This is a genomic window from Hungatella sp. SB206, assembly GCF_051132295.1.
Taxonomy (GTDB): Bacteria; Bacillota; Clostridia; order Lachnospirales; family Lachnospiraceae; genus Hungatella; species Hungatella effluvii.
The window spans coordinates 1,581,200-1,638,870 of the sequence record NZ_CP096603.1 but is presented as its reverse complement, the minus strand read 5'-3'; the positions used below and the strand labels follow the sequence as shown (position 1 = coordinate 1,638,870).

Annotated in this window: 54 protein-coding genes (1 of these 54 cut by a window edge); 9 read left to right on the top strand and 45 right to left on the bottom strand. The window is 49.4% G+C overall.

Annotated elements, in window-relative coordinates; genetic code table 11:
- A protein-coding gene (locus M1L66_RS07120; protein WP_002601170.1) for an ABC transporter permease crosses the window boundary here: on the bottom strand, positions 1-168 show its 5' end (the start). It extends 768 nt beyond the left edge of the window; 168 of the gene's 936 nt are visible here — the first part of the coding sequence; the start codon lies at positions 166-168; its stop codon lies off the left edge, out of view.
- Positions 169-421: 253 nt separating this feature from the next.
- Here M1L66_RS07120 and M1L66_RS07115 point away from each other — a divergent pair, with 253 nt between their 5' ends.
- From M1L66_RS07115 to M1L66_RS07105, 3 genes are all read left to right on the top strand, one after another.
- Positions 422-1,840, top strand: a complete 1,419-nt coding sequence (locus tag M1L66_RS07115; RefSeq protein ID WP_434691787.1) for a sulfatase family protein — start codon at positions 422-424, stop codon at positions 1,838-1,840.
- Between the two features lie 13 nt (positions 1,841-1,853).
- Entirely contained in the window at positions 1,854-4,100 is a 2,247-nt protein-coding gene (locus M1L66_RS07110) for a helix-turn-helix transcriptional regulator (protein WP_187022398.1), read from the top strand.
- A gap of 127 nt (positions 4,101-4,227) precedes the next feature.
- Positions 4,228-4,284, top strand: coding sequence for a hypothetical protein (locus M1L66_RS07105; protein ID WP_434694214.1), 57 nt, complete (start codon positions 4,228-4,230; stop codon positions 4,282-4,284).
- An 87-nt stretch (positions 4,285-4,371) separates the two neighbouring features.
- Here the strand turns inward: M1L66_RS07105 and M1L66_RS07100 are convergent, their stop codons facing one another.
- From M1L66_RS07100 to nifS, 4 genes are read right to left on the bottom strand one after another with little or no spacing between them, the layout of a single operon-like run.
- A complete protein-coding gene (locus tag M1L66_RS07100; RefSeq protein WP_434691784.1) occupies positions 4,372-5,526 on the bottom strand; it encodes an N-acetylmuramoyl-L-alanine amidase in 1,155 nt (384 codons plus the stop codon).
- Complete coding sequence (gene mnmA, locus M1L66_RS07095; RefSeq protein ID WP_187022507.1) at positions 5,523-6,602, bottom strand: tRNA 2-thiouridine(34) synthase MnmA; 1,080 nt, start codon at positions 6,600-6,602, stop codon at positions 5,523-5,525. Before mnmA ends, M1L66_RS07100 begins: the two co-directional genes overlap by 4 nt.
- Before the next feature lie 47 nt (positions 6,603-6,649).
- Entirely contained in the window at positions 6,650-7,087 is a 438-nt protein-coding gene (gene nifU, locus M1L66_RS07090) for a Fe-S cluster assembly scaffold protein NifU (protein ID WP_002601175.1), read from the bottom strand.
- A gap of 51 nt (positions 7,088-7,138) precedes the next feature.
- Complete coding sequence (nifS, locus tag M1L66_RS07085; RefSeq protein ID WP_002601176.1) at positions 7,139-8,323, bottom strand: cysteine desulfurase NifS; 1,185 nt, start codon at positions 8,321-8,323, stop codon at positions 7,139-7,141.
- 501 nt (positions 8,324-8,824) lie between these two features.
- Between nifS and M1L66_RS07080 the strand changes: the two genes are divergently transcribed.
- Positions 8,825-10,408: a putative polysaccharide biosynthesis protein gene (locus M1L66_RS07080; RefSeq protein ID WP_117634606.1), complete on the top strand. Its 1,584-nt coding sequence runs from the start codon at positions 8,825-8,827 to the stop codon at positions 10,406-10,408.
- A gap of 231 nt (positions 10,409-10,639) precedes the next feature.
- Here the strand turns inward: M1L66_RS07080 and M1L66_RS07075 are convergent, their stop codons facing one another.
- The 8 genes from M1L66_RS07075 to M1L66_RS07040 form a co-directional block, all read right to left on the bottom strand.
- Positions 10,640-11,398 (bottom strand): SH3 domain-containing protein, encoded by a 759-nt coding sequence (locus tag M1L66_RS07075; RefSeq protein WP_434691781.1) that lies wholly within the window; start codon positions 11,396-11,398, stop codon positions 10,640-10,642.
- A gap of 167 nt (positions 11,399-11,565) precedes the next feature.
- Positions 11,566-12,711: an MFS transporter gene (locus M1L66_RS07070; RefSeq protein WP_434691778.1), complete on the bottom strand. Its 1,146-nt coding sequence runs from the start codon at positions 12,709-12,711 to the stop codon at positions 11,566-11,568.
- 369 nt (positions 12,712-13,080) lie between these two features.
- Positions 13,081-14,184 (bottom strand): ROK family transcriptional regulator, encoded by a 1,104-nt coding sequence (locus M1L66_RS07065; protein ID WP_434691775.1) that lies wholly within the window; start codon positions 14,182-14,184, stop codon positions 13,081-13,083.
- Positions 14,185-14,333: 149 nt separating this feature from the next.
- Positions 14,334-15,164 carry a class II fructose-bisphosphate aldolase gene (locus tag M1L66_RS07060; RefSeq protein WP_187022405.1) on the bottom strand — a complete coding sequence of 277 codons (831 nt, stop codon included), beginning with the start codon at positions 15,162-15,164 and terminating at the stop codon, positions 14,334-14,336.
- Between the two features lie 12 nt (positions 15,165-15,176).
- The gene (locus M1L66_RS07055; RefSeq protein WP_187022406.1) at positions 15,177-15,497 is read right to left on the bottom strand and encodes a VOC family protein; all 321 of its coding nucleotides are present in this window, start codon (positions 15,495-15,497) and stop codon (positions 15,177-15,179) included.
- 12 nt (positions 15,498-15,509) lie between these two features.
- The gene (locus M1L66_RS07050; protein ID WP_187022508.1) at positions 15,510-16,508 is read right to left on the bottom strand and encodes a dihydroxyacetone kinase subunit DhaK; all 999 of its coding nucleotides are present in this window, start codon (positions 16,506-16,508) and stop codon (positions 15,510-15,512) included.
- 24 nt (positions 16,509-16,532) lie between these two features.
- Positions 16,533-17,165 (bottom strand): dihydroxyacetone kinase subunit L, encoded by a 633-nt coding sequence (locus M1L66_RS07045; protein ID WP_187022407.1) that lies wholly within the window; start codon positions 17,163-17,165, stop codon positions 16,533-16,535.
- Between the two features lie 163 nt (positions 17,166-17,328).
- Entirely contained in the window at positions 17,329-18,294 is a 966-nt protein-coding gene (locus M1L66_RS07040; protein WP_187022408.1) for a sugar-binding domain-containing protein, read from the bottom strand.
- A gap of 274 nt (positions 18,295-18,568) precedes the next feature.
- Here M1L66_RS07040 and M1L66_RS07035 point away from each other — a divergent pair, with 274 nt between their 5' ends.
- Positions 18,569-19,084, top strand: a complete 516-nt coding sequence (locus tag M1L66_RS07035; RefSeq protein WP_187022409.1) for a GNAT family N-acetyltransferase — start codon at positions 18,569-18,571, stop codon at positions 19,082-19,084.
- Between the two features lie 12 nt (positions 19,085-19,096).
- Here the strand turns inward: M1L66_RS07035 and M1L66_RS07030 are convergent, their stop codons facing one another.
- Entirely contained in the window at positions 19,097-20,380 is a 1,284-nt protein-coding gene (locus M1L66_RS07030) for a dicarboxylate/amino acid:cation symporter (protein WP_002601188.1), read from the bottom strand.
- Positions 20,377-21,234 (bottom strand): dTDP-4-dehydrorhamnose reductase, encoded by an 858-nt coding sequence (rfbD, locus tag M1L66_RS07025; RefSeq protein ID WP_187022509.1) that lies wholly within the window; start codon positions 21,232-21,234, stop codon positions 20,377-20,379. Before rfbD ends, M1L66_RS07030 begins: the two co-directional genes overlap by 4 nt.
- 571 nt (positions 21,235-21,805) lie before the next feature.
- Between rfbD and M1L66_RS07020 the strand changes: the two genes are divergently transcribed.
- Complete coding sequence (locus M1L66_RS07020; RefSeq protein WP_187022411.1) at positions 21,806-22,375, top strand: nitroreductase family protein; 570 nt, start codon at positions 21,806-21,808, stop codon at positions 22,373-22,375.
- Positions 22,376-22,397: 22 nt separating this feature from the next.
- Here the strand turns inward: M1L66_RS07020 and M1L66_RS07015 are convergent, their stop codons facing one another.
- The 9 genes from M1L66_RS07015 to M1L66_RS06975 form a co-directional block, all read right to left on the bottom strand.
- Positions 22,398-23,747: an amidohydrolase family protein gene (locus tag M1L66_RS07015; protein ID WP_187022412.1), complete on the bottom strand. Its 1,350-nt coding sequence runs from the start codon at positions 23,745-23,747 to the stop codon at positions 22,398-22,400.
- Between the two features lie 214 nt (positions 23,748-23,961).
- Entirely contained in the window at positions 23,962-24,921 is a 960-nt protein-coding gene (locus M1L66_RS07010) for a glycyl-radical enzyme activating protein (protein WP_243270284.1), read from the bottom strand.
- 18 nt (positions 24,922-24,939) lie between these two features.
- Positions 24,940-27,234 (bottom strand): pyruvate formate lyase family protein, encoded by a 2,295-nt coding sequence (locus M1L66_RS07005; protein ID WP_434691766.1) that lies wholly within the window; start codon positions 27,232-27,234, stop codon positions 24,940-24,942.
- A 10-nt stretch (positions 27,235-27,244) separates the two neighbouring features.
- A complete protein-coding gene (locus M1L66_RS07000; RefSeq protein WP_434691763.1) occupies positions 27,245-28,627 on the bottom strand; it encodes a glycoside hydrolase family 1 protein in 1,383 nt (460 codons plus the stop codon).
- 56 nt (positions 28,628-28,683) lie between these two features.
- Positions 28,684-29,568, bottom strand: a complete 885-nt coding sequence (locus M1L66_RS06995; protein WP_187022415.1) for an ROK family protein — start codon at positions 29,566-29,568, stop codon at positions 28,684-28,686.
- 15 nt (positions 29,569-29,583) lie between these two features.
- The gene (locus M1L66_RS06990; RefSeq protein WP_002601197.1) at positions 29,584-30,423 is read right to left on the bottom strand and encodes a carbohydrate ABC transporter permease; all 840 of its coding nucleotides are present in this window, start codon (positions 30,421-30,423) and stop codon (positions 29,584-29,586) included.
- Complete coding sequence (locus tag M1L66_RS06985) at positions 30,423-31,298, bottom strand: carbohydrate ABC transporter permease (protein WP_002601198.1); 876 nt, start codon at positions 31,296-31,298, stop codon at positions 30,423-30,425. Before M1L66_RS06985 ends, M1L66_RS06990 begins: the two co-directional genes overlap by 1 nt.
- Before the next feature lie 59 nt (positions 31,299-31,357).
- Positions 31,358-32,680 carry an ABC transporter substrate-binding protein gene (locus tag M1L66_RS06980; RefSeq protein ID WP_187022417.1) on the bottom strand — a complete coding sequence of 441 codons (1,323 nt, stop codon included), beginning with the start codon at positions 32,678-32,680 and terminating at the stop codon, positions 31,358-31,360.
- Between the two features lie 199 nt (positions 32,681-32,879).
- On the bottom strand, positions 32,880-34,181 hold the full coding sequence (locus tag M1L66_RS06975) for a glycoside hydrolase family 28 protein (RefSeq protein WP_434691759.1): 1,302 nt from the start codon (positions 34,179-34,181) through the stop codon (positions 32,880-32,882).
- Positions 34,182-34,417: 236 nt separating this feature from the next.
- Between M1L66_RS06975 and M1L66_RS06970 the strand changes: the two genes are divergently transcribed.
- The 3 genes from M1L66_RS06970 (at position 34,418) to M1L66_RS06960 (ending at position 36,379) form a co-directional block, all read left to right on the top strand.
- Positions 34,418-35,155, top strand: a complete 738-nt coding sequence (locus M1L66_RS06970; RefSeq protein ID WP_434691756.1) for a GntR family transcriptional regulator — start codon at positions 34,418-34,420, stop codon at positions 35,153-35,155.
- Positions 35,156-35,338: 183 nt separating this feature from the next.
- Positions 35,339-35,719: a hypothetical protein gene (locus M1L66_RS06965; protein ID WP_243270286.1), complete on the top strand. Its 381-nt coding sequence runs from the start codon at positions 35,339-35,341 to the stop codon at positions 35,717-35,719.
- A gap of 12 nt (positions 35,720-35,731) precedes the next feature.
- Positions 35,732-36,379 carry a phosphocarrier, HPr family protein gene (locus M1L66_RS06960; RefSeq protein WP_187022420.1) on the top strand — a complete coding sequence of 216 codons (648 nt, stop codon included), beginning with the start codon at positions 35,732-35,734 and terminating at the stop codon, positions 36,377-36,379.
- 138 nt (positions 36,380-36,517) lie between these two features.
- Here M1L66_RS06960 and M1L66_RS06955 read toward each other — a convergent pair whose 3' ends face one another.
- From M1L66_RS06955 to M1L66_RS06855, 21 genes are all read right to left on the bottom strand, one after another.
- A complete protein-coding gene (locus M1L66_RS06955; RefSeq protein WP_434691751.1) occupies positions 36,518-37,531 on the bottom strand; it encodes a LacI family DNA-binding transcriptional regulator in 1,014 nt (337 codons plus the stop codon).
- A 95-nt stretch (positions 37,532-37,626) separates the two neighbouring features.
- Positions 37,627-38,397, bottom strand: a complete 771-nt coding sequence (locus tag M1L66_RS06950; protein ID WP_434691748.1) for a radical SAM protein — start codon at positions 38,395-38,397, stop codon at positions 37,627-37,629.
- A 7-nt stretch (positions 38,398-38,404) separates the two neighbouring features.
- A complete protein-coding gene (locus M1L66_RS06945) occupies positions 38,405-39,232 on the bottom strand; it encodes a carbohydrate ABC transporter permease (protein ID WP_187022423.1) in 828 nt (275 codons plus the stop codon).
- Entirely contained in the window at positions 39,232-40,089 is an 858-nt protein-coding gene (locus tag M1L66_RS06940; protein ID WP_110325168.1) for a carbohydrate ABC transporter permease, read from the bottom strand. Before M1L66_RS06940 ends, M1L66_RS06945 begins: the two co-directional genes overlap by 1 nt.
- Positions 40,090-40,130: 41 nt before the next feature.
- On the bottom strand, positions 40,131-41,576 hold the full coding sequence (locus M1L66_RS06935) for an ABC transporter substrate-binding protein (protein ID WP_434691744.1): 1,446 nt from the start codon (positions 41,574-41,576) through the stop codon (positions 40,131-40,133).
- 226 nt (positions 41,577-41,802) lie between these two features.
- Positions 41,803-42,537, bottom strand: a complete 735-nt coding sequence (deoD, locus tag M1L66_RS06930; RefSeq protein ID WP_187022425.1) for a purine-nucleoside phosphorylase — start codon at positions 42,535-42,537, stop codon at positions 41,803-41,805.
- Positions 42,538-42,655: 118 nt separating this feature from the next.
- A complete protein-coding gene (locus M1L66_RS06925) occupies positions 42,656-43,510 on the bottom strand; it encodes an HAD family hydrolase (protein ID WP_434691741.1) in 855 nt (284 codons plus the stop codon).
- Between the two features lie 111 nt (positions 43,511-43,621).
- Positions 43,622-44,386 carry a GntR family transcriptional regulator gene (locus M1L66_RS06920; protein ID WP_187022427.1) on the bottom strand — a complete coding sequence of 255 codons (765 nt, stop codon included), beginning with the start codon at positions 44,384-44,386 and terminating at the stop codon, positions 43,622-43,624.
- A 106-nt stretch (positions 44,387-44,492) separates the two neighbouring features.
- Positions 44,493-45,305 carry an HAD family hydrolase gene (locus M1L66_RS06915; RefSeq protein ID WP_434691738.1) on the bottom strand — a complete coding sequence of 271 codons (813 nt, stop codon included), beginning with the start codon at positions 45,303-45,305 and terminating at the stop codon, positions 44,493-44,495.
- A 54-nt stretch (positions 45,306-45,359) separates the two neighbouring features.
- Positions 45,360-46,715, bottom strand: coding sequence for an ABC transporter substrate-binding protein (locus tag M1L66_RS06910; protein WP_434691735.1), 1,356 nt, complete (start codon positions 46,713-46,715; stop codon positions 45,360-45,362).
- Between the two features lie 26 nt (positions 46,716-46,741).
- Positions 46,742-47,590: a carbohydrate ABC transporter permease gene (locus tag M1L66_RS06905; RefSeq protein ID WP_434691732.1), complete on the bottom strand. Its 849-nt coding sequence runs from the start codon at positions 47,588-47,590 to the stop codon at positions 46,742-46,744.
- A gap of 4 nt (positions 47,591-47,594) precedes the next feature.
- A complete protein-coding gene (locus M1L66_RS06900; RefSeq protein ID WP_434691729.1) occupies positions 47,595-48,485 on the bottom strand; it encodes a carbohydrate ABC transporter permease in 891 nt (296 codons plus the stop codon).
- A gap of 5 nt (positions 48,486-48,490) precedes the next feature.
- Positions 48,491-49,537: an ABC transporter ATP-binding protein gene (locus tag M1L66_RS06895; RefSeq protein ID WP_434691726.1), complete on the bottom strand. Its 1,047-nt coding sequence runs from the start codon at positions 49,535-49,537 to the stop codon at positions 48,491-48,493.
- A 39-nt stretch (positions 49,538-49,576) separates the two neighbouring features.
- The gene (locus M1L66_RS06890) at positions 49,577-50,869 is read right to left on the bottom strand and encodes an ectonucleotide pyrophosphatase/phosphodiesterase (RefSeq protein ID WP_434691723.1); all 1,293 of its coding nucleotides are present in this window, start codon (positions 50,867-50,869) and stop codon (positions 49,577-49,579) included.
- Positions 50,870-51,157: 288 nt separating this feature from the next.
- Positions 51,158-52,033 (bottom strand): ribokinase, encoded by an 876-nt coding sequence (locus M1L66_RS06885; RefSeq protein ID WP_434691720.1) that lies wholly within the window; start codon positions 52,031-52,033, stop codon positions 51,158-51,160.
- 35 nt (positions 52,034-52,068) lie between these two features.
- A complete protein-coding gene (locus M1L66_RS06880; RefSeq protein WP_434691717.1) occupies positions 52,069-53,211 on the bottom strand; it encodes a nucleoside 2-deoxyribosyltransferase in 1,143 nt (380 codons plus the stop codon).
- A gap of 15 nt (positions 53,212-53,226) precedes the next feature.
- Positions 53,227-54,180, bottom strand: coding sequence for a nucleoside hydrolase (locus M1L66_RS06875; protein ID WP_187022436.1), 954 nt, complete (start codon positions 54,178-54,180; stop codon positions 53,227-53,229).
- Positions 54,181-54,243: 63 nt separating this feature from the next.
- Positions 54,244-54,651 (bottom strand): secondary thiamine-phosphate synthase enzyme YjbQ, encoded by a 408-nt coding sequence (locus M1L66_RS06870; protein ID WP_434691714.1) that lies wholly within the window; start codon positions 54,649-54,651, stop codon positions 54,244-54,246.
- 14 nt (positions 54,652-54,665) lie between these two features.
- Positions 54,666-55,808 (bottom strand): SIS domain-containing protein, encoded by a 1,143-nt coding sequence (locus M1L66_RS06865; RefSeq protein ID WP_434691711.1) that lies wholly within the window; start codon positions 55,806-55,808, stop codon positions 54,666-54,668.
- A gap of 1 nt (position 55,809) precedes the next feature.
- Positions 55,810-56,712 (bottom strand): nucleoside phosphorylase, encoded by a 903-nt coding sequence (locus M1L66_RS06860; RefSeq protein WP_117634378.1) that lies wholly within the window; start codon positions 56,710-56,712, stop codon positions 55,810-55,812.
- Positions 56,702-57,670, bottom strand: a complete 969-nt coding sequence (locus M1L66_RS06855) for a carbohydrate kinase family protein (protein WP_434691708.1) — start codon at positions 57,668-57,670, stop codon at positions 56,702-56,704. The genes M1L66_RS06860 and M1L66_RS06855 overlap by 11 nt, the downstream gene beginning before the upstream one ends.
- Between the last annotated feature and the right edge of the window lies 1 nt (position 57,671).

Below are 57,671 nucleotides of genomic sequence, written 5' to 3'. Positions count from 1 at the left end.
AAATATGTTGTAATCGTAAAAGGCAATCGCCAGACCGGCCATAGGCTTGTAGGCAAACGCCAGGAACCACAGCACCCCCGGAAGCAGAAGAAGATATAAATCCCAGTTCTTTCTGACTGAGTGCAGGCAGGATTCTTTATTTTTGTTGCCGCCCTGTTGCTTAAACATTTGTAACTCCCCTCTCATATTCAATTAATTTTACAAAGCTCATTCCCGCTTCTGATATCCACTTTAAACCCGTTCATCCGGAAAAGTAAATCACTGTTTTTCAGGTCATCTGCAATAGGATTGCTTTTTTATATTCATTTTTCAACTCATCACCAATTCACCCGATTCGCGCCATATGATTGATTTTTACAGCTCATTCCCTTATACTCGGATTACATGTTTTTAAATAAGTAAACAAATGGGGGTATACACAATGCAGCAAAAAAATATTTTAATCATCATCTGCGATCAACTTTCCGCCACGGCATTAAGTGCCTACGGCAATACATATTCTTCCACGCCGAATCTCGATGGTCTGGCGGCCCGGAGCGCCGTCATGGAGTATGCCTATACTTCCTGTCCGCTCTGTCAGCCGGCCCGGGCCTCATTCTGGACCTCGCGCTATCCGCACCAGACCGGCGTACTCTCCAACCTGCCCGATCAAGGCTTTCCAGCGGTCTCCAACGATATTCCGACGCTGGGAGAACTGTTTTCCCATGCCGGTTATGATTGTGTGCATTTTGGCAAGACTCATGATTATGGGGCACTTAGAGGCTTTAAGGTCATCGAATCCGAGGAAATCCATATCCCGCGGACGAATCCGGCCATCAAATTCGATTATGAGACGTATCTTGATATTGACACAACGGAAAAGTCCGTCCAGTACCTGTCTTCCCGGCCGGAAGGGCCGTTTCTCATGGTCTCTGACCTGCAGAATCCGCACAACATCTGCGCCTACATTGGCGAACACAGCGAAGGATACGGCGATTTCCCGCTGGAGCGGGAGCTTCCTCCTCTGCCGGAAAACTTTGATTTCGACGATATTGCCAACCGGCCGGAATTCATCCAGTATCTCTGCTGCGCACACAGAAGGCAGCGCCAGGCCAGCGGCTGGAAGGAAGATGATTTCCGCCACTACCTTTACGCCTATTATTACTACCTGTCCATGGTGGACAAACAGATTGGCCAGATTCTCGAAGCGCTTTTAAAAAGCGGTGCCGCGGATCAGACTATGGTCGTTTTTCTGGCCGATCACGGTGAAGGGATGGCGTCTCATCACCTTGTGACAAAGTACGGCGCTTTTTACGAGGAGACGAACCGGGTACCTCTCTTTTTCGCGCTTCCGGGTGGGAATCAAGCGTCCCGCATCGGCGGCGTAACCTCTCTTCTGGATCTGGTTCCCACGCTTTTGGATTATGCAGAACTCCCCTGTCCTGACGGACTGGAGGGGATATCCCTTATGCCTCAGATCACGGGAGTAAAAACGCATTCCGACCGGACCGCCGCAGTGGCGGAATGGTACGATGAATTCCGCGATTATACCGTTCCCGGGCGCATGATCTGCGACGAGGATTATAAGTATATCTGTTATCTGGAGCCGGACAGCGAGGAGCTTTATGACATGAGAAATGACAGATATGAAAAAACCAACCTGGCAGGTAAACCGGAGTACTCCCCGATTCTGGAAAAGTACCGTTCCCTGCTTAAACATCATCTGGAAAAGAGCGATGATCCTTTCTTCACCCTAAAGACGGCAGGCACCGGGAGCTACCGCCGCCATCCGCTGGGATTTGAGCATCATCAGGGTCTCAGCGCCGTGGAGAAATACGCCCTGGAGATTAAACGAAAGTAGATGGTCTGACGTTATGTTTTCATCTGGTATCTATAAAAACCGTTTGTATAAAATCCTGATTTCTACCGGTACCATAGTGATAGTCCTGCTTGCAGTGCTGTCAGGCAGCTACCTTCACCTGCAGCAGAAAAGCAGCTATATCCACAACTTATCAAATTCCACGGCCGCGCTGGAGGCCAATTCCAACATCGCCATGAATCTGATCTCGCGGGCAGTCAATGACGTCAGCCGTGATAAGAGCATTACGAAATGGGTAAATTCATCCTCCGCCAACGATTTCTATTTCAATTCCATAACCGCCTTAAAGCAGCTGCGAATCATCACCACGGACTCTTCCATGCTCAATTATGAGCTGGCTGTGACGACGGTAGGTCCGCTGGAATTTGACGGAGAATCGTACGGTATGGTCCTGGACCAGTCGGGGACCGTGGACAGGGATAAATTTTTAAGACACGTAAAGGGGCTGTCAAAAGAAGAAATGGAGTCCATGGATCAGCATTTTTCCGCTTCTAACCGACCCTTTTGCCTGCCTCATTATGAGAATGACCGCCTAAAATCCGTTTACTATATCGTAAAGGATTACCGGCATTCTTCCAGCCTTCTGTGTTTTGTCACGATTCCGATCGAGACGCTTACAGGCTCTGCCAGGCCAGGCCAGTTTCTGCTTTACAGTGACGACCGGCTGCTGGCGGTCAGCCATCGGGAAGCCGATATGGATGAAGTTTTTTCAAATATGATGAGTATGGGTATGGAGGCAGCCGATTCCGGAATCGGACAGCAGGAATTCTTCAAGCTTGGAAAGGAGTACGTATTTCCTACAAGCCTGCCTGCCATTGGATGGGAAATTGCCTATGTCTATGACAGCTACATGCTGGGTTCCGGCCAGATTGTATTCTTTCTTTTGATTCTGGTCACGGCAGCCTGCATTTTCACCTTTTTAATCGCGCTGCTGGTGGAGGCGCTCTATAAGCCAATCCGGGAAGTCGTGGAAGATTCCATGGATTCCCCTGAGGCTGGTAAACCCATCGATGAATTTAAGATTTTACGGCAGAATTCGGAAAAAATAAAATCCTTAAGCAAGACACTGATGGAGGCCATGGACGAAAATGAACGCCTCGCCTCCCAGCAGCAATACCGCCGTCTGCTCTTCGCACCCCAGCCGGGAGGCCTGGCAGAATGCGGAGAAGAGCCGGAAGAGGATTACAGCGTGGTAGTAGTGGAGTTCCAGCCTGTAAATGAGGGTTCCTCCCCCAGCTGTATCGTTATTTTAAAGCAGTATGTCCATGAGTTTACCATGAACGTACCTGACATGATATTCGTGGACCTGGATTCCACACGGTGCGCCATGATCGTGAAAAGCGGTAACACAGACGAGATTCTCCTGCAGCTCTACGAGCTCCTCCGCTATCTGACACAGAAGCCCGAGGATGAGACGATCAACCAGTGGATTGCTTTAAGCAATCCCAGAAACGGCTTAAACCGGATCTGGCTGGCCTATCAGGAGACGCTGCGCATCCTGGAATACAAGCACGTATACGGCCATACCAATATCCTGACCTTCGAACAGATCCGTTCCGTGGACGCGGTCACGTATTCCTACCCGCTCTCCATGGAGAACCGGATGGTCCACTGTATCGTGGAAGGCAAAGAGGAGGCGCTCCAAATCTTCGATCAGCTGATCCGCACGAACCTGGTAGAGAAAACGCTGTCGATCGAGTCGATTCAGAGCTTCGTCTATGTCCTGATCGGTACACTGGGCCGTGTCTTCCAGGAACTGAAGACATCGCCGGAAGCACTTTTAAAAGAAGATATTAATTTTATGTATCTGTATGAACACTGGAGTGATTCAGTCACCATTACCACCTTAAGACACGCAATTCAGGACATTCTGACCGCGGTGAGCTGCCGGGGCGAAAACAACGATGAGAAGCTTCTGAATGAGATGATCCGTTATATCCACACGAATTACACCGACGATATCATGTTAAACGACATGGCGGACCAGTTCAACATCTCCCCCAAGTACTGCGGAATCCTGTTCAAACAGCTGAGCGGCCAAAACTTCAAAGACTACTTAAACCGCTATCGAATCGAAAAAGCCAAAGAACTCCTCCAGAAGGAACATGGTATTAAAATCGCAGAATTAAGCCTGATGGTCGGTTTCAACAGCGCAAACAGTTTCATCCGCGTATTTGGAAAATACACCGGAGTTACCCCTAAGGCCTACATGGAATCCTTAAAAAGTTCCAGTATTAGCTGATAAAACATGCAAAATCCATTACCTGAAAGCGAAGGCGGCTATGGAAATGGCGCCGGTCTGCGTATCGTATACCAACTTATCCGTTGCAGCGATCATATGCTGGTTGCTGTAATCGGTGTCCGTGCAGATGGCGGGAATGAATTTTCAGACACGCTCTGGCACAAAAGCGTATACTAAAACATGATTTATAAACAAAAAGAAACGACAGGCACCTGCCGTTTCTTTTTGTTTGTATAACTGTCTGCATCTTATAGAAAATTTCCCAAAATCTTTAATTTCCAGCCGCATAATAAGCATCAATCCCATCCGCGATTCCCTTTGCGATCTTCGCTCGATACTCATCGGTGGCCATCTTTTTATCTTCCTCTGCATTGCTCATAAATCCCATCTCCACAATGGTAACCGGGATTTTGCACCAGTTGATTCCGCTCATGGTATCGGTCTCCTGGACTCCGCGGTTTTTAAAGCCTGTGGTGTCACAGATGCCCTTTACCACTGCCTTGGACAGTGCAGAGCTCTTGCTGTATAAGCTTCCATTATAAGGGTTCTTCGATGTCTGGCACATGGTCAGGGCGCCATGAACACTGGTATCGTTTAAAGAGTTGGCATGAACGCGCACGAAAATATCCGCACCGCTCTTGTTGGCCATCTCGGCCCGCTCTGCGTTGCTGATATTCACGTCATCCGTTTCCCGGATCATATAAACCTGATAGCCCCGGCTAAGCAGTTCTTCCTTAAGCTTCAAGGAGACCGCAAGCGTCAGCTTGTATTCGGGTATCCCCGTCGCATTTCCCTGCGTTCCGGAGGCAACCTTGGCCTTCTTCTCCGATGCCCCCGGCCCTATCGGTTCTTTTTCTGAATTGCCCTTCGCCTGGTGTCCCGGATCGATGGCAATGATCTTGCCGGAACCGGAGCCTGTGACTGCAGGAGCCGTTGTCTCCGGTTCCGGAGCCGGCTGTTCCTTTGACACAAAGCTGGAGGATATGTAACACTCCTGATCCTGATAGATGACACGGCTCCAGCTGTCGCTGTATCCGGTCCGTTTCAAAGCAGTTCCCCTGGAAACCGTAGTGATCACCGCACCGCCCGTTCCCGCGCTCTTTCTGATATTAACCTGACTGCCGGTTACGTATACGGTTTCATCCACCACCGTAAAGGCGGGAGCCGTCTCCGTAGTCACAGCGGCCTCGTGGGCGCTTGTCCCCGCCTGGCCCCCCGGCTTCTCTGTCCCGTTTTTTCCATTCCCGGTCTCATTCTCAATAGAAACCGCTGCCGTCTCTTCTCCATTTTCCAGTGTGATATCACCGGAAGCCTCTTCCAGCGTCGGCACCTCGACCGGTTCATACTTCCTGCCGCATCCGGCCAGTGTCAGGAGGCACACAAGCGCGGTTACGATATAAATTCCGGTTCTTCTCTTCTTATTCACAGTATCGTACCTCCTCCGGCAACGTAAGTATCTGTATAAAACACGACGGCCTGCCCCGGTGTAATCGCCCTCTGAGGCTCATCAAACCGGCATTCTACCAGATCCTCGCCCACTTCCCGGATGGTGCAGGGGGCGCCTTTGTGGCTGTAGCGGATCTTTGCGTTTACGCGCATCTCACCGCCGTGAAGTCCGTCGACCGCCATCCAGTTCAGGCGGTTACAGCGGAGCGTATCGGAAAAGACATCATTCGAATTTCCAATGACGACTTCGTTCGTCTCCGGCCTTATTTCCGTGACAAAGACGGGATGGCCCATGGACAGGTTTAATCCCTTCCGCTGGCCAACCGTGTAGTGGGTGATTCCTTCATGCTGTCCCAGAACATTGCCATCCAGGTCCACAAAGTTGCCTCTCGGCAGCTCTTTTCCCGTGTTTTCTTCAATAAATTTGGCATAATCGTGATCGGGGATAAAACAGATTTCCTGGCTGTCCGGCTTATGGGCGACCTTTAAATTGATCCGGTCCGCGATTTCACGAATCTGATCCTTAGAATAGGCGCCAACCGGCATCAGCGTATGAGCCAGCTGGTACTGCGTCAGATTATAGAGTGCGTACGTCTGGTCTTTCGCCGCCGTAACGGACATTCTCAGTGCGTACCGCCCGTTTTCCAGCTGCTCAATTCTGGCATAGTGACCTGTGGCGATATAGTCCGCTCCGATATCCAGGCTCCGTTTTAACAGCGATTCCCATTTGACATACCGGTTGCAGGCGATACATGGATTCGGGGTGCGGCCGTTCCTGTATTCATCCACAAAATAGTCTATTACATTTTCTCTGAATTCCTCTTTGAAATTCATCACATAATATGGAATCCCCAAATCCCAGGCCACGCGGCGGGCGTCGTCCACCGCGCTTAAGCCGCAGCAGCCTCCGCTCTCCTCCACGGCCTCTTTCTCTTCGTCCTGCCAGATCTGCATCGTGACGCCGATGACATCATAGCCCTGCTCCTTCAGCAGCCATGCTGCCACGGAGGAATCCACGCCGCCTGACATTCCTACTACTACTTTTGGTTTATTCATCGCTTCACATTCCGTTTCTTCTGCCGGCATCCGGTTCACCGCCGGCTTTAATATTCTTCTTCCACTTCTTCCTCACCGATATCTGACTTCGGTTTTTTCAGGCCCTGAATCTCGATTCCGTTCTTCTGGGCGTAATCCCATAAGGCAGCGTGAATGGCTTCTTCTGCCAGTAAGGAACAGTGTACCTTAACTGGCGGCAGTCCGTCAAGCGCCTCACACACCGCCTTGTTAGTTACTTCCATCGCTTCCTGGATCGATTTGCCTTTCACCATCTCGGTTGCCATGCTGCTGGTAGCCACCGCTGCGCCGCAGCCAAATGTCTTAAACTTTACATCGTTGATGATTCCGTTTTCATCAATATCGAGATAAATTCTCATGATATCGCCGCATTTCGCATTTCCTACCGTACCCATGCCGCTGGCATTCTCTATTTCTCCTACATTTCTTGGATGCTCGAAATGATCCATAACTTTTTCTGTATACATTTTTATTTTTCTCCTATATTTAGTAATATATCGACAATTTACGTAAGCCTATTACCGATTCTGACGCTTTACGAAGTCCTCATATAAAGGTGACATGCTGCGCAGCTTCTCTACGATCTTTTTGATGGATTCTACCACATAATCCATCTCTTCCATGGTATTATCGGAATTCAGCGTCAGTCTTAAGGATCCGTGAGCAATCTCATGAGGCAGGCCGATGGCCAGCAGCACATGGGATGGGTCCAAAGATCCCGACGTACAGGCAGAACCGCTGGAACCGCAGATTCCATCCATATCCAGCATGATGAGTAAGGATTCTCCCTCGATAAACTGGAAGGCAAAGTTCACATTGTTGGACAGCCGGCTGGTTCTGTGACCGTTGATTCTCACATAGGGAACCTCCGCCATCACGCGTTTCATCAAATAATCGCGCAGCTCAGACTCTTTCTTCGTGCGCTCTTCCAATGTGTTCATGGCGATCTCTACGGCCTTTCCAAAGCCAACGATCCCCGGAACGTTCTCGGTGCCGCCGCGGCGCTTCCGCTCCTGGGCGCCTCCATGCATAAAGGAACGCGTCTTGATTCCGGTACGGATATATAAAAATCCGATTCCCTTGGGGCCGTTTAACTTGTGGCCGCTGGCGCTCATCATATCAATATGATACTCATCTACATTGATCGGAACGTGGCCGAAGGCCTGAACCGCGTCTGTGTGGAAGATAATTCCGTGCTCTTTCGCGATCTCACCGATCTCCTTCACCGGTTCGATCGTTCCGATTTCGTTGTTGGCAAACATAATGGAAATCAGGATGGTGGTGGGGCGGATTGCCTTCTTCAGTTCATCGATTTTGATGACACCATTCTCATCTACGTCTAAATATGTCACCTCAAAACCGCGCTTCTCCAGATATTCGCATGTGTGAAGAACCGCATGGTGTTCAATTTTACTGGTAATAATGTGATTTCCCTTCGCCTGGTAAGCCTCAGCCGTCGCGGCCAGTGCCCAGTTATCGGACTCAGTGCCTCCCGCTGTAAAGTAAATCTCATTGGTTTTTGCTCCAATGGCATCTGCAATCGTCTCTCTGGAACGGTTGATCGCCTTCTTGGATTCGTTGGAAAACTCGTACACGGAAGATGGATTGCCATAAAATTCCGTAAAATACGGCAGCATCGCATCCACAACCTCCGGCCGTGTCTTTGTCGTCGCTGCATTGTCAAGATAAATAAATCGTTTCATAATTGTTAGTTCCGCCTTTCTGTAGTCCTAAAGTTAAAAGCTTCATCTACATTTTCTATTATACACAGATTTCCTATAATTTCAATAGGAATAGTTATCGTTTTTGTTACAGTTGGGTCTTCCTTCGTTACCATTCATGGCCCGGTCTGGCCTGCGCTGTCCGGTCTGGTCCTGCCGGTTGACGCGGCCTTTCCGGTGACTTTGCAGGGTATTAGCAATTCTTAACGTGCAGAGTTTTTCGTTCAGGGGAAATCCCCACCTGTTTGAGCGCCAGCGAGTTTGGGGATTTCCCCTGGTTTTTAGAAAAATTCTGCACGTTTAGAAGTGCTTATCCCCGAAACCGGAACCGGAAAGGCCGCGTCAACCGGCAGGGCCAGACCGGACAGCGCAGGCCAGACCGGGCCGTGAATGGTAACCTTCTTTCTGAAAGCTAAGTGAAAAATGTCATGAAGGGGGCTCATTAGAAATATATTATAATAATTCCCATATCATGGAGTTTTCATGAAGGATTCTTTAAAGATTTCCCAAAAACTTTCGCCAAGAAAATATGCCCTGTTTACGGGCACTCTCCTCCTTACTTCTACAGGGCTCATTACCCGCGTGCTGGGGTTCTTTTACCGAATCTTTCTTTCCAGAACCATCGGTGCGGAGGGACTGGGGCTCTACAACATGGTCCATCCGGTATTCGGCATCTGCTTTGCCCTGTGCGCAGGGTCCATCCAGACGGCCATCTCCCAGTCCGTTGCCGCCAATGTAAGGAAAGGCCGTTCCATCTTCCGGACCGGCCTCGTCATTTCCATGTCAACCTCTTTTGTCCTGGCCTGGCTCATCATCCGGTTCCAGGATTTTCTGGCCGGCAGCATCCTGATGGAACCGCGCTGTGCACCGCTTCTCACCTACATAGCCGTCTCCGTACCCTGCGCCGCCATCCATGCCTGCATCAACGGTTACTATTATGGTATGCAGCGTACCCGGGTTCCGGCATTCGCTCAGGTAATTGAACAGTCTGTCCGCATCGGCGCCGTGTTTCTGATTGCGGATATTATGCTGGAAGCCGGGATCGAGATCACCGTCCAGCTGGCTGTGGCCGGCCATCTGATCGGGGAGATCGCCTCCACCCTCTATACCGTCGCGGCCTGTCAGTTTTTCCCGCCGAAACTGCCGGATGGCACCTACGCGAAAGATACGGATTCCGACGGCCGTCGTTTTTCGGCCGCGGCCGATTCCTTCCGCCGAACCGCACCCGCACTCATGACCCTGGCGCTGCCGCTTATGGGCAACCGCCTCATCCTGAATATTCTTTCAAGTGCGGAGGCGATCTGGATTCCCGGTTCCTTAAACCGGTTCGGCTTATCAAGCTCCGAGGCCTTCAGTATTTACGGCGTCCTTACGGGAATGGCGCTGCCATTTATCCTGTTCCCCTCCACGATCTTCAATTCGCTGGCCGTCCTGCTGCTTCCCACGGTAGCCGAGGCCCAGTCGGAAGGAAACGAACGGCGGATCGCAGGTACTATCTCCATGTCCCTGCGCTACTGCCTGTACGTGGGAATCCTGTGCATCGGAATCTTCACCCTGTTTGGCAACGATCTGGGCGTCAGTGTCTTTAAGGATGAAAATGCCGGATCCTTCATCATGACCCTGGCATGGCTCTGTCCCTTCCTTTATCTGGTCACCACCATGGGAAGTATCTTAAACGGCCTTGGAAAAACCTCCACCACGTTTATTCAGAACGTGACGGCTCTTTTCGTCCGTCTGGCCTTCGTGCTGTTTGGCATCCCGAAATTCGGAATCATGGCGTACCTGATCGGTATGCTGGCCAGCGAGCTGCTTCTGGCCCTGATGCACATCTTCTCCCTGAAAAAGCAGGTCTCCTTCTCCTGGAATGCATGGGATATGATTGTGAAACCAGCCCTTCTCATGGTGATGGCGATCGGAATCTACTATGCGGCAAGCTCCGTCTGCGATCCGTTCGCGGCGCTTCCGCTGTTTATCAAAACCGGCTTCCACATCCTGATTTTGTCCCTCTGCTATCTTCTGCTTCTGGCCGGAGCCCATTTCTTTAAGAGGGAAATTCAGGCGGAGTAAACAGAGTATAACTAAAGAGTCCGGCCCGCCGGACTCTCGCGCCGGAGCGAGGTCGCTTCAGCGGCCATATTTCCTAAGCGCGGAGTGCGCATCCCTCGGAGGTTTTTTGTTTCATAGGATGAACTTTCCTGTGAAACAAAAAAGGCGGTTACTTCCACGAGCATTCCATCTCCTGGAGTAACCGCCTCTTTTCATCTATTCATCTACTCATCTTTTAACCTTCCCACGCTCTCACATTCCCGGGCCAATCGACGTAATCATCCCGGTTCCGGCGCCACTGCTGCTTCCCGGTGCAGTCGAAGAGCCAGGCCCTGCCGTGGAATTCGTGTTCTGCGTTCCCGCGGAGGGCGTCAGCGGCGACGGCTCCACGATCGGAATATTATCATTTCCGCCTGGCACCGAAGGGCCGGAGGGCGCTGAGGTGTTCTGAGTATTCGAGGAATTCGAGCCGTTCTGTCCCGTGGGCGTGTTTTCAGGTGACGGCACCGATGCCGCTGCCTTAGTCTCGCTCTCCGTCTTTGAGCTGCTTAAATACTTCTTATATATATAAGCGTCCCCGCCCTTATAGGAGATCCGCATCCAGCCGTTGGCCGACTGGCCCGTAACACTGACCTTCTGGCCGGTCCCAAAGCTGGTAAGAACGTCGGACTTCGTCGTATAGCTGGCCCGCACATGGACAGGCTGAGTCACATACATGGTCTTCTGAACCGCGGTTACGGTGTAGACCGGCATAGCCTCTGTCTCTCCGGGCTTCGACTCCTGAGACGGAGCAGATGTTTCCGCCTCGGACAATGTCTCCGTTTCGGAGGACGGTTCGGGATCCGTCTCATTCTCTATCTTTATCGCATCGGTCTGCGCTTCCGTCGTCACACTCTCACTGGCCGCGCCTTCCTGTGTACTCTTTGTGTCTCCTCCGTTCAAGACAGACGAGCAGGATGTGATCATCACAGCCGTTGTCATTGCCAGGATAATTCCCGGATACTTTTTCATGTCGGTCACCTCCGCCTGATTTTCATCCTGGTTCAATACCAGATGCTCTCAGTATATCATCCCGGCCGACGGTGTGCAACATCCGGCGGGCCATCTTATTCTGCATCTTGTTCTGCATCTTGTTCTGCATCTTATTCTGCATATTATCTTACATCTTGTTTTTCACCTTATTTTGCAGTACGGTGCCAAATTATGAAAAATACAGCGCCAAGCGCGCACATTCCTGCCCCGCAGAACATAGCGGCCGGAAGGGCGGCCTGGGCCGCCGCGCCGAACAGCAGATTGGTGGCGATTCCCGTTCCCTCCGCCAAGACTGCGTAGATACTTAAAACGGTGGCACGGTCTGCCGCCTTAATATGACGGTTCTGTATCTCCGTCTGAAGCGGCACGAAAAGGCTGGCCGACAGGCGAAGCAGCATGACGCCTCCCACCGCAAGCACACCGCTTCCGGTCAGGGCCAGTATCACACAGGCGACGGAGGCTGCACAAAATAAAAGAAGGGCAAACCGTTTCATACCGATTTTCCCCGTAAATCCGGCCGAGCAGACTCCGGCCATTCCGCTTACGGTTACAAGGATATAGATATATCCCATATTAGCCGGTGCTATCCCGCACGCCTCGTATTTCAGCTGGTTTAAAAACACCGTGATGGTCTGGTTCGTCTCCGCCAGAAATGCCATGCCCACCAGAAGGAGCAGGAAGCGTTTATCACTCACCACTTCCTTCAAACACGTCAGGAACCGGCCTTTCACCGGCTTTCTGTCCTCTTTTTCCTTTACTTCCTTTAGCCCGAAGGCCAGCGCCGCCGCAGCTGCATACGTCAGTACGGTCAAAAATCCGGCCAGCCGGTAATCATCGCCGATAGCGACAGAAAAGATCAGAGCCGCAGCCAGCAGGCCTGCGGTATTTAAAAGGTTATACACGCCGAACACCTGGTGGCTCTCCCCCTCGCGGCATGACAGGTACAGCAGGCTCACGTCACAGCCCGACATTCCCGCCATCACAACGCTCAGCATCACCCGTTCCAGAAGAAATCCGCCGAAACCGTCAGCCTTCCAGAACACCACCTTAGATACCACATAGATCAGGGAACTGATCACCAGAGTGTTCTTATATCCGATCCTGTCGGCCACTACGCCCCACGGCATCTCCAGGGCGATGCACAGGGCAAGCGATATGCTCTCAATTAAAGTTATTTCAAACACGGTAACTCCCGCCGCCTGCCGATAGAGCGTGGCGATCGGTCCGTAAAATACCATTCCCTGCAGGAGGGAAATCCCATACATCAGATAGATATTTCTTTTTATCTTCATACTTTCTGCTCCATTTTCATCGATTTCACAAATTTCATAACCCGGCGCCCGTTTTACGATACGCAAAATAAGCCCTGTGATCTACAGTGCCAAAACGCATGGTAATTCTGAAATTGTTGTTTTCTACGTGGGATTGTATGGATTAAAAAAAGAATGGGTTTTCATAAAGGACCTCCGTGGCAGGCCGTTCCTTCTGAATGATGATAAAACGGCTGCTGCAGGATAATTATTATCAGCCTGCGCTTTTTTAGTATACCATATTTTTTAGATGCTGTAAAGGAACAGACCTCAGACAAAAAAGAGGATACGGAAAACCATAACGCTTTCCATACTATCTCTTTTGTCTGATCCGTTTCGAGTAACAGCTCCTCACGACAGCTCTTCAAAATATGCTTCAATATATTTCATGGCTCCGCCCACTGCCGCGGCTTCCATGCCGTAGCGGCTGTTCTTTAAATAAACCGTGTCCTGCTCGAACATATTATAGCCGGCCATTTTCTGGCTTAAGTCAATCATATACGGTTTTAAATACTGGCCGATATATCCTCCCAGTATGATGTCGCAGTCAAAGGCCATCCGTAGATTCGTCACCGATATTGCCAGATAGCTTAAATAGGAATCCCATATATCCCGTATGGCATCGTCGCCGTCTTCCAGCTTCTGGAAAAACAGCTCCAGGCTGTCATCCGTGTGATCCGACAGCACTCTGGCCGAGCAGTACGCATCCATACAGCCCTTTTTTCCGCAGTAACACGTTTTTCCTTCCGGTGCTATGACCATATGGCCGAATTCCGCACTCTTAAAATTGTCCCCCGCATAGATTTCCCTGTTCACGTAAATTGCACCGCCTACGGAGTTGCTCAAGGACAGATAAACCGCGTCACGGTCCCGGTGGACAAATTCCGCCAGCGCCGCGCTGTTGGCGTCATTTTCAAAGGATACCGGATACCGGATAAACTGGCTGACCACCTGAAATTTCACGTTGTCCAGGTGCAGTACGTGGGATCGGACAATCAGTTCCCGGCTCTGGTCGATTACTCCCGGTATGGAGATGCCGACTCCCAGGATCTTATCCGGCGCGGCGCCCATGTCTTCCAGGAAACAATCCAGCTCCTCCGCCAATGCCTTATAGTAATCGAACGAATTTTCAAAATTCTTCTTGATGCGTCTCTTCCCCGTTATGGCTCCCTTTAAATCCAGCGCGACCATGCTGATGTGGTTTAACGTAATATCCAGCCCCACAGCCATTTTCCATGTGGCTGTGATAGAAAGGGTCTTTGCCTTTCGGCCTCCAGTAGACTCATACTCTCCGATCTCCCCGACAATTCCGGCTTCCGTCAGTTCTTTCACATTCTGTAAGACCGTAGGCATACTGATCCCCAGCTCCGCAGCGATCTCCGGTTTGGACGTGCTGCCTTTATAACGAATAAATTTTGCAATCTTGATTTTATTCAGTTTCTTCTTTTCTATCATGGAATCGTCTCCGATAATCTTCTTTTATGAATCGTTTTATATAAGTATTATACAAGAGGGGGCAGGGAAAGGCAAGGCAAAATACCGCGGCCGGACTTTCCGCAAAAAGTCCGGCCGCGGTATTACATACATACTTTTTTTGATCTGTCTTACTCTAATGCAAACATCGCCATTGCATTCAAAACATCTACTTCCATCGCATCGATCGCCGCATTGGCTAACTCATGGAAATACTTCACGTTTTTCTCCTCCAGAAGCTTCTGCACGCCTTTTACGCCGGCGTTGGACATGTAGGAGAAGTAGTTGATTTTCCGGATTCCGCAGCGGATGGCTTTCTGGGTATCTTCCACGCTGATTCCGGAACCGCCGTGCATGACGAGCGGAACACCGGTCAGCTCTCTGATTTTCACAATGCGGTCAAAATCCAGTTTTGGCTGGGCGGCATAGAAGCCGTGTACAGTTCCCACTGATGCGGCCAGCGCATCAATGCCCGTTTCTTTCACATATTTTGCGGCCAGTTCCGGATCCGTATAGGCGCCGCCCACGAATTCCTTTCCCTCATGGCCGGTCACGATCCCGATCTCCGCTTCCACGTTGGCGCCGTATTCCTGAGCCATGGCAACGGTCTCTCTTGTCATGCGGACATTTTCCTCGTATGGCCTGGAGGAGCCGTCATACATGACCGCTGAGAAGCCCAGATCCAGGGCTTTTTTTACATAGTCCAGGTCCTCGCCGTGATCCAGCATCACACAGACCGGCACGGTCGATTCCTTCGCCATGCGGATCATGATCGGCCCGATCACGCGAAGCGCCATCTCCGGCTCATGAAGCTGGGCGTGCTGGATGATGACCGGCTCCTTCCGTTTTTCCGCGGCCCGGATAACGGCCATTAAAATCTCCAGATTGGGCGTATCGAACGCGCCCACACAGCAGCCTCGCGTCTGGACAGCTGCAAGTACCTCATTCATATTTACTAACATTCAGCCAGCTCCTTACTTTTCTTCATACAGTTCAATGATCGCGTCATCCCAGATGACAAAGGCCAGCCGTACTCCCGGACCCGCGTCGACCGGTCCGAAGATGACCCGGTCCGCCTGCTTCGCATAGCCGTCCAAATCATCTACCCGGTAAGCCACATGCGGCTGCTTGGAAAGGATCTCCGGAAACGGCGTCCCCTCCTCAAACTTTAAGTATTCGATCTTAAAATCATAGTCGTCCACATTGCTTACCCAGAACTTCATGGCCTCATTGTAAACCATTCCCTCTTTCCTGTTCAGCACAGGGATTCCAATATGCATATATTCTGCCGCCATAGGGACCTCCTCCTATTTTTTCAGGTATGGGGTATTGCACGGTGCGTTCCAGTAGCGAAGCAGCTCGTCATCCATTCTTGCCATAAACATCTGGAATCCGCCCTGCTCCTGCACGGTCAGCAGCTCGCCTACGTAGTTTGCCACGATCTCGATGTTCTTCTCTTTTAAATAGGAAACACATTTCCGGTAAATGATAAACAGCTCCATCAGCGTGGTGGCGCCAGTGCCATTTAAAATCAGCATGATTTTCTCGCCCGACTTGATATCCAGATCGGAAATCAGGCCATCCAGCATAATTTTAGCCGTCTCATCGGCACATTTTAAAGGCTGGCGTCCACCGCCTCCCTCTCCGTGCTGTCCCATGCCGATCTCCATCTCATCCTCTCCTAAATCGGCCAGAAGACTTCCCGTTGCCGGGTGAGTCGCTCCTGTCACGGCCACAGCGAGAGTCGCCATATTATCTGCAAAACGCTGTGCGATCTTTGCAACCTCTTCCAGGCTCTTTCCTTCCGCGGCCGCGGCGCCTGCTATCTTATAGGTAGGAATACATCCCACCAGGCCCCGTCTGTCGTCTGCGTTGGATCTCGGTGCGTTGGCAATATCCTCCTGAGTCACCACCTTAACCACATGCAGGCCTTCCTTAGCGCACCGCTTCATGGTCAGGTTGCCGGTCAGCATGTCGCCGGCGTGGTTGAGAACGATATAGAGAACGCCCTTTCCCTTATCCGCCATCCGGATCGCATCCACACATGCCTGCGGTCCCGGTGCAGCGAAGACATCTCCCACCACAGAGATATCCACCATTCCTTCTCCGACAAATCCGCTGATCGCCGGCTCATGTCCCGATCCGCCCTGTGTCACGATCGTTACACGGTCCGCATCCGGAAGCTTCCTGTTTATGACCATGCGCTGGTCTCCCAGCTCCACCAGCTCCTTATGGGCTTCTGCAAATCCTTCCAGCAATTCAGGTGTCAAATTTTCCGGATCATTGATAAATTTTTTCATTCTCATCATTCATTTCTCCTGTTCTAAGAATTATCGTTCCGCTTCCATCAGACCGTCATACAATCCCCTGAAAAACAGCGACGTGCTGACTGCCCCCGCATCCGGAGTTCCTATGGTCTGCTCCTTGTAGCTCCTGGCCCTTCCATACTTTGATAAGTACTGCTCGCTGTCTTTGGCGCCCTGCTCCGCCGCATCTGCCGCCGCTTTTAAGATATCCGGGATTCCTCCCTCCACGTCTCTAGCCGCCAAAACCGCCGGAATCAGGGCATCCATCATCGTCTTGTCCCCGGTCCGTGCCGTCGTAATGTCCTCCATAGCGGCCAGGCATCCTTCCAGCATGGCCTTCAGCCCCTCGCTGTCGATGGCGTCGCTGCCTGACAGCGGATCTGACAGCCCTCCGATCATCGTTCCGTAGAGGGGTCCGGCGCTTCCGCCCCCAATCTCCATCGTATCGTCTCCCAGGGACTGGAGAAATTCCTCAATATCGTCGTCCTCCCATGTGTCCAGGTTTTTGGTGATGAGTCCGGCGATCTTGCCGATGGTGACTCCGTGATCCCCATCTCCGAAGCGTGAATCAATCTCGCTTAAGCGGTCCTTATTCGCGCACCAGAGCCGGGCTACACCACGAAGCATGCTGGTTATCTCAGGCTTCGAAAGTAACATATGTAACCTCCTTTCTCTTGTTTTTATCGTTTGTCATAAATAAAGACTATCATTTTCACATATTATTGTCAATAAACGGATTTTATTTTGTTATTTTTTAACAGTTTTGCACAAAAATATGGTGCGTAAATGGCTTTAAAGGCCTTAACACACCATATCTCAGTTACATATGTAACTCATTATTCAGTTCTGCCGCCGCACTCACCACATTTTTCGGTGCGACTACATTGTTGACATATCCGGTCCTTAAGACACCCGCTAAGGCTTTCGGCTTCGTATTGGCCGAACAGATTCCCACCACATAGCGGACCCGGCGCAGAAGTTCCAGGGGAATCTGGATAGCATAGTCCGTGTCCGAGCGGATCACCCGCCCTTCCTCCGTCACAAAATAATTCAGTATCCGCCCCACCGCCTTCTGCTTCACCAGCAGGCTGCCATACCTCGCTTCCGACGCGAAGTCGGGCACCGATGGAAAATTCCCGATATTGACCAGGGCTACGTCAAGGCGCTCCCATGCCTGATAGATTTTATGATAATTCTCCAGGGCCATGGTCAGCTTCAGTTCCTGTTCGGAAAGCGCACAGGCCGGCGTATAGATAAATTCCGGCTCGGCTTCGCTGTGCTCGGCAATCACCCGCACCAGCTCGTTGGAATGGTAGTTTTTCAGCCCTACGCCGCCGTTTCCGATCAACGGGCAGATGTGGCCTCCAATTCTGACCGGTCCCTGATTCCGCTCAATCCTGGCCGTCAGATCGCCGATGATATGGCCCCAGCCGATTCCCAGCCTGTCCTGTTTCAGCCCGGCAAGCAGCTTTAAAGCCGCGTTCGCCACCGCGTTGTTGGTCGCTAAATCATTGGGACCGTTTTCCACCACGGCCCCGCCCTGGATTCCAAAGCAATCCTGGAGACGGTCCAGCCACGGATCTCCCTGCCCCGGCCCTTCCGCCTCCCCCGGCGCTGCAATTGTGATTTTTACAATCCCCTCCTCCTTCGCCTCCTTTAAAAGCTTGCTGACCATGGGACGGGAAATTCCGTAAATCCCCGCGATCTCATTCTGAGTCCGGTCCTTCTCATAATACAGCCTGGCCACATCCACCAGGCGCTCTGTCCTGCTGTCTCGATCCCTCATATCCGTGCTTCTTAAGAACGCCTGCCGTCAGGCCGACCGCAGACCGCTCTTCGCGCTCCTTCCATATCATTTCGGCCGCAGGCAGGCGGCCTTTACTCTGCTTCTATTATAACCGTCCGTGGAGTATCTGTCCATGAAGAGTCGGGAAGGTTTTATTCCTGCTGCATGTTCCGGTTACGGTTCCGCTATCCATCGGCACGGATCTGTGCTAAAATGTACGGATAATAAAAAACAGGCGTGAATCGGCGCAATCATTTTACAGGAGGGAATCACTATGATAAGACTGGTATTACCAACGGAAGACTACGAGGAACAGGTTCTGGATTACAAAGCATCATTTGAAAGAGACGGTGACAGCCTGGATGGAACCGCAGGATTACTGAATTTCCGCACCTTTAAAGAGTGGTACGAGGCACTCCTGGACAATTCCTGTGAGGCAACGGTGAGAGAAGGCCTTGTTCCCGCCACGACATTTCTGGCTGTCGATGAAAACGACAGGCTGGTCGGAATGTTGGACCTCCGCCACCGCCTGAATGACGCCCTGGAAAAATGCGGCGGCCATATCGGGTACAGCGTAAGGAAAGACGAGCGGAGAAAGGGGTATGCCACCCAGATGCTGTCCCTGGCCTTAGAGGAATGCAGGAAAATGCATATCATGCGTGTTTTAATCACCTGTAATAAGCTAAACTTCGCCTCGGCCAGAACGATAATGAACAACGGCGGGGTTCTGGAAGATGAGATCAGGACGGCTGAAAGGATTACACAGAGGTACTGGATTACCCTTTCTTAAAGGAAAATACCGTTAATTCGCCAGCTTACCGGCTTCCGGATTTAAGAATACTTCCTTTTTCACTGCTTTTTCCTGACAGGCCACGATCGTCGTGCACACGGCATCACCAGTGACGTTGACGGCGGTCCGGCACATGTCCAGGATACGGTCAATTCCCATGATGAGCGCGATGGCTTCCACCGGAAGTCCCACAGATGTGAACACCATGGAAAGAGTGATCAGCCCTACGCCCGGCACGCCCGCCGTTCCGATGGAGGCCAGGGTAGCCGTCAGAATGACCGTCATATAATCGGCGGCAGACAGGCTGATCCCAAACGCCTGCGCGGCAAATACCACGGCAACACCCTGCATGATGGCCGTTCCATCCATATTAATGGTGGCTCCAAGAGGAATGGTAAAAGAAGAAATCCTCTTGGAGACCCCCATCTTTTGATGGAGCGTGTCGATGGACAGCGGGATTGTGGCATTGGAGGTCGCCGTGGAAAAGGCGAAGCCCATAACCGGCAGAAACTTCCTGATAAACAGAAACGGACTCAGTCCCGTAAAGCCTTTCAGCATCACCATGTAGACCACCAGGCATTGAACCGCCAGAGCCAGCAGCACGCCTGCCATATACTTGAGAAGAGGCAGAAATGCATCGAATCCAATTCCCGAAAATGTCTTCGCGATCAGGCAGAACACGCCGTAAGGCGCTAATTTCATGACCATGGTCGTCATTTCCATCATCACATCGTTAAACTGGCTGAAGAAATTGCCGACAGTTTCCACACTCTCGCCCAATTTTGCAAGAATTATCCCCACAATCAGCGCAAATAAGATGATTGGCAGCATATCTCCGCTTGCCAGCGCCCCCAGCGGGTTGGTCGGTATGATATTCAGCAGCGTATCCGGCAGACTCACCTTGCCTGCGATGGCTACCTCGCTTCGCTCGATGGAGGACATATCCAGCCCCACGCCCGGATTTATCACATTGGCCACCAGTATGGCGGCCGTAATGGCGAGAGCCGTCGTAAAAAGATAGAAGAACAGCGTCTTGACGCCGATGGTTCCCAGCTTCTTCGTATCTCCCATGGCCATGCTTCCGCAGACCAGCGAGCAGAACACCAGCGGAACCACAAGCATCTGCATCAGCCGCAAAAATCCGTTTCCGATGACATAGAATATGCCTCCGATCAGGAACTCATCCCGTATCACGCTCTCCGGTACGGCGTAATGAAGCAGGATTCCTGTCGCGGCGCCTGCCAGCAGCCCAATAAATATCTTTGTTGTCAATCCTGTCTTTTTTCTGTTTTTCATATACTGGTATAATCCTTCCTGTCTGCTATAAAACGTTCCAGCATGATTTTCCATTCCGGAAGCAGGGAGATTCCGGACATGCGCAGCATCATGTTGTCCAAAACGGAGTACGACGGGCGCATGGCGGTAAGCCTGTCATCCACAGCCGCTACCGGCACTACCTCCGTCTGTGATCCGGAGAGGCGCACGATCTCCTGCGCAAATTCATACCGGCTGCAGCTTCCCTGGCCAGTCACATGGTATAACCCATCCGGCGCAGACTCCATCAGTTCGATGATCTTTTCCGCCAGCTCCGAGGCTCCGGTCGGCACAGCGGTCTGATCGGCTGCCGCATAAATCGTCTTCCCCTCTCCCGCCAGCTTCATAATTTTCGAAAAATAACTGCTGCCCTCTCCAAATATCCAGGAACTCCTGACGATAATGTGGCGGTTGCAGAATTCCTTCACGAAATTCTCCCCGGCAAGCTTCGATTTTCCGTAGATAGTCTGTGGATTCGGCGTATCAAACTCCGTATACGGCGTCTGTCCGCTTCCGTCAAACACGTCATCCGTAGAGAGCTGTATCATCCTGGCTTTTCCCATCCGGGCCGCCACACTTAAATTTCTGGCTCCCAGGGCGTTGACCTTAAACGCTTCCTCTTTATTCTCCTCGCACGCGGCCACATCCGTAAGCCCCGCGCAGTTTACAATGAAATGCGGCCGGTTCATGCCTGCATAATCCCTGACTGCTTTCGAATCGGTGATATCGACAGCGTCGATGTCCGTAAGCAGCAGCTCCACCGGCGTATTTTCCAAAAGTTCCGTCATTTTGCGGCCGACTCTGCCGTTTGCTCCGCAAATCCAAACCTTTTGCATATGATTCATTTGGTATCCTCCATTCTGAAATCGTGACAAAGTATTGTACCATAGATCGCAGGGGCTGCCAAGGTGGGAAAGGGAAATTCAGTATAAACTTACAGAATTATAACCCCAATGTTGGAGATATTTTTTATAAATTTCTGCTTGGAATTCCTCTGCTTTCTCCCTTTTATTCTTTTTATATCTGATATAAATATTGCCGCTGCCCCTTGTAACTGTATCGAAAATAAACCCCTGCCTATTGCACGGGTACAGTCATATTCATTCTTTATTTCACTGTTTTTTGCTTCTATTCGATATCGTTCTTTATTATAGATGAAAAGGACTGGAAGAGCTGCCGGCGCCCTGCAAAAATCGCCGAAACTGGGGGGAAGCGCTCTGGCCCCGGCTGCCTGGCGGAACAAAAACCACGAAATCTAGCTAAAGTTATTGTCGAAAGCAGCTTTTCATAATTCTGTAAATTTATAAGTTTATTCTGGAGAAATTCTTGAAATTGTTGGATTCACAGAAGAAGAATAAGAAGGTATAATAAGGAAAGATCTTGATTCTATAGGAAGGAGTCTTTTGTATGTTAAAGGATTTAGTAGCCCGGTGCAGATCTTACCGGCGTTTTTATGAGGATGAGAAAATCCCGGCAGAAGCGCTTCGGGAATTGGTGGATTTGGCCAGGATGACCGCTTCCACCGCAAATTCCCAGGCGCTCAAGTTCCGGATCTGCAGAACGGACGAAGAAAATGAGCGGGTGTTTGGAACACTGAAATGGGCGGGCGCGCTGCCGGATTGGGACGGGCCCGTAAAGGGAGAACGGCCATCGGCCTATCTTATCATCCTCTGTGACCTTGCCCTTGGGAAGAATAAGCTTCAGGACGACGGGATCACCGCCCAGACCATCATGCTGGGGGCGGTGGAAATGGGGTACGGCGGCTGTATGCTCGGCAATGTGGAGAGGAAACGGCTGGCGGAGCTTCTGGATATCGATACCGCAAAGTACTCTATTGATCTCGTGCTGGCGCTTGGAAAGCCAAAGGAAAAGGTCGTGGTGGTGCCGGTTGGGGCGGACGGAGACGTGCGCTATTACCGTGACGCGGAGCAGGTCCATTATGTGCCGAAAAGAAGTCTTGATGAGATTATACTATGAGACGTTTCAGCTTTCCCACTGCTTAACCCGCATAAGCCCCCGCTTTTGTAAACAGCTTATGATGTTTCATTGCCTCATTGGCCTCCGACAAAACCTTTTCCTCATCAATAGTCAGAAGCTTCCGGTCTTTCATGACCAGTTTCCCGTTGATGATGGAATGCTTTACGTCGGCTCCCGAGGCGCTCTCGATCACGGTATTGACGAGACTTCCGGTCGGCGTCAGATGGGGTTGGTCTAAGTTGACAGCGATCATATCGGCGAAGTTTCCGTGGCGGATGGCTCCCAGACTGCTGTTCATCAGGGCCTGTGCTCCACCCTCCATGGCCATGGAAAGAAGGGTTCCAGCCGGCATAATCTCAGGATTTCCGGTGGTGATTCCGTAGGCCACGTTCATGATGCACCGGAATGCCCGCATCTCACGGAATAAATCCAGTCCGCCGTGGCCCGCGCCGTCGGAACCGAAGGCCACGGGAATCCCGGCCGCAAGGAGGCGCGGCGTCTGGGGAATGCCCTTGCCGCAGTTGCTGAACGGACAGTGCACCACCTTAATCCCCCGTTCCTGCACCGTCTGAATCTCGGATTCAGACAGCATGATGCAGTGGGCTGCTACAAAACGGTCCGACAACGCGCCGATCCGGTCTAAGTAGCTGAAAGGCCGTTCTCCGTAACGTTCGATGAAATCAAGTACTTCGCTGGCGTATTCGTTCATATGGCATTCTGCCGTCACCTTCTGCTCTTTGGCCGCGAGAAATATGGTGCGGAACAGGTCTTCCGTGCAGGCCATCAAAGAGGTTACGGAATAGTACACCTGGAGCAGGCCACCTTTCCCGTGGTATTCCCTGTGAAATTTCTCCAAGCGCGGCAGCGCCTCCCTGGTGCCGATGCGCAGACCGTCCGGCACCTTCGCGCCGTCGGTTGTCTGCCAGGTCAGAGCTCCCCGCATCCCCATTTTTAAATACTCTTCGGCCGCGGCTTCGATATGAGGCCCGCCGGCATCCACAAAGGATGTGGTACCGCTCTTTATCATCTCCGCGCCGGCAAGCCTGGCGGACAGCGCCATGGTTTCCTCCGTCAGAGAGGCCTCAAACGGCACGTTGATCCGTTTCCAGATCACCGGCTTCTCATCCAGCAGACTTCCCCTTAAGAACTGCTGGCTGGTGTGAAGATGGCCGTCTGTGAGGCCCGGCATCCACAACAGATGCGGATCATCGATCACCGTATCGGCCTGGAAGCCACTGGTCTGATCGGTAAGTTTTGTGTCTGCGATCTCCAGTATCCGGTTTTCGGAAATGGCGATGGTCTGATTTTTGGCAATGCTCTTATCGGGCATCAGAACTGCCGCATTTTTAATTAAAATATCACATGGTAACATAAAATAACGCCCCCTTCTCTTCTCCTGTAATGAATTCATATGCCGCCGCTGCCGGCGCATATCATCTGTATTCATTATAGAAAAAAAGAAGGGGGCGAAAAAGGACAGATGGGATAAACCAGGGAATTATTCTGGCCATGTGGGTTCGAAAAGCATCTTTTCGCAGTTCTCCAGACACGGTTCTATAATAAGGCTTTCCTGGGTTATCTCGTTTTCAATCGAATAATCCTGCACCATTTTTTCCATCTTTCCCGGCAGGAAATCCATCTTGCCCCCGAAGAACTTCCGGTTTGGCGTATCCATGATCCCGCAGCATTTCTTCCCACCGCTTTTTCTGCTCCGGCGCGGCCGAATCTAACTGTTCCAGCCGATATGGAATTCCCAGCGTCTCCCATTTCTTTCTCCCTGTGGAGTGATACGCCATGATTTCCACCTGCCTGATGTTGGTATACGTATCTCTGATCCGTCTGATCTCTGCAAAATGGTTTTCGCTGTCATTCACGCCCTGAATCATGGGACATCTCAGAATCACAGGCCTTTCCATTTTCTCCAGGTATGCAAGCGTTTTTAAGACTTCTTCCGTTCCCATGCCAGTCAGCTCTTTGTGGAGAGCCGAGGGAGTGGCCTTATAGTCAATCAGGAACAAATCCACCGTCTCTGCAAGCCGCCGTCTCTTCTCATCATTTAAAATGCCGTTGGTTTCCACACAGACGTGAAGCCCTTCCCCCCGGCACGCCCCGATCAGTTCCATGAGAAAATCAAACTGTATCGTCGGCTCTCCGCCGGTAAATGTCACACCGCCTCCCGACCGCTCGTAATAGATCCGGTCGCTTACGATTTCGACCATTACCTGGGTAACTGACATTTCTTTCCCATAGATTTTCAAAGCTTCCGCCAGACAGCCATTTACACAGTTTCCGCACGCGGCACAGCGGGTAAAATCGATCCTGTGGGCGCCATCCGTGAAATCATGGGCCTGGTTTTCACACCGCGCTTCACATTCCCGGCATCCGATGCACAGGCTGCTCTCAAAGGCCAGCTGCGGCTTACTCTTTATGGATTCCGGATTGTGGCACCAGATACAGGACAGATTGCAGCCTTTCAAAAAGACAGATGTCCTGATCCCCGGCCCGTCATGTACGCTGAACTTCTGTATATCAAATACAATTCCCATCGTTCTTTTCCCCATCCGTCAGTTTTCAAACGTAGTTCTCTTGATGATCTCGTTCTGTATCACCGGATTCAGCGTCACAAACCGGGCCGAAAAGCCGCCGATTCTGACGATCAGATTCTGATATTCTTCCGGATGTTTAACGGCATTTTCCAGGTCATCTCTGCCGATCACCATCAGATTCAGCTGCGTTCCGTTATTTTCCAGAAAGGTACAGACAAGAGCCTTCACCTTTTCATAGGAATTCTGAAACAGCTCTTTGCTGATTCTTACATTGTTGATCACGCCGGAATGGAGGCTGTGATCATACTTGCTCATGGAGTGGAGAAGCGCTGTAATTCCGGACTTATCGGCTCCGATTGAGGCTCCGTTGGCGTTAGCCAGGGGATCTCCGTCTTTCCTGCCGCAGGCGGAGGCCATCGTATACTCTCCCCAGTCCGCACTGGCGCTGTTGTTCACGCTCACAATTGTGTAGTGGTCAAGTCCTACCGTCTCCGTACATTCGATAGCCGCCCTCGCCACATGTTCATACACCTTTAACACCATGGCATCGGCTTCCGGATCATTGTTGCCGTATTTGGGGGCGTTTAAGAACAGCCTGCGTTCCTTTTCAAAGCCCTCAAAGTTGCAGTCCAGCATATCTTTCACCTGCCGGAGTGTAAAGCGTTTCTCATCGTACACATACTTTTTGATCGCCGTCATGCTGTCCGCCGCAGTCACCATTCCCACAATCTCGGGAGCGCCGTTCATATAGCAGACTCCACCTGAAAGCATCGCCCTGCCGCGTTCCAGGCAGTCGTTCATCAGAAGGCTGAGCTGTAAATAACCAGCGTTTTCTGCCGCTGTATAATAGCACTCCGCCTCTCCCCAGGCTTCCCGGAGCATCTCCGGTTCCACCTGTTTCCGGTATGCCTCCCAGAATTGATCAAAGGTACCCAGTTCTTCCGGTTCCCCGGTCCTCGGCCCCGCCTGACACTTCATATAGGCGTCGTCTCCGTTGTGAAGGACCAGTTCCACAGCCTTCTGAAGGTTGAAACCACAGTTTGGCGTCCCGGTGCTGGTTGCTTCGATGACATACTCCCCGCACCCGGCCGGAATATACTGTTCGGCCTCCTCCTCGGAAATACCGTACAGCTTCATGACAGCCGGAATGTTGGTGTCATCCCCATAAAGCAGCGGGAAGGAACAGCCTTCTCCCACCACCAGAAGCGCCTTGTTTAAGACTTCCTCATTCATCCCCCTGTAATATCGGAGAGTGAGCTGGGGAACCACATCCTTCACACGTCTGGAGGTCTCCAGGACTGCAAGCGCCAGGCGGTCGGCATTCGCCTCGTTTCTTCTGCCTTTTCCGCCGATAATGACTCTCGTATCGTGCACCTTATTAATGAACAGATACTGCTGATAGAGACTGGTCAGCAGGGCGATGGCTCCCTCTTCATCGAGAATGCCTGTCTCCAGATCGTTCACGTATAAATCGCCCAGAAATACATCCATGCGCCCGGTATTCATCTGATCCGAAATAACCGAGTAAAGCCAGTACAGCTGAAGGCCTTCCTGAAAGTTCTCCGGTGCCTGGATCTGAATATGTTTCAGCGTATGAGCCGTCTTTAAAAGCGCTTCCCTGTATTCCGGTTCTGCATCTGCCAGCCGTTCTGCCTGCTGCCTGTAGGTGTCTGCGGCAAGGCAGACAGTATCCAGCATCATAAGCAGCGCCGTGTAGAAACTGCTCTCGCCGTTCTCCTTTTGTTTACGCTTCACCTCGTCCCGCAGTCCGGGAATCCCCATGCGCACCAGCTTATCATCATCCGGAATCGTCAGTGCGATTCTGGCTGTCGGATAAGAGCCGACGCCCAGGCTTTTTATGACCTCCGTCTTTTCCCCCGGCAGGGCGCGCACATCATCCATACCGATATTGGGGCCATACGGCTTATAATCAACTTCCAGTTCCCCGTGTTTTTCGGTAAAACGCCGCTGCAACTTCTGAACCGTCTTTTCCTCCTGCCAGAAGCGGTAACACTCCCATACCGCTTCCCGCTCCTCTCCGGTTAAGCAGCTCCCCGCCTTCTCCATCATTTTTTCCACCTGGACGTTGTGAAAGAAGTATGTATAAAGACCGCCGTACTGGGGGCTGAAGCCCACTACCGTATGCCTCACCCGTCCGACGATTTTCTCCTCTTTTGTCATCGGGACGAGTATTTTCCGGATCTGGCAGTCGAGACACTTCGCCTCCCTGATATATTTATCCGTTTCCGAACGGTATATTTTCGTAAACTCAATCAGATACTTCAATTCCTCTCTCATCTGTCTCTTTTCCATAAGATTCACCTCAAAATCCATAATTTTCCGTAACCTGTTTAAACCACCGGCCTGATTTTTTGATTGAAAGAGCGCCGCCATTTTTAATATCCACCCGGATCATGCCATACCTGTTTTTATACGCGTTTCTCCAGGACCAGCAGTCAAATGGCGCCCACAGATGGTATCCAAAACAGTTGCAGCCCTCTCCGATTGCCTTGTTCAGCCAGATTAAATGGTCACGGATAAACTCGATTCTGTAATCGTCTTCCACGATACCGTCCTGATCCAGAAATTGTTCCTCGTCCTGCACACCCATCCCGTTTTCCGAGATATACCAGGGTATATTTCCATAATGATCGCGGAGATTGACGGCGATCTCATAGATGGCAGGCTCATAGATCTCCCAGCCGCGGGAAAAGTTCATTTTCTGCCCCTCAAAGGTATACTCTTCAAAGTATTTTTCCGGCATCAGCGGTCCTTCGTATGGTGTGCTTCTTCTGGTGACCCGCCTCGGATGGTAGTAGTTTACCCCCAGGAAATCAACCGTATTGCTGCCAATGATCTCTAAGTCTTCTTCTGCTGCCTCCGGGCAGATTCCCTCTTCCTTTAAGAGTTCCACAAGCTTTTCCGGATACTCGCCCCTGATCGATGGATCCAGAAACGATTTATTAAAGAGCAAATCTGCGATTTCTGCGCTCCTCCTGTCTTCTTCGTTGTCCGGCTCTTTGCAGTAGGTTGGCGTCAGATTCAGTACGATCCCAATGCTGCCTTCTCTGCCGCTCTTTCGAAATTCTCTTACCGCCATGCTGCTGGCAAGCTGAATATGGTAGCCGACCAGCGCCGCCTTCTTTGCGTCGCAGACAGCGGGATAATGGCGTTTATAGATGTATCCGCCCTCAGCAATCACGATAGGTTCATTAAAGGTAATCCAGCGTTTTACCTTTCCGCCAAACAATTCAAAACATTTAGCCGCAAAGGCCGCAAAGCCTTCGGCTGTCTCCCGGTTTTCAAATCCGCCCTTCTCCATCCAGTACATCGGCATATCGAAATGATGAAGGCAGAGAACAGGTTCAATTCCCTGACTTAAAAGCTCATCGATAACCGCCTGGTAGAACGTTACGCCTTCTTCATTGACCGTTCCCTCACGATCTTTAAAAATGCGGCTCCACTGAATTGATGTGCGGTAGGAATTCATTCCGATTTCCTTCATCAGCTTTACGTATTCCTTATATTTGTGGTAAAAATCCGAGGTCACGGAAGGTCCTACTCCATCGAAAAACTGCTCCGGCACCTGCTTAAACCAGTAATCCCATTCCGTCTCCGCCTTTCCGTCTCCCGGAAACGTCCCCTCTGACTGCGGCCCGGAGCTGGCGGCCCCCCATAAAAAATTGTCGTTGAATTGATATTTCATGATATCCTCCATTCATTTTCCAAATTTGATTGATAAATATAATAACCTCACTTCTTTTATTGCTTCATTTCCTGTAAATGGTGAAACAGCGCCCCATATAAGTTTGCTTTATTGCCAAAGCGGCAGGGAACGATCTTCGGTGTCAGAAAGCCAAACCGGTCCTCTTTTGCCATTTTCTCCATTCTCTTATAGATTTCCGGTATAACAAAAGGCGCTTCGCTGATCCCGCCCCCCAGCACGATCAATTCCGTGTCCAGGGTAAACTGAATGGAAAACAGTCCAACCGCCATGGCCTCATAAAACTCCTCCGTAAGCTGTAAAGCCAGCGGATCTCCGCCCTCTGCCAGTACAAACAGACCTTTTCCATCCGTTCTTTTTCCTGTCGCCGCAGTATATTTTGCCGCCTGTTTTACCATGGTATAGGAACTCCACGTCTTATAGTGACCATCCGCACGGTTCACCAGACAGTTTCCGAATTCTCCGCAGTTATTGGTCCGCCCTCTGCAGACAGTGCCATTTATGACGATCGAACCGCCAATTCCGGAGCCACACACCACGGACACGATGTTGCGTTTTCCGGCCGCGGCTCCCTTCCACAATTCGCCCAGAGCCGAGCAGTTACCATCGTTCTCAATGGTGACGGGAAGTCCGTCTAACCGCCGGCTAATCCGCTCAGCAAGGGGAATCTCATGGATATACGGAATTGCGCTGATTCCACCGACAATCCCTTTCACAGGATCGACGGCCCCCGGAGAGCTTAAGGCAATACCGGCAATTTTCTCTTTAGCCGTCTTAAAGACCCGCCTCATCTCATCAAGCATCGCCTCCAGCCCTTCCGACGGCGTAGGAAATGCCCCGGTGTCTTTTAAACAGCCCTCCTCATCTCCGCAGGCATACTTCACGGAAGTTCCGCCCATATCAAAAATCAGATAAAAGTTCATACAGCTTCCTCTCTCCTATGCTTTAACCGCCCCATCCACAAAGCCTTTGTAAATATGCTTCTGAGCAATCAGGAATATGATAAAAATCGGCAGGATAACCACCAGAATTCCAGCGGCAATCACGTTCCACTGGGAAGAATACGGTCCCATAAACCGGTACAGCATCGTACTCATAACCGCCTTCTTTTCTCCCGGCAGGTATAAAAACGCAATGTAAAAATCATTGTAAATGGATGTAATCTTTAAGATCGCTACCGTCATCATCGCAGGTTTTAAAAGAGGCAGAATGATTCTCTTGTAGATGCCAAAATACGAACTGCCCTCCAAAAGCGCCGCCTCATCGAGATCATACGGAATCTGGCTGATAAACTGCATAAACAAATAGAGACTCACCACGTCCACACCGGCATAGATGATTATGGGGGCTGCCAGCGTATCTACCAGCCCGATCTTCGAAAAAACGGTAAACACAATAAGATGAACGATTACAGACGGTATAAAAGATGCGATCAAATAAGCCGCCTCGATGATTTTCCGTCCAGGAAACTGGAACCGTCTTAAGACGTAAGCCGTCATGGTTCCGAACAACAATCCCAAAACCAGCGATCCTAAAATAATGATAACGGTGTTGACCATTCCCAGAAGAATCTTGCCGTCTGTAAAGACTCTTATGTAGTTATCGAAGTTTAAGAAGCTTTCCGGAGGTGTAAACCTCGGCGTTTTCAAATACTCCAGTTTTGTTTTAAAGGAGGAAAATACGACACTGATGATCGGCACAAACACCACAAGCGCCATGAGAATCAGAGAAATATATTTGCCTGCCTGTATGAGATTCTTTTTTACTTTTGCACTCATCACTCATCCTCCTTGAATACAATATTTTTCACTGCCATGACGATTGCCACGAAAATCATCAGGAGTACCGCCATCGCGCACGCCACGCCATATAAGTTGTACTGGAAAGCCGTCTCAATTAACGTGGTCGTAAATGTATTCGTTCCGTTGGTTCCCCTTGTCAGAATATACGGTATATCGAAAACCGCCACAGATCCTACAATGGCAAAAGTCGTCAAAAGGCCGATAATGGATTTCATGCCAGGAAAGGTGATCGCCCAGAAGGACTGCCAGGAATTGGCCCCGTCGATGGAAGCCGCCTCGTAGTAATCGCTGGGAATCGACTGCATGGAACCTAAATAGATTACGAAGCTGTAACCAATGTTCTTCCAGAGATAGATAAACGCCAGTGTGAACTTGACAAGCTTCGGATCCGCAATCCATTTAAGCCCTGTCTCCGCCATACCGATGGAAGCCAGAATCGAGTCGAAACCGCCGTTGATTTCAAAAAACATCTGAAAAATAAAGGTAACCGCTACTGTATTCATGATAAACGGGAAGAAGATAACCCCTTTAAAGAATCCGCCTCCCCGCAGTTGTCTGCTTAATAGTGTGGCAAAATAGAGTGCCAGGACCTGCTGAATCATGCCAGCAGCCAGATAGTAGATCACATTGTTAAATACCATACGGTATTTTTCTGTCGTAAAGATTCTCAAATAGTTGTCGAAGCCCACGAACTGCTCAGGCGACGAAAGCCCGTTCCATTCCGTAAAGCTGTTAATCAGCATCACCGCGATTGGATAAAAGGTAAACAACAGAAGCAAAAACAGCGGTATCGCAAGAAAGCTGACAATCAATATTGTCTTTTCCCTCTTATAACGTTTTATCGATTTCATCAGAGCCCCTCTTTCCTTTATCAGACCGCCGGGAAGACACCGGCGGCCCTGTCTCTCAACTAATTAAAGTTCTTAGCCCACTCCCCATTTAATCCGTCAAAATTCGGTTCCCCACCGGCAAGACACGGTTCAAGGACATACTTTGTTATGTAGGAGCCCTGTGAAAACACGTCGATCTGAGCGTTGGAAGCCATCTCTGATATTCGGACATCCTTTGTGGGGACGCTGTATAAGTTGATATAATCCATGGTTTCAAAGTTCTTTAAATCGTCTACCACCTTTCCGCCGTCTCTCATGATTTCATTCATACCGCGGTTTAAAGAAATTCTCTCACAGAAAAACTTTGCAAATTCAGTTGCCAGTTCCACATTAGGGCTGTTTTTATTCACGACCACGAAGATGTCCTCAGAGACTCTTACATTCAGCTTATTATCCGGACCTACGTCATTCTTATATGGAAATGGCGCAAATCCAATGTCATCCCGGCTTCCGCCAAGTTCCTCCGCCGCATCCTTCATCTGAGGGATGGCCCAGGAGCCGGTAAGCATAAAGCACGCTTCCTCGGAGGCGATGGCAACCTTGGACTTATCCCACTGCTCCGTAACCGTATCCGGTTCGATCTCCCCGTTTTTCGCCAGTTCTCCGACAAAGGAGAGGACTTCGTTAAGCGGTGTTCCGTCTGCCCACGGCGCTTTTGTCTCTACAATGCTGTTGGCATAATTGATATCCTCTGACCAGGTAACCGCCAGATTATCCCAGAAACGCATCGTCCACTTTGCACCCGCGTTGGTATAGAATGGGATCACACCGTTATCTCTTAAAATTCCGCAGCACTCTTTTAATTCGTCCAGAGTCTTCGGAACCTTTCCGCCGTAATACTTGTCCAGAACCTTCTGATTATATAAGATCCCTTCATAGACAACACCGATTGGCATTGCATACGTCTGACCTTCATAGGACATGTAGTCTCCGTAAAAATACTTCTCATTCAGTTCTTCCGCATTTCCCAGGGAGGCAAAGTAATTCGGATACTCCTTGATGGAAACAGCCATTGGTGCGGTCATAACATCCTCAAACTTACCGCTTTTCATCATCGTAACTACCTGTTCTTCCGTTCTCTTGGAACAGTTGACATACTCAAAGCCCTTCACTTCCGGATGCAGCGCTTTAAATTCTTCCAGAATTGGTTCCACCATTACACCGTATTTATCCGGCGTGTCTTCCACATTAAATGCAAATGAAAGGGTAACTCCGTCCTTATTTGCTTCTGCCTTTTCCGTTCCGCTTCCTTCTCCGCTGCTCTTTCCCCCGCAGCCAGTCAAAGCTGCCATCAATGCCGAAACAAGCATCACCGCTACTAAACGTTTTCCTGTTTTTTTCATTTTACTTTTCCTTCTCCTTTTGTTTTTTTAATAATGTGATTCATCATGTGACTATCATATACTTTTATATTACATATATCAAGTACTTTAAGCATAAAAGTATATACTTATATCGCTTTCAGCACTCTCGCCAAATTAAGTATATACTTTTTGTTAATTATGACAATACTTTTAAATTTCCGATTATGAATCTATGTATCTAACTAATGCCTGAAAATGGACTCTGATCCGTTATCACAGACCATTCATGCGTGTTAATCTGTTTAAGCTCTGCTTCGGCATCTCTGCTGACGTAAATTCCACAGGATCTTGGAATGTCCACGTCCACACGGCCAGGTGAAAAATCAAACGTTTCACCCTTAAGGGACAGATTTTTTGACGGCTTGCGCACATAATTTATATTTTTTAATTCCACTTCCCTGATATTACCGTTCTGACCAATAATGCCAATGGCATTTTCCCCCGTACAGCTCACTCCATCTATGCACACATTACGAATTGCACAATCCGTTTTGTATTCCGGATGCTGATTGGCTGCAATATGATAATCATGCTTAACTGCCATCATAAATATTGGCTCCCCATTGCCCCACCAGTTTCCTGCGCGAATTACGGTGTCAATAATCATATTGGTTACACGGACATTTTCAACCAGCGAGCTCTCATCATTGCACATAATACACAAGCCACGGTTGCTTTCCTTAATAATGCAGTTTGATATAGCTACATTACGGACACAGCTGTATATATAACCAATCACAATTGCTTTCGAGCAGGAACGCAGTATGCAGTTGGTAATGACAATATTCTCACACGGCTTTTCCCAATTTGTTATACCAGATATTGCAATGCAGTCATCTCCGCTTGAGATGTTGCAGTCAGAAACAATAACCCCTTTGCAGCTGCAAAAGTGCATGCCGTCATTATTCGGCATATTCAAATCCGTATCAATTGTAAGGCCAATAACCTTTATATTCTCGCATTCATGAAAGCTTATGGTCCAGCATGGTGCATCAATAATTTTAATGCCGCGCACCACAATATTTTGGGAATTGTGAAAAAACAAACATTCATTGGGACGCTGTCCAATCGGATAGGTACACTCAGAAATCTGTTCGTCGTTAAACGGAACGCGGCTGTCAGGTACATTTCTGGCTGAAGTATCATAAAAAGCCCTTCCGCTGAAATCAATAGTACCGCTTCCTTCTATCGTAACATGATCACAGTCACGGATAATCAGCATTGCCCGAAGCGCACCTAACTCATTGTGTATATAGTCCTGTTCGGGATAGTCGTCCAAATTCTCTGAACCTTTTAGTACCGCTCCGCTTTCCAGATATAATGACGTTCCTTTCAGATTAACTGTTCCTGTAATAAAAACTCCGCAGGGAATCATTACAGCTTCCCTGGTTTCAGAAGCCCGATCAACAGCGGCCTGTATGCTTTCCGTATTTAACGTGACGCCATCGCCGACAGCTCCAAATTCCATAATATTAATCATTTTTCTGCTCCTTTTATTTTGATATGATAGGAATCTTTATGTACCTATCGTATACTTTTTCAAGCTATATATCAAGTACTTTAAGTTCAAAAGTATATACTTATATGATTTTCGTCATTGTTCCCTAAATTAATATATACTTTTTGTTTATTATAACAATACTTTCATTTATATAAGTAATTGCTTTTTACTTACGTCCGTGTTAGAATAAAGCTATTATAAAAGGGGATTTTTCTATGAATAAATACATTGAAATATCGAATGAATTAAGGAACCACATATTAAAAGATAATCTTTACCATCCAAACGACCAGCTTCCATGCGAGAAGGATCTCTGTATCCAGTATGGAGCCAGCAAGATGACCATTAAAAAGGCGCTTGACATCCTGGTCGACGAGGGGCTGATTTATAAAAAAAGAGGGCATGGAACCTTTGTAAAGGGGTTATCGCAGCAGCAGCTGGATATTATGGAAGAGAACTTATGCAATACCCAGCAGGCCCTGACCGGTTTCAGCCGGCAGTATGCCAAGGAAGCTGTGACCTCCACCGTCCTGGAGTTTTCCGTCATACCGCCGACACCGAAGATCGCATCCAATCTGCATATCACAGAAGAAGACTTCGTATACAAGATTATCCGTGTCAGGAACCGGAACGGGGTTCCCTGTGTAATAGAAGAAACCTATATGCCCATTGATCTGATTCCAGGTCTCAAGATGGCGCATTTGGAATCGTCCATCTATGCCTATATCCGTCAGACGCTTCATTATGAGATTCAGAGTTCCCACGTCCGCATCCGCGCCAGGGGAGCGTCCGAGTTCATCGCCAGGAATCTCCAGCTGGAACCAGGCAGCCCGGTAGCCGTCGTGGAGCAGATCGCCTTCCTGGACAACGGCATGCCGTTCGAGTATTCCTTTTCGACTCATAAGGCGGATTTATTTGATTTTTCGGCCGTTATTGTAAAAAAGATACCTTAGGTACAACTCTGGAAAATGATTCTAATCTATTTCCAGAGTATTTTTTTATTTTTATTTGATTTTATTCGTACATACGTTCGTTTTATCGGATTAATAGTGTAGCGCTACTGATTCAGACACCAATTACACATCACTCTTGAAAGGAGGAAGAAAGCCTGTTCACGATAGGCTTTCGAAAAGAATATGAGCAGTACAGAATGGACCTACCACATGACAATCAGCAATCAGACAGGGGAAACTCTTGTTGCACAGAACGATGAAAGGAACTGGGGAATCTGGTACCTTGGAGGAAAGGATAAAAGCGCCCCTGTCTCCATCGGTGCTGGAGAAACCAAAGAAGTATTTGGAATCCGGGCATCTAAGGGTACCGCCACCGGCTATCAGGGCCAGTGTACCTGGATTGGGGCGAGCGGTTCCCTGACTCTGTCAATCGAAGTACCTTACTCAAAAGATAATAAGTCCTCATTAAAAGTATCCGGCATGTATAGCGTAGACGGCTGGAAAGAGCTGCCGCCAAGGGGCCACCACTTCAATCATCTGCTGACCATTACAAAAGTGGATTAAGGAGGAAACACCATGGATATTTCCAATTGGGAAGCATTAAAAAATGATATGGGGGAGAATACAGGCAAACCGCTGAACCAGCTTTTGAATATTCCCTACAGCTATCCCCCGAAACCGGTTTTCCTGAGCCTGTCCGATCCCTATGATATCCCCCAGAAATACTGGCCGGTTATCAATGATCCGAAGTACGACAATATGATGAAGAAACAACAGCTCGTTGACAGCTACTTCGGGGCCGTCCTGTATGTGGCCTATACTGCGCCTTCCAATATTCAGACCTTTCCGGCGGGCCAGTCACAGACGACTACCATAAAAATCTCTCAGGTATCCGTCTTAAAACAGACAAATGTATGCTCCGTCGACGTCCGTTCCCTGATCAAGGGGGAGGCCTCCGGATTGCTGAAGGGCGTAAAACTGGGGCTCGCCACAGAGTTAGAGACAAAATTTGGCTATAGTTACAGTACGGAGACCACAGACACGAAAGAAAAGACGATAACGAAAACGGTAACCATCCCCGCATCCGACAAGGACCGCATCCTGGTTCCCTGGAATCTCTCCAAAATCCTTGTCGTCTACCGGAAACATAAAACGAAAGGCATCTCGCTGATCTGCGCGGATGAAACCATCGAACAGTCTGTCGAAAAATTTTATACCCTGTAGCCTGGGGCAGATTATATTACTGTTTTACGGAAGAAAAACCAAAAGAGGAGTCTGAACATCATGAGTATTCACGTACTCACTCCTGTTCAGACTCCCCTTTCTGTAATCCCTACAGCTCCGTGCAGTTTTCATGACGGCTCAACGGGCCGCCGCGCTGCTTCTCTCAATCAGCTGCGGTGGAAAGTAGTACTGCTGATATGTGCCCCGCTCTGCCTCTATCTTCTGCACCAGCATTTCACTGGCGGCCTTTCCAAGTGTGGTTCCAGGCTGACGGACCGTGGTCAGAGGGACATCCATCACCACCGCCACCGGGTCGTCATCGAAACCAACCAGAGACACGTCCTCCGGGATGCGCAAGCCCAGCTCTCTGGCCGCCCGCCAGACGCCGAGCGCCATATAGTCATTCCCTGCGAAGACAGCGGTCACTCCCTGCTGCAGAAGGTGTTTTCCACATTCATATCCGGATTCAATCGAGAAATCCCCCTGCATCACCAGGCTGCGGTCAATCGGTATGCCATAATCCTTCAATGCTTTCAAATAGCCGCAGGTACGCTGTCTGGTAAACTGTTCTCCAGCAATATGGCCGATCCTGGTATGCCCCTTTTTCAAAAGATACTCGGCTGCCAGATAGCCGCCCTGAACGTTGTCAACAGCTATGAAATCACAGGGTGCTTTCTGTAAGTAATGCTCGATGAGAATTACCGGTACCCGGCATTTTCGCAGTGCCGCCTCTACCAGCTTCTGATTGGCATTCACTTCTTTCTCCCTTGGCAGCACAAGCAGAATCCCGTCCGCATACCTCTTCTGAAGAATATCCAGATACTTCACACACTGCTGTACATTTTCCTCGCAGTTGCACAACAGAAGGGCGTACTCATTTTCCTGAGCGCATTTCTCAATACCCGTGGATATATTGGCCAGAAAAGGGTTCACAAGGTTTGGCAGAATAAGGCCAATCGTATGCGTTTTCCGTGTTGCAAGGGATACCGCAATCGGATTGCAGGTAAATTCATAACGCTCTGCAATCCCCAGTACTTTCTGCCGCGTCTTTTCAGAAATCCGGTAGTGCCCGGCCTTGTTATTCAAAATAATGGAAACCGTGGCCTCCGAGACCCCAGCTTCCCTGGCAATATCTTTTGCGGTGATTTTCATATAACGTCTCCAGTCTTACAGTACTTCCATATTTTAACAAAAATGTATCTATCATTGTATATGAAAATCCCTTAAAATGCAATGGTTCCAGTCAATCAGAACGGCAGCTGTCTCACCCGGCCGCCGCCCTGACAACGGCGTATCACAGCCTCATATTCTGCGTCACTCCCCTCCCGGATCAGACGTCTGTATTCCTCCATTAATTCCGGGCGTTTTTCCCTTAAATATTCCATCAGCCTGATCTCCTGTATGGAATCCGGTTTCATGTAGAAACGGTCAATATAGAGCGGTATGTCCGGTCTTAAGGCTTCCAACACCAGGTCCACATCCGTGATCCCCGGCATGATGGGTGCAAACGTCGCAATCACTGGCAGTCCCGCTTCTCTCAGTCGGTTTCCCGTCTCAATCCCGGCATGTCCTTCTCCAGACTTAAGCTTTTCAATTTCATCCAGACGGCACAGTTCTGTCACGATACACAGCTCTTCCATCCCCCTCAGTAAATCCAGATCCCGCTCAATCAGAAGAGACTTCGCACTGGTACAGATGGTAAGAGGAATACCATGTTTTTTAATTACCTCCACGCACTGTCTCGTCAGCCCGTACGTCTCCTCCACCGGCATGTACGGATCGCAGTAGTCTCCGATATAAAGCCGGACTCCTTCCGGCCATCTCTCACACTCCTGATCCAGGATCTCTGCGATATTGCTTCTGATGGCGATATTGCCTTCCCAGCCCTCCCGTTCCAGCCAGTAGCAGAACGGACAGCCAGACACACAGCCATCGTAAGGATTGATGTAAGGCTGGCCGTTCTCCGTCATTTCTATTGCTTTTTCCACCCTGGTCTCGTAGATCATCATTTTCTCCAATCTTTCTTTATCCTTTTACTGAACCGGTTACCATTCCATTGATAATCTGCTTCTGAAAGATGATAAATACCAGAAGCGACGGAATGAGGACGATTACGGCCCCCGCCATAATAACACCATAGGCGGATCCCTCCGAACTGTTCAGCTGCGCGATTCCTACCTGGACTGTCCGCATCTCATTGCGGTTCGTAATCAGCATAGGCCATAAGTATACATTCCATATTTCAACAAACGCCGTGATAAATACGGTAACCAGAATCGGTTTTGAAATCGGAATCAGAATTCTGGTAAAGAAGCGGATATCTCCGCACCCGTCCATTAGAGACGCTTCCTTTATAGAGGCCGAGACTCCCAGAAAATACTGTCTTATAATAAAAACACTGGTCGCTGAGCCAATAAACATAACTATAATTCCCTGGTAAGTATTGATCATATGAAGCTTCGATATGGTCTCATAATTGGTGAGAAGTGTCGCCTCACCGGGAATAAGCATGGTCCCCACAGTCAAATAAAAAAACAGATTCTTCCCCTTAAAATCGAAGCAGGCATATCCATAAGCGGCCAGGGCCGCCGTCACCACGCGCAGACAACACGTGATTGTGGTCACAAAGACCGAGTTCCAGATAAACCGCAGCATCATCGTATTTTCCCAGACCGCGTGGTAATTGGAAAAATCAATCCTCCTTGGGAGCATTCTGGGATTCAGGCTCAAAATCTCCGTACTCTTCATAAAGGATGTACCAAGTGCGTACAACACAGGAAATATGACCAGAAGTCCAATTCCTGTCGACGCCGCCTGATACAGCACACTCTTCCATATCCTGCGTTTCCCCATCAGTAATGAACACCTCTCTTCTCCCAGATAAACGATATGAGAATAACCGTAAATCCAATGATAAAACCTACTACAGCCGCCGAATACGAAAGGCCGTAATTATATACGTAAAATCCTTTCTGGTACATATAGTACATAATGGTAGATGTGGAACTGTCCGGTCCTCCCTGGGTCAGGATAATCACAGGCCCGGACATCATCAGCGCGCTTCCCACGTTGACACAAAACAGGTAAAACAGGGTTGGGCTTATCATAGGGGTATAAATATAGCGCACCTTCTGCCAGATCCCGGCTCCTTCTGCAGTGGCCGCTTCCAACAATTCTTCCGATACCGACCGGACCGCAGACAGCAGGAATATATAAGTCATCCCAAGTCCCATCCAGATGCCAATGATAATGATCGCCCACAGCGCATACTTCTTATCTGTAAACCACATGATGTTTAAGTGAAACACATGATTGATAAATCCCAGATTCCCATTTAAAAGAAGTTTAAAAATAACAGAAGCCACAGACATGGACACTGCCATGGGCATCGCATACATCAATTCATAAACGGGTGAGAGGCGTCTCCCGGACGCGGAGATCAGCGCCAGGAGATACCCCATCAGAATCGTCACCGGTATGACAACCAGTGCGTACTCGAATGTTACGACAATGGATTTTAAAAATGTTTCATCACTGAACAGTTTCCGATAATTTCCCATCCCCACAAATTTAACAGGTATATTGCTGGAATTAATCAGAAACAGACTCTTAAACAGCGTCTTAACTGCCGGATAATAGATAAAGAGCACCAGAAAAAACATGGATGGCAGTATCAGCAGATATGGAGTTATTTTCTTTTTTCTTTTCAACGTTTCCGCCCCTCTCCCCGTATATACTCTTGCGAAGTATCTTACTCTTCGACCGGATTCGCCTCATTATATTCATCCAGCGCTCTGTTGCACTGCTCCGCCATGCTGTCCACACATTCCTGGGCCGTGATCTCTCCCTTGGCCCATCTCAAAGAAGTATCTCTGAAAATCAGCTGGAACTCCTGCTGAGTCGGTGCCAGATGCTCCTGAACTTTCGGGTTGGACTTCATCAGGGAATCAAATGCCACACGGTAGCTGGGATTGTCTTTCAAAAATGCTTTCATCTCTTCTGTTTCCATGGTCTTTCCATTGGTCGGTATATAGCCGGTTGCGATACACAGCTTTGTCTGCGTCTCCGCCGAGGACCAGTACTTCATAAATTCCCATCCGGTACTCACTACATCTGAATCACCTCTGTTCAGAATATAGAGGGATGTACCACCCGGACATACTCCGCCTTTATCCGTATCCAGAACCCTGGGAAGCTCCGAAATGCCCAGCTCGAATCCATTTTCTTTGGCCGCTTCAATGATTGAGGTCATAGCCCAGTTTCCACCGCAGAACATGGCGCTTAAGCCTGAACAAAACTCATCCTTTGGCTGATCGTCCACATCAACACTCTGTACAGCCCCCGTATCGAGAACCTTCTGCCACTCATTCAGGAGAGTCAGCATGGTTCCATCCTCATCAAAGGTCACCTTCGTCATGCGCCCTGTCCTGCCGCCTTCGTTGTTGCCGATGAAATGGTAATCACCCTGGCCGCCGATCCAGTTGTTTAGGTATACATTCTGAAGGCCAAGGGTGATTCCGTACTGCTTCACCGTATCACCATCTTTAATCAGCAGTTTTTCTGCGCAGTCCGCGATCTCTGCAATGGTCTTCGGCGGATTTTCCGGATCGAGTCCCGCCTTCTCAAATGCCGTCTTATTATAATAGAAGATCATAGCATCACCTGTAAATGGGATACTGTACTGTTTTCCCCTGAAATTATATGTATCCCACAGAGACTGTACCATGTCCTCCTTCTTAAAATCCGCGTCCGCCTCAAGGAACGAATCCAGAGGGACGACATTCTTTACCGTGCTCATGTACTCCACATCGCCGGCATAAATAGTGACAAGATCAGGCATATTCGCCACATCGTTTGCCAGGATCAGCGCTTTTAGCTTACTCACAATGTCTTCATCCTGATAGACCGGCACCACCTTCACCCCAGCCGATTTACCGATGGTGTCGTTAAACTCCGGAATCAGCTGCTCTTCAATAAACTTTCCATTAGAGCCGCCCCTGTTGTGCCACATAATCAATTCTTTCTCCTGTGCCGGAGCGGCCTCCTTCTGCTCCCCCGCAGTCTCTGTCTGTGTCCGTGCCCCTGCTGGTGCCTGAGTCTCTGCAGCTCCCTTCCCCGTTCCGGAAGAACAGCCCGCTATCATCACTACAGCCATGACAGCAGCAAGCACTGCTGAATAAAACCCGTTCCTCTTCATAAAAATACCTCCTTTTTTATTTTGCTAAAGCGCTTTAGCAATTTTCCTTATTATACACCTTTCCACCTTTTGTTGTCCAGTATTTTCTTGATTTTCTTTAACTATTTATCTCATATTTATCTATATTTAAAGCTCCGCTTACGGAGAGGTGAAATGCAATAAAAATGCCTCCCTTTCGGCAAGAACCTTTGATTACTGGTTTTGTCGGAAGGGAGGCATTTCTATTCTATTTTGTATGTATCTTTATGATGGTTGTACAGGCTTCCAGCGCAATTTTCATCATTGTGGTAAATGACTCCTGGCGCTCCTTTGCGGAGGCCTTTTCCCCTGTAGGGAAGGAATCGGAAATTGTCAGAAGGCAGGCTGCATTTTTATTCAGTACCTTAGCGTTATGGAAGAGTGCAAAGCTTTCCATATCGACACAGGTGCACTGGTGTTTTCTGTTAATTTCTCTGTAATCGTCCATGTTCGCTTCACAGTAAAAGACATCACTGGAGTGAACGCGTGTGGGAGTAAGCAGATAACCCAATTTCTCAGCCGTCTCCAGAATCCGGTCATTTAATTCTCTGCTTGGATATAAAATGTCATCAGAAGAGCCATTCTGTGTTCTGGCAAAGCTTGATTCGCTCCAAGCACTCTCAGCCAACACTACATCATAGAGATTTAAGTCTGTTACATAGGCGCCGGAAGAACCGATCCTTATAATATTATCCACGTCATAAATACTGAACAGCTCGTATGAGTAAATTCCCATGGAGGGCATCCCCATACCGCTCGCCATCACGCTCACTTCTTTTCCCCTGTACATTCCCGTATACGCATATGCGGCACGCACTTCATTCACAAGGCGGGGCTTCTCCAGGAAATTCTCTGCGATAAACTTCGCTCTCAACGGATCTCCGGGCATTAATACATTTTTAGCTATATCGCCTTTGCAGGCCTGGTTATGTGGTGTTGACATTGTTTCTACCTCCTGTTTTTCATTACATAATAGGACAGTTAAATTATATTACCAACGCTCTCTATTATTTATCTTATTTTTACCTATAAATTAATTATAATTTATATCTAGTTATTTTTCAATATATTTCTGCCTGATAAATTATTTTATCAGTCCCCAGCCTGTCTCCAAACACAAACTTTTCAACCGCCTCCTTCACCCCCTGGTCCCGTTCTCCTTCCGTGATATAATCCGCCACTGCTTTCAGCTGCGGATTGGCGTTTGCCACAGCCACACCAATCCCGGCCTTTTTGATCACTTCAATGTCGTTCGTGTGATCTCCCACCGCCATGACGCAGTCAGACGGCAGGGAAAGAAACTCTAAAAGTCTTGTAAGACCAGATGCCTTGGAACAGCCGCCGGCCACTATCTCTATGGAAAACTCTCCATACTGAAAAAAGCTGATCTCATTGGCGCAGCGTTCCAGTTCCCTGGCAAATGCTCCGATCATTCCGGACCTCGCGTCGTCCAGAACATAGATCTTGTGCACCGCCTGATTCCAGACCTCCGGCGTATTGCCCAGTGTCTCATCATATCCCTTATATTTACCGAGACGCTTCCTGATCCACTCCGTTCTTACCAGAGGGCATTCCCGGTCTGTAAAACTGAATATGACCGTAAACTGAGGATACATTTTCATGTATCGCTGTGTGACCTCCTGTATTATTTTCGCATACAGCATCCTGCACCAGATCATTCTCCCACGGTCATATAAAATGCTGCCATTATTCGCAACATACGGTATTGTAAGTTCTGCATCTCTCGCATAGGATTCCGCGCGGTAAGGCATTCTCCCTGTCGCCAGGGTAAACTGGATTCCCCGCCTTTTCAGTTCCTGAATTACCTGGATTGTCTCCTCCTTTAAATGGTCATCTTTATGAATCAAGGTGTCGTCGATATCGCACACCACCAATTGTACTGAAATTCGTTCCATAGTTAAAAACCTCCTGCTTTAGCAGATGCCTGTAGCACCTGTAAAATTTTTTATCCTTACTGCCTTCCTCTTAGTAAAAAAGCCCGGCAGAATACGCTTCTGCCGGGTTTCTTATTTCAGAAATGTAATACCGTGCTCTATGTCTTCCACATCGACCTCCAGCCTGATGGCATCGCCGATCCAGGAGGTAACGGAATACTCATACGGAACATTGTCTTTTAAAAAGGATTTGCTCGTGATCTGGAGAATCAGTGTGTCATACGTGATTTTCAGCAGTTCTACGTCGGACACCGAGGGCCTTACAGCCTCGATGACATTTTCTCTGCGGTCTATCTTTAAATGGTATACTTCCTTCAAGGTCTTCGAGAGAGAACCTTCCACACATAAGCCTTTTTTATCCAGTTCCGGGGTGAAGACCGCTGGAATCCAGATTCGGTTGATTGCAACCGGATTGCCATCGACGCGAAAAATACGCTTAATAAAGAAGATATCTCCTTCATAGTTTAAAGCACGGCCAATGTACTCATACGTCGTGTCAAAATGGCTCAGTTCCACAATCTCTGGGCTCTTATCAATCCGCACTCTGCCCGCCTGCCCCGGCAGTCCCAGCTTATGAAGAATCGGGTTCGGCTGCGATTTTAAGAAAGATCCGCGGCCTCTGTAGCGGACGATCAGACCGTCCTTTTCCAGCTCCGCAATGGCCTGCCGCATGGTAACCCGGCTCACTTTATACGATTCTGCCAGTTCCTTTTCCGCCGGAAGTTTTCCGTTTTCATCTACAAGCTTGTTAATCAACAGCTTGTTCTTCAGATCGACATAGATCTGGTAGTAGAGTGGAATCGGTGATTCATTCATGATACCATTGCTGTTCCCCATTTGTTTCATTCCTCTTCTGATCATTTTAGTTAAACGCTTCGCCAAGTGCTCCCGGACGGCAAAAAGCAGTTTTCAAGCACTTTTCAGTATATCATAATTTCCCAGATTATGGAACTCCATTGCCTGCCAGACAGAACTTTTTCACCGCCTCAATCACCCCACAGGCACAGGCGGAGGTGGCAACATAGTCCGCCGAGCTTTTCAGGATTTCATTGGCATTAGCCACAGCAACTCCGATTCCCGCTTCCCGGATCATTTCCAGATCATTCGTGAAGTCCCCGCAGGCCATCACCTCTTCCATACCAATTCCCATAATTCCCGCCAGTTCCTGGACTCCCGTCGCTTTATTGCACTGTACCGGTCCCAGCTCAACCGCTACATCGGAGTACGTCGTGATCCAGTATTGGGAGGAATATGGCTTTAAAGCCATTCTGATCCTTTCTATTTTTCCTGTCCTGTGTTCATCCATAAACATGATTTTAACAAATTTTTGCTCTTTCCAGTCCACCGTATGAAAATCCAGCAGCTGCTTAAACCGGTTTCCCATTTTCCGATGTTCCATTACATAATCGGTAACACTCAGGGCACGCTCCTGGTATGCATCGGAACAGGTTACCGTAAGCCCCGCCTGATTTGCGTCATTTATGATATCCCTGATCGGTTCTGCGCAGAAGCCTTTCATCAGGACACAAGTGTCATCTATAAACACGCACGCCCCGTTTGCTGCAATATACGGTTCCGTGACATGCAGCTTCAGCCGGATATCCTCGATTAATTCCTTCGTTCTTCCGGAAGCGAGAGAAAAATAAATGTGTTCATTTCTGCACTGATCCACAATCTGAATCAGCTCCGGGATCACGGTTTCCGAATGATCAATCAATGTGCCATCCACGTCGCACACAATTAATTTTACCCCCATAAATTCTCCTGCCTCTGCTGGCTGCCGCATCTTTACGGCAGCCATATTTTATTATCACTCATTTAAAATTTCCAGACACTGCTTTTCAGTCTTATCCAGAACCTCTTTGGCAGAGACATTCTCGTCCATGAGGAACTCCGTTACCATGTCTTTAATGGCCTTATGCACTTCCGGCCCCTGTTTTGAAATCGGTCTGGCCAGAATGTACTGCAGCTGATCCACTGCTACCTTAAACTGCGGCTTTTCCGCATAGAAGGCCTTCATGGCATCACTCTCCACGGCACTGTTTGTCACCGGGACGTATCCGGTATTCTGTGACGCATAAATCGTCTGCTCATCCTCCAGCACCCATTTCATGAATTCCCATGCCGCATTGGTCTCCTCTTCGCTCTTATTAGAGGTAATAATTAGATTAGCGCCTCCTGTTGGAATCGCAAACGTCTTATTTCCCGGCAAAAATGCAGTCGCGCAGTTAAATCCGTTGTCCTTTGCCACATCCAGAAAGTAATTGATATCCGCTACTGAAGCGAAAAGCATAGCGCAGTTCTGAGATGCAAATTCTGCCTTCGACATATTGCTGGAATCGCTTCCGAAAAGAATATTGACTCCGCCTGTTTTCTGCAGATCTCTCCAATAATTTAATACGGATTCACCGGCTTCATTGTTAAAGTCAAAACCATTTTCTTCTTTGTTAAAAATAGTTCCGCCAGCCTGTCCTAAAAATGCCTCAAAATACCATTCATTTACGATCGGGAAACACAGGGCGTCTTTCCCCTGCACCGCCATCACTTCCGCATAATGTGTAAGCTCATCCCAGTTTTCCGGTCCCTTTGGATCGAGTCCTGCGGCTTCCAGCATATCCGTATTTACGAACATCAGAGGCGTACTGCGCATATACGGAAGTGCGTAAAGCTTTCCGTCCACATAGGAATTCGTCATCAGGCCTGTATTAAAATTGTTCAGATCATACCCGTCCCTGGCGATAATATCCGTTAAGTCCCTTGATATTCCCGACCGGGCGAACGTACCGACCGAAGCCGTTTCGTTCATCGTAATGGCTGGTGCTTCACCCGCTGCAAAAGCAGCCTGTGTCTTGGACTGCACATCGTCATAGCTGCCCTGATAGGATGCCACCACCTCAATCTTATCCTGGGACTCGTTAAACCGTCTGGCCAGCTCCTCATTTGTCTCTCCGATCTTGTCTCCCCAGGCGTACCAGAACTCGATTTTTACTTTTTCTCCTCCAGTGTCGGCTGCAGCTACCGTTGCCGTTGTCTCTGTCTCTGCCTGTGTGGTTCCCTGGGTATCGGCAGGCACCGCCGCCGTCTCTTCAACAGCCTTCTTTCCGCATCCGCTTAAAAGGGTGCCGGCAAGCAGCAAAACTGACATCATAGCTAATGTTTTCTTCATCTTCAACCTCTCCTTTTCTCTCTTGTTTACTTTTCTCCTGTATAGGTAAACGCCCGTATGATCTGGCGCTGGGCACAAACAAAGACTATCAGAATCGGCAGAACTAAAATCACATTGCCTGCCATTAAAACGTTCCAGGAAGCGCCGCCTTCTGTATTTTTCAGCATGGAAACACCGATGGAAAGCGTGCGGACCTTATCATTGGTTGTCATAACAAGCGGCCAGAAATAATCGTTCCAGCGGCTGATAAACGTCAGAAGCATCAGCGTGACGATAGTTGGCCTCGCCATTGGAACCATAATGTGCCGTATGATCTGCCACTCGCTGGCTTGATCCAGCCTGGCCGCCTCTAAAAGCTCTTCCGGAATCTGCATAAAACTCTGCCGCAGCATAAATATCCCAAACGCACTGGTAGAAAACGGAAGAATCATGCTGGCGTAGGAATTGATCAGTCCCATCTTGGAAAAGATCAAAAACAGCGGCATAAAGATCAACTGTCCCGGTATCATGAGCGTCATCATCGTAATCCCAAACAGGATCGTCTTCCCCCGGAATTTGCACCGGGCAAATGCATAAGCGGCCGGAACAACAAACAACAGCTGCAGGATCATGCTGGAAAATGTGATAATGGCACTGTTTAAAAAGAAATGCAGAAACAGCCCCGATTTCCATGCCTTTACATAGTTCTCAAAATGAAAATCAGACGGAATAAAAATCGGCGGATTTGTCAGCGTTTCCCCGATGGACTTGACTGACGTGGATACCATCCAGACAAATGGAATAATAAACAGTACCAGCAGTATGGCAAATCCGATATACTGCACGACCGTCAATACTATTTTTTTCAGTCGGTATGTCAGTTGCAATCGTTTCACCCCCCTATTGATAATGTACTTTTCTTCCCAGTAAATTAAAATAAATAATCGTCATAATTCCGATCAGCACCAGCAGCACCACTCCCGCCGCAGAGGCGTATCCCATTTTATAAAAGCGGAAGCCATTCTGGTAGATATAGTAAACCAGTGTGTTGGTGGAATTCATAGGCCCGCCCTCGGTCATGATGGACACGGTTTCAAACGCCTGGAATGAGGTAAGGGTATTCATTACCACCAAAAAAAACAGGTTAGGCGAAATCATGGGAAGTATGATCTTAAAAAAGGTGACGATTCCGGGCGCCTTATCGAGAAGCGCTGCTTCGTAAATCGACTTCGGAATACTCTGCAGCGCAGATATCAGGATCAGAGTATCGTATCCAATCAGCTTCCAGACAGATACCAGCACCAAAGACATCAGCGCCGTATCCGGCCGCTGCAGCCACATGGAGGGTTTGACACCAAACAGTCCCAGCAGCCAGTTTAACAACCCATAGGACGGTTCCATCATCCACATCCAGATAAAGGATACGGATACGAGAGAAATAATGTGGGGGCTGAAAATTGCTCCCTGTACAAATGCGAACATTTTTCCCGGATGGTTTAACCAAACCGCCAGCACAAGTGCAAGGACGATCGCTATTCCAACGGAACAGAACGTATAGATCAGCGTATTGGACAGCACCTGGCGGAATTCCGCCTTGGAAAACAGAGTGATAAAGTTCTTCAGGCCGACAAAATCCTTGGTTGGACTTATGAAATCCCATTTAAAAAGGCTTAAGTAAATCATGTAGAAAATGGGATAAATATAACAGAACAGAAAAACTGCAATCGACGGCAGAACCATTATGTAAGGCCGGATCCCATCACGGAATGAAGTCTGTTTCTTATCTCTCATATTCTCTACCCCTCTCTTTTCCCACAGTTCATCCCAAACGCTTTTCCGCTGTCATCAAAGAAAAAGAGATGTTTTCGCTCTATTATCAGATTCACCTTTTCTCCCGGCTCGGGTAAATAATCTGAATAATTCTTCATCTGAATCTTTCCCGCCTCTGATTTAAAGGTATAGACCGCTTCCGCTCCCAGAAGCTCTCTCGTCTGTACGACAGCCGGAAGGACCAGAGCCTCGCTGCATTCCCTGTCAAGGCTGATCCGCTCCGGTCGGAAGCCTACATACCGGCAGCCCGGCGGACAACATACCGCATCATGAAGCCCCTCTGCCGCCAGTATATTCATGGGCGGGGTTCCAATAAACTGAGCGGAGAATATATTTTCAGGGCAGTGGTATACCGTCATCGGCTTTCCTACCTGCATAATCTCTCCCTGATTCATAATAACAATTTTATTGCCCATGCTCATCGCCTCTACCTGGTCATGAGTCACGTAAATAAAAGTCGTTCCCAGTCTGTCATGAAGCTGAATCAGCTCACTTCTCATCTGCCCCCGCAGTTTCGCGTCTAAATTGGATAGTGGTTCGTCCATGAGGAATACACTGGGCTTTTTCACCATAGCCCTCGCCAGAGCAACCCTCTGGCGCTGACCGCCAGAGAGCTCGCTCGGCTTTCTGCCCAGGTATTCTGTCAGCCCCACAATTTCGCTGACATCCCCGATCAGGGTGTCGCGTTCTTCTTTCGGAACCCTTCGGTTCTTAAGTCCAAATTCAATATTATCTCTCACGCTCATTGTCGGATAGATCGCATAATTCTGGAAAACCATGGCGATATCCCGTTTTCCCGGCGGAACATAATTAACACATTTCCCCGAAATCCATATTTCTCCTGAAGTTGGCTGTTCCAGCCCGGCAATCATCCGGAGAATTGTAGACTTCCCGCAACCGGAAGGCCCTACAATTACCGAAAATGCCCCATCCTCGATCGTCAGATCTACGTGTTTCACCACCTCGGTCTCCCCAAAGCTTTTACAGATATCCTTTAGTATAATCTCAGCCACTTAAAGTCCCCCTCCTCTCGGCCAGGTTAGTATACCGTATCAAGGGCGTACTAACAATTCATGCAAGCATCTGCCTTCCAGACCTTCCATCTCCACTCCCAGAACTGCTGCAAATGTCGGCACTTCATCCAGAATACTGCACTCCCGGATTGTGACGTTCTTCTTAAAATCCGGGCCTTTCGCCAACATGACCGGCTGCGGGCCCAAGTGAGGCCGATGTCCATGAGAGGTCTTCACGTAATCGTAATCAGGATCTTCCTCGTTGATCACGACCCTGCCATCCCATTTTGCTGCAAATGCAACGCCGCCCACGCCTTCAATCACATACTCAAAGGGACCTGACAGCTGGAATTTTTCCTCGGCTTCGTGCCTCGTATAAATCGCCTTAATCCCAAATGCTTCTGTGTCTTTTGCATATTCCAGGACGGCTTCCACTTTTTTACGAACCTCTGTATCGGCCGCATCTGCCAGCAGAATCTGAGCCGAAAGCCCGGAAGAATGGCAGTATGCCTGATAACTTACAAGCTCACCGTGATCGTCTGTCTGAATCAGTCCCTCCTCTTTAAAAAGTACATTTAAATTCACCTGCTTATCCACCTTTAAATGTCCATGGTCACTAACAATGATAAAATTGGTTTCGTCTAACCTGCCGCTTTCTGAAACCGCCTGCTCCAATCTGCAGAGCCAGCTGTCCACTTTCCGGATCGCATCGTCGATGGCTGATCCAAACATACCGTTACCATGGCGTGCAATATCCACTGCCGACACATGAATCATGGCTAAATCAGGCTTTTCGTTCCGAATCACATCTTCTGCGACCGATACCCCAAATTCATCCAGCTCCGGCTTCGGATGCCAGCCGAGTTTAAACCGGTGTTTTTCAAAATACTTGTCAAACAGCTGCGGAGAACAGTTCTTCTTATATATAATTGCAGGATCCTCCCATTTCTGTAAATCCCATACTTCCGGCAGAAGCCAATCAATATCCGCCTGTGCCGTCACCGGCCACATCGCGGCATGAGTTGTCAGTCCTTTCCGGTGAGCTGCGTCAAATATGGTCGGAACCTTGCAGTCCCAGATCTGCCAGAACCAGTCCGGCGAAAGACGCCCCGGCATGACACGCTCATTGTTGTAAATTCCATGATTCATCATATTTCTTCCTGTCATCTGAACTACATGGATAGGATAAGTCAGTGTCGGATAGACACTCATAACCTGCTCCACTCTCGCTCCGCCATCCATAATTTTCTTAAATCCCGGAAGTGTGGATGCAAGTTTTAAATCTTTGCCAACCAATGCGTCCACAGATACTATTACCATTTTCTTTGCCAAAGCTTTCCTCTCCTTTTAGCTATAGTTATTAATGTATTAGCTTTAATACATTTGATGGTAAAAAAAATTGAAGTGCTTCTGTATTTCGTTTTTGTTTTCGTTTTTTGTTCTCTCTTGTTCCAATGTATTATCTTTAATACATTTATATTATAACGAATTTACTTTCATATTTCAATAGCTTTTTCAAAAATTTTCTCACCACATTTATCACAAACATTTTTTTCAAATTCCACCGCTTGAAACTGTCGTAACAGGCAGGAGAAAGGGTGATTCCTCCCGCCGTTATCTCTACCTGACTTCCTCCACCCCCGGAATCGACGGCACCGCCCCTTCTCTCGAAACCGCGATACCGGCCGCACGGGCTGCCATATCGAGCGCCGCCTTCACATCGCCTTCCAGTTCATACGTTCCCAGGAAATACCCCAGAAACGTATCGCCGGCCGCAGTCGTATCCTTCACCCCGTAGCTGTAGGCTTCCTGCCGCAGGATCACGTCCCCCCGGCAATACATGGAGCCATCTTCTCCCAGTGTCAGAATTACGGCCATCCCGGGGTACCGGGTAATCAGATTTTTCACAATCTTCTCCGGTTCCTCTTCTCCGGTCAGGCCGCAGCCCTCCGTCTCATTGATAATAAGCCAGGAAACTTTAGACAAGTCCATGCGCAGCACGGTATCATCGATCGGCGACGGATTAAAGGCGATCCGCATTCCCCGTTTTCCCGCCATTTCAATCAGATATGGAACATTGCTGATCTCATTCTGGGATACGAGAATGTCCCCTTCCTGGAAATGGGCCAGGACCTCGTCGATCTCCGCCGGACTGATCTCTCCGTTGCTTCCGGCGTAACAGATGATCGCATTCTGGCCGTCTGCATCCTTCTGTATGATGGCGCTCCCGCCCGGTCCCCCGCTGTTTTTCAGCCATGTACAGTCCACACCGTCAGCCACCAGAATCTTTTTTAAGAATTCGCCGTCATTTCCAATTTTACCGGCATGAAAGACCATGGCTCCTGCTCTCGCCATCGCCACCGACTGGTTTAAACCTTTTCCGCCCGGGAAATCCTTAAATCCCACGGCGGAAATGGTTTCTCCCGGTTTGACAATGTGCGGAACCGAGTATACATGATCAATATTCAGCGATCCATAATTTAAAATCCGAGCCATGTTCTGAAACTTCCTTTCCTATTTCTCCCATAATCTCACCCGTTCAGTTCCTTCGCCACCCTCTCAATCACCTGTTCAAAGCTCCCCTCATAAATCTTCATGGAGCTTCCGAACATTAAATTGGCCGGATAATTGAAATTCTCCACATTGCTGCCTGTCATATCGCGGAACTCTGCGGCCTCGCCCAGATGTGGGATTTTCTCAATGCACGGTCTTGCGTCTTTCATATAGGCGAACAGCTTTTTTCCCATCTCAACCCCCATACCGCATTCGAATCCTACATCGTTGGAGCACTCATAACCGCGGTAATCACTCAGATCGGCAATTACTGCATCACAGCTTCTCACCAGCCGGCAGTAATTCTCCGTCAGGGCTGCCGCTCTCACATAGGGATTGAAGCCTTTCGTCTCCGGAAATCCTTCCGCCCAGTCGCAGGGAGTGACAGCCTCCAGACCATAAGAAGCGCAGAGTTCTTTCATGCGGCCATAAATTTCCTCCGCATCTTCCTCATACCGGATCACATCAGATAAGTAGATTCTCGGCTTCGCCGGAACGTCAGCCGGATCATGTGTCTCATTCGCCCGGCCTTGTGCCTCATTCGCCGCCCCAAACGCTTTTCCATCCCGCGCTGCGGCCATTCCGCCCGTTCTTCCCTCAGCCTTCCACTCCTCCTCTAAATCCGTCATCAGCATGGCAAGACAGTCGTCAAAATCGCCTTCCACGATCTTCGTCGAACCTACCACGGCCGGTGAAAATGGCAGCTCCTTGTAAGGCGCTTTTTTTCCCTTTTCATCGTAGACAACGCCATCCTTCATCACATACTTCTGATCTTTCCATGCCAGCGGACGTTTATCTCTCGTGTAGCCGTAGCATTTTAACCCATCCGCATACGCCATTCCGATCTCATAGATTGTTCCGCTGTCCGCCTCGGAGCCGCGGTAAGCCTCTAAGTCAGCGATGATGACCGTAGTCTCCTTCATGATCATTTTCAGATCCTCGAAAATGCTGTCTGCCCGCTTCTGAAGATCCGGATTTCCCATATCCAGAGGATGCTCGTTGGGAAGCGTAACACCGAAGCCCAGGCTCTCCGCCCTCCGTCTCATTGCATTTAAAATGTCCGGGCCGCCCTTATAGAAACACTCGGGTCCCGCTATATAGATCTTTTCTTTTTCAAACATACGCAAACCTCCCGCTTAAGCCAGCACAAGCTTCATGAGAAGCTTTAAGAATCTCTCGTAATCGGCGCTCTCTCCGATTTCCACAACCGGCAGCGATTCCCATACGAAATGGTGTCTACGGTCCAGAACCGTCATTCCCAGCGTCAAATCACTCTTCGTCTCAATACCCACATGGCCGGAAATGGTTTTTACCAGGGTAGCATCGATGGCGTATCCAACCGCCATACAGTCGATTACCGCACAGTACGCCTCAAAGCCTCTTTCATTTACAAAATGAACGGCCTGCAAGAAGAACTTTGCCTCCGGCTTGTCGCTCTCCTCCAGCATACGGATATCTTCATCCGTCAAATTCACATCGAAATGAGTCGCCACATCGAGGCCCAGCGCCACCAGCTTCACACCGGAATTGTATACAATATCGGCCGCCTCCGGATCCACATACACATTCCATTCGCTCTGCGGCGTATCGCCTGTAGCATTGGTATATGCGTAACGGTTCAGCCCGAACGCTCCGGATATCGCATAGATCCCGGCGATCATCTCCTTGATCTCAGGCGCCTTTTTCATGGCCATGGCCACATTGCTCATGGGACCGGTGCAGAGGATGTAAATTTCTCCCGGATTTGCCTTAACCGTGTCTATGATCAATTCCACCGCGTTCTTATCACTCAGCGGTGTCACCGGATCGGGAAGATTATTTTCCGCCTGACCGTCTTTCCCATGGGTAAATGGGTCCTTCGGGCACTTTCTCACCATCGGCTCCGGCATTCCCTTACCAACCGGGATATCCGTTCTTCCGATCAGCTCCAGCACCTTCAGCGCATTTTTACTGGTTACATCGACGCGGTAGTTTCCATTTACCGCTGTAATCGCCTTTACCTCCAAAGCGTCTGATTTACAGGCCATGATAATGGCCATGGAGTCGTCCATACCCGGATCACAGTCCAGGATTATTTTCTTTTTATCCATTCTATTCTCCTCTTTTCTCAATCTGAGTACTCCTGCGAACTTCTTCCAGTTCCGGGAGCGTTTCTACGCATCCGCCTGAATCTTTACAAAGAATTCCCGGTTTCTCGGTCCGTCGAATTCCAGGAAATAGATGCCCTGGGAACCGCCGGCCAGCAGCTTTCCCTCATGCACGATAAAATTCCCGGAAATGCCGAGAAGTGCCGACTTTACATGGCCCGCCGCATCCTGCGGGGTGTCGTGCTGGTGTTTGAAATCGATCCTGGTCGGCACCAGCCTGCGAATCTCCTCGTCCAGATCCAGGAACCCGTTCGGGTCCCATGGAGAAAATACCGCCAGACCCGCTGTGGAATGAGGATTATAAACGAGGCAGGTGCCCTCTTTTACTCCGCTTTCCTCCACCGCCTTCTTCACGTGTTCCGTGATATCGTAAACCTCATTGTATTTCGTCTTTATTTTAAAGTTTTTCAGCATTTTTCCATCCTCCGCTATTTCAAAACGATCTCATTATTCTGGACACAGAAGCCATTTTCGCAGAAGCTCCATGGTCCCTCACATCCGCGCCCATACTGCTCTCCCAACATGGCGGAGAGGTAACCGGCGAGAAGAGATATCGGGACGAACTGGGTCACCGGCATATTGACCGGATATTTGGGAGACGGCACGGTTACACAGGATACGCCTTCCGCTCCATCTCCATCGGTGATGACTAACATCGGCCGTCCCAGCTTCTTTCCGTAACGAATTACGTCCTTTGTCCTGCTGAGTCCCGGATTCGTGGTATTGGACACCACCACGGTGCCGATGTGTTCCGGATCCTTAGCGAAACAGTTCAGATGGAACCATTCCTCCGAGTTGATATGCATGGAATATTTTCCTGTGGCCTCCAGCATCTTCGCCTGGCCAAACCATGCCGCCGCGTAGTCGAAGCCCGCTCCTACAAAGTCAAAGCAGGGGAAATCCTTCCATTCTTCCGCCATCTTCGCACACGTTTCCGCCATCTGCGGCAGAAGAGCTTCCAGCAAATCTCCCTGATTTTTCATATCATAGCGGTAGTCCATGGCCTGATCCATGGTGTACATGCCCCGTACCTCACCGATACGGACAGCCAGCAGAAGGAGCGCCATTACGCTGACCATATAGCTTCTCGTTCCCGGCGCGCTCTCAAAGGGCGGAATATCCAGCTTCAGCACCTTATCCGAATTCTGAGCCAGTGGGGAAGTCAAATTTCCTGTGATTCCAAGGACGAAGCAGTCATGGAATTTTGCACGCTGTACCGCCTCCGAGATCCGGGCAACCCGGCCTGAATTGCTGACCGCGATTACGAGGGGATTCTGGCAGTCCACACCCATGTGGCGTTCACTGTAATACCGCCCAAAATCGATAGCTGTCACCACCTCAGCCTGAATACCTGTCAGCATCTCAAACACATGCTTCGTCGCCATACAGGCCGCATAGGAATCACCGCATCCCGTCAGCACCACACGCTGAATATTAAATATTTCCTGAAAAGAAAGGACTTTTCTGGTCTTTACTTCCAGATCCTCATACTGGCTCCGGATCAGCTCCGGGAGGCTCATCGCCTGTCTGCACATGGGGTTGTCGTACTCTTTCGTCAACGTTTCACTCATATCACTGCTTCTCCTCTGCCTTTTTCTCGTTCTTTTCCTGATCTAACCTGTTTAAGACCGCACAGCCCTCCAGTGCGATATCAATCGCAAACTCATGGCCGCCGCCCGCTTCAAACTTCTCTCCGGTGCAAAGATTATCCGCAACGGAACAGATGGAACCGCCCCTGCGTCCAAACAGCGCGGACAGTGTCACGATCGCCGCAGATTCCCGGTCGCCGTTCAGCACGCCGGCCCGGTTGTAGATTCCGGCTATTTCAATATTCCACGGCTGTAAGTATCCGCCGACCCCCGGTCTGCCGCCGCCCACAAAATCGCTGTCCACGGACAGGGTCACTCCCACATGGTATGGCGCTCCCAGCGTTTTGGCGGCTTCCACCATGGCGCCTACCACCTCATAGTGGCTGACCGCCGGATAACCTGCCGGTATGTACGCTTTCGTCATGGCCTCTTCCCTGACCACACCGCTGGCGATCACCACATCTCCCGGCTTCACCTCATCGCCGATTCCGCCCGAACCGCCGACCCGCAGAAACGTTCCCGCGTCCGTATATTCCATAAAATCATATAGAATCAGTTCCATTTCCGGCGATCCGCTGCCGCCGCTGACCACGGTGATTTTCGCCCCTTTATACGTTCCCGTATAAGAGGTAAACATCCCGGAATTGCCGATCAGCTCCGCATTCTCCAGTCTGTCCGCAATCTTCTTCGCCGGGTCCACATCGTAGGCGCACAGGGGATCCCTCACCGTAATCAGGACAAAATCCCCCACCTTCTCGTGGTCAATCTGGGTAAGCGCCGGACGTCCTTTGATCATGAGCCCGCGCTCCGGCACATTTTTATAGTATTCATACTGCTCATGTATCCGTCTGATGGACGGTTTCTTTCTGATTTCCTCACTCTTCATTTGGGTTATTTCCTTTCATTGCTGCTAAAAGTCTCTCTGCGGCCTCCCGCTTCTCCATTCCAATCTCGTCCGGAACACCGTACTGTTCTAGGCACATGGCGGCCGATATACTTCCCATCAGGCCGCACTCCTCCGGGGTATGGCCGCTGCACCACCCGTAAAGCACCGCACCCGATGAACTGTTGCCGCCGCCTGTGGGATCCACCACATTTACGTGATCCACCGTGGGCACGTATACCACCTCTTCCGGCGTAATCATCACCGCCCCCTTAGAACCTCTGCGCAGAAAAATCAGCTTCAAATGATTCTGTCCGGCAAAAGGAGTGGGACCGCCCATCCAGCCCCTGAATTTCCCAATTATCTCGTCCAAAGACTCTGTACCAAATAAATTCCGGGCCTCTGTTAAATTAATCGAAAAGATATCTACATTTCCGGAGATCCGTCTCACCTCTTCCAGGCATTCCGGGCAGGTGGAATCGCTGGCAATCTCCCACATGACGGCGGCCGCCCGGGAGCGTGTCTGAAAACTGCTTTCCATCATGGGAAGAATCCCGTTCCAGAACTCCGGGGAGGTATTTTTAAAAATATAGATCCCCTTTGCCGTCTCAAAATATGGCTCCAGCTCTTTTGGCGTCACCTCGATCTTCCGGTAATGGTCCGCCCCGTACAGGGCCGTCTCACTCCGCTCTCCGTCCTCAAAATACTGGATTACGTTGTAAGGCGTCTTCTCGTCCTTTTGGATCAGTCCATCCATGGAAATATGATTCTTCTGATACCATTCTCCGAACATTTCCGCATAGTCTTTTCCCACGCCCGTCACAGGCATAACGCTGTCACACCAGAGCCGGATTCCGCACAGCGCATAGATCCCGGCTCCGCCCGCCTTCTTTTCCACTGTCTTTTTATCAGCAAATCTTATCTCATCCGTAACAACTGTCGATGCTATGATATAATCCATG

Excerpts from the sequence above, each read along its gene's own strand:
- M1L66_RS07115 (WP_434691787.1), top strand. The coding sequence starts at position 422 with ATGCAGCAAAAAAATATTTTAATCATCATCTGCGATCAACTTTCCGCC.
- M1L66_RS07110 (WP_187022398.1), top strand. The coding sequence starts at position 1,854 with ATGTTTTCATCTGGTATCTATAAAAACCGTTTGTATAAAATCCTGATT.
- mnmA (WP_187022507.1), bottom strand. The coding sequence starts at position 6,602 with ATGAATAAACCAAAAGTAGTAGTAGGAATGTCAGGCGGCGTGGATTCC.
- nifU (WP_002601175.1), bottom strand. The coding sequence starts at position 7,087 with ATGTATACAGAAAAAGTTATGGATCATTTCGAGCATCCAAGAAATGTA.
- nifS (WP_002601176.1), bottom strand. The coding sequence starts at position 8,323 with ATGAAACGATTTATTTATCTTGACAATGCAGCGACGACAAAGACACGG.
- M1L66_RS07080 (WP_117634606.1), top strand. The coding sequence starts at position 8,825 with ATGAAGGATTCTTTAAAGATTTCCCAAAAACTTTCGCCAAGAAAATAT.
- M1L66_RS07075 (WP_434691781.1), bottom strand. The coding sequence starts at position 11,398 with ATGAAAAAGTATCCGGGAATTATCCTGGCAATGACAACGGCTGTGATG.
- M1L66_RS07070 (WP_434691778.1), bottom strand. The coding sequence starts at position 12,711 with ATGAAGATAAAAAGAAATATCTATCTGATGTATGGGATTTCCCTCCTG.
- M1L66_RS07065 (WP_434691775.1), bottom strand. The coding sequence starts at position 14,184 with ATGATAGAAAAGAAGAAACTGAATAAAATCAAGATTGCAAAATTTATT.
- M1L66_RS07060 (WP_187022405.1), bottom strand. The coding sequence starts at position 15,164 with ATGTTAGTAAATATGAATGAGGTACTTGCAGCTGTCCAGACGCGAGGC.
- M1L66_RS07055 (WP_187022406.1), bottom strand. The coding sequence starts at position 15,497 with ATGGCGGCAGAATATATGCATATTGGAATCCCTGTGCTGAACAGGAAA.
- M1L66_RS07050 (WP_187022508.1), bottom strand. The coding sequence starts at position 16,508 with ATGAGAATGAAAAAATTTATCAATGATCCGGAAAATTTGACACCTGAA.
- M1L66_RS07045 (WP_187022407.1), bottom strand. The coding sequence starts at position 17,165 with ATGTTACTTTCGAAGCCTGAGATAACCAGCATGCTTCGTGGTGTAGCC.
- M1L66_RS07040 (WP_187022408.1), bottom strand. The coding sequence starts at position 18,294 with ATGAGGGATCGAGACAGCAGGACAGAGCGCCTGGTGGATGTGGCCAGG.
- M1L66_RS07035 (WP_187022409.1), top strand. The coding sequence starts at position 18,569 with ATGATAAGACTGGTATTACCAACGGAAGACTACGAGGAACAGGTTCTG.
- M1L66_RS07030 (WP_002601188.1), bottom strand. The coding sequence starts at position 20,380 with ATGAAAAACAGAAAAAAGACAGGATTGACAACAAAGATATTTATTGGG.
- rfbD (WP_187022509.1), bottom strand. The coding sequence starts at position 21,234 with ATGCAAAAGGTTTGGATTTGCGGAGCAAACGGCAGAGTCGGCCGCAAA.
- M1L66_RS07020 (WP_187022411.1), top strand. The coding sequence starts at position 21,806 with ATGTTAAAGGATTTAGTAGCCCGGTGCAGATCTTACCGGCGTTTTTAT.
- M1L66_RS07015 (WP_187022412.1), bottom strand. The coding sequence starts at position 23,747 with ATGTTACCATGTGATATTTTAATTAAAAATGCGGCAGTTCTGATGCCC.
- M1L66_RS07010 (WP_243270284.1), bottom strand. The coding sequence starts at position 24,921 with ATGGGAATTGTATTTGATATACAGAAGTTCAGCGTACATGACGGGCCG.
- M1L66_RS07005 (WP_434691766.1), bottom strand. The coding sequence starts at position 27,234 with ATGGAAAAGAGACAGATGAGAGAGGAATTGAAGTATCTGATTGAGTTT.
- M1L66_RS07000 (WP_434691763.1), bottom strand. The coding sequence starts at position 28,627 with ATGAAATATCAATTCAACGACAATTTTTTATGGGGGGCCGCCAGCTCC.
- M1L66_RS06995 (WP_187022415.1), bottom strand. The coding sequence starts at position 29,568 with ATGAACTTTTATCTGATTTTTGATATGGGCGGAACTTCCGTGAAGTAT.
- M1L66_RS06990 (WP_002601197.1), bottom strand. The coding sequence starts at position 30,423 with ATGAGTGCAAAAGTAAAAAAGAATCTCATACAGGCAGGCAAATATATT.
- M1L66_RS06985 (WP_002601198.1), bottom strand. The coding sequence starts at position 31,298 with ATGAAATCGATAAAACGTTATAAGAGGGAAAAGACAATATTGATTGTC.
- M1L66_RS06980 (WP_187022417.1), bottom strand. The coding sequence starts at position 32,680 with ATGAAAAAAACAGGAAAACGTTTAGTAGCGGTGATGCTTGTTTCGGCA.
- M1L66_RS06975 (WP_434691759.1), bottom strand. The coding sequence starts at position 34,181 with ATGATTAATATTATGGAATTTGGAGCTGTCGGCGATGGCGTCACGTTA.
- M1L66_RS06970 (WP_434691756.1), top strand. The coding sequence starts at position 34,418 with ATGAATAAATACATTGAAATATCGAATGAATTAAGGAACCACATATTA.
- M1L66_RS06965 (WP_243270286.1), top strand. The coding sequence starts at position 35,339 with ATGAGCAGTACAGAATGGACCTACCACATGACAATCAGCAATCAGACA.
- M1L66_RS06960 (WP_187022420.1), top strand. The coding sequence starts at position 35,732 with ATGGATATTTCCAATTGGGAAGCATTAAAAAATGATATGGGGGAGAAT.
- M1L66_RS06955 (WP_434691751.1), bottom strand. The coding sequence starts at position 37,531 with ATGAAAATCACCGCAAAAGATATTGCCAGGGAAGCTGGGGTCTCGGAG.
- M1L66_RS06945 (WP_187022423.1), bottom strand. The coding sequence starts at position 39,232 with ATGGGGAAACGCAGGATATGGAAGAGTGTGCTGTATCAGGCGGCGTCG.
- M1L66_RS06935 (WP_434691744.1), bottom strand. The coding sequence starts at position 41,576 with ATGAAGAGGAACGGGTTTTATTCAGCAGTGCTTGCTGCTGTCATGGCT.
- deoD (WP_187022425.1), bottom strand. The coding sequence starts at position 42,537 with ATGTCAACACCACATAACCAGGCCTGCAAAGGCGATATAGCTAAAAAT.
- M1L66_RS06925 (WP_434691741.1), bottom strand. The coding sequence starts at position 43,510 with ATGGAACGAATTTCAGTACAATTGGTGGTGTGCGATATCGACGACACC.
- M1L66_RS06920 (WP_187022427.1), bottom strand. The coding sequence starts at position 44,386 with ATGGGGAACAGCAATGGTATCATGAATGAATCACCGATTCCACTCTAC.
- M1L66_RS06915 (WP_434691738.1), bottom strand. The coding sequence starts at position 45,305 with ATGGGGGTAAAATTAATTGTGTGCGACGTGGATGGCACATTGATTGAT.
- M1L66_RS06910 (WP_434691735.1), bottom strand. The coding sequence starts at position 46,715 with ATGAAGAAAACATTAGCTATGATGTCAGTTTTGCTGCTTGCCGGCACC.
- M1L66_RS06900 (WP_434691729.1), bottom strand. The coding sequence starts at position 48,485 with ATGAGAGATAAGAAACAGACTTCATTCCGTGATGGGATCCGGCCTTAC.
- M1L66_RS06885 (WP_434691720.1), bottom strand. The coding sequence starts at position 52,033 with ATGGCTCGGATTTTAAATTATGGATCGCTGAATATTGATCATGTATAC.
- M1L66_RS06880 (WP_434691717.1), bottom strand. The coding sequence starts at position 53,211 with ATGTTTGAAAAAGAAAAGATCTATATAGCGGGACCCGAGTGTTTCTAT.
- M1L66_RS06875 (WP_187022436.1), bottom strand. The coding sequence starts at position 54,180 with ATGGATAAAAAGAAAATAATCCTGGACTGTGATCCGGGTATGGACGAC.
- M1L66_RS06870 (WP_434691714.1), bottom strand. The coding sequence starts at position 54,651 with ATGCTGAAAAACTTTAAAATAAAGACGAAATACAATGAGGTTTACGAT.
- M1L66_RS06865 (WP_434691711.1), bottom strand. The coding sequence starts at position 55,808 with ATGAGTGAAACGTTGACGAAAGAGTACGACAACCCCATGTGCAGACAG.
- M1L66_RS06860 (WP_117634378.1), bottom strand. The coding sequence starts at position 56,712 with ATGAAGAGTGAGGAAATCAGAAAGAAACCGTCCATCAGACGGATACAT.
- M1L66_RS06855 (WP_434691708.1), bottom strand. The coding sequence starts at position 57,670 with ATGGATTATATCATAGCATCGACAGTTGTTACGGATGAGATAAGATTT.